Origin of the sequence: Nocardia sp. NPDC051463, assembly GCF_040681975.1 — a bacterium.
Classification (GTDB): Bacteria; Actinomycetota; Actinomycetes; order Mycobacteriales; family Mycobacteriaceae; genus Nocardia.
Genome location: NZ_JBFBAB010000004.1, coordinates 57,672 through 115,342, shown reverse-complemented (window position 1 = coordinate 115,342; position 57,671 = coordinate 57,672). Strand labels below are relative to the sequence as shown.

5 protein-coding genes (2 of these 5 cut by a window edge) are annotated in these 57,671 nt (G+C 67.7%); 4 read left to right on the top strand and 1 reads right to left on the bottom strand.

Annotated elements, in window-relative coordinates; genetic code table 11:
• Nucleotides 1-503, bottom strand: partial view of a hypothetical protein gene (locus AB0M74_RS09080; RefSeq protein WP_364903745.1) — the 5' portion only. The gene continues 997 nt to the left of window position 1, outside the view; only the first 503 of its 1,500 coding nucleotides appear in the window; it begins with the start codon at nucleotides 501-503; its stop codon lies beyond the left edge, outside the window.
• A gap of 505 nt (nucleotides 504-1,008) precedes the next feature.
• On the opposite strand from AB0M74_RS09080, the gene AB0M74_RS09075 reads away from it, so the two are divergent.
• The 4 genes in view from AB0M74_RS09075 to AB0M74_RS09060 are tightly spaced (at most 41 nt apart) and all read left to right on the top strand, a layout consistent with a single transcriptional unit that may run on beyond the window.
• Nucleotides 1,009-2,535, top strand: a complete 1,527-nt coding sequence (locus tag AB0M74_RS09075; protein WP_364903742.1) for a hypothetical protein — start codon at nucleotides 1,009-1,011, stop codon at nucleotides 2,533-2,535.
• A gap of 41 nt (nucleotides 2,536-2,576) precedes the next feature.
• Nucleotides 2,577-2,918 carry a hypothetical protein gene (locus AB0M74_RS09070; protein ID WP_364903739.1) on the top strand — a complete coding sequence of 114 codons (342 nt, stop codon included), beginning with the start codon at nucleotides 2,577-2,579 and terminating at the stop codon, nucleotides 2,916-2,918.
• Nucleotides 2,915-3,394 carry a YbaB/EbfC family nucleoid-associated protein gene (locus AB0M74_RS09065; protein WP_364903736.1) on the top strand — a complete coding sequence of 160 codons (480 nt, stop codon included), beginning with the start codon at nucleotides 2,915-2,917 and terminating at the stop codon, nucleotides 3,392-3,394. Before AB0M74_RS09070 ends, AB0M74_RS09065 begins: the two co-directional genes overlap by 4 nt.
• Before the next feature lie 9 nt (nucleotides 3,395-3,403).
• Nucleotides 3,404-57,671 carry the 5' portion of a sigma-70 family RNA polymerase sigma factor gene (locus AB0M74_RS09060; RefSeq protein ID WP_364903733.1) on the top strand. It continues 48,635 nt past the right edge of the window, so the window shows 54,268 of its 102,903 coding nt (coding positions 1-54,268); it begins with the start codon at nucleotides 3,404-3,406; the stop codon falls past the right edge of the window.

Sequence of the window (57,671 nt, the reverse complement as noted above, 5' to 3'; positions counted from 1 at the left end):
GATTGATCCGGATTCGCCGCGAACAGTCGGCTGCGGATCCGCACCGCATCCTCGGACGCGGCGACAGCGGTCTTCGGATCCAGCCTGCACAACCACACACCGCACTTCGACAGTGCGTCGGCGCACACGCCGGCTGCCTGCGGATGGGTGTGCGCCACTTGCCGATAGGCGCCACAGGCGCTGCGGATAGTGCTTGCCGCCAGTTCGCGGTGGCCGATGTGCCGGGCGGCCTGTTCGAACACGCGCAGCGCGTCCTGCACCTCGCCCGCGAACTGTGCGGACACCTGCCCGGCGGTCAGCCAGTGCAGCCGAATGGCGACTGCTTCTTGTGCGGGCGCCAAGGCTTCGGCAGTTCGGTCGCGGTCGGAGCCGTTCTTCGTGGCGACCAACTCCTTGGCCAATTCGACCAACGAGGTAGCCAATCGCAGCTGGGCTTCGATCGACCGGTCTCTCGCCGCCCCTCGATCCGCAGCCACTCGGCGCTCGATCGAGCTCAGATCCATCGCGATCCCAACTCCCGCATCAACTTTGCCGACGGTCGTCGATCGGCCGCAACGTGCCCGCCGAGTCTGCCACAAATGTATGCCTGACGTCGCGGCGCGGCGAAATGTTGGTTCCGGCCCTGAGGTAGTTGCCGCGACGGCGCGGTCGGATGGCCACGCGGACAGAATTTTCGAGTGGGCCGTGCGGGGGAGGCGAAGACCTTAAGGCCGCGGCGCAGCGCCGGATCAGGGGCATCGGGGGCGAGCGTCCGCGGTCCGCGGCACCTGAGCCACTGTCACTGTTTCGCCGACAGCAGGGCCTCGAAGTGGGTGATCCGGAGAGGTTGCTGCGCGCTGACCTGGTCGTCGATGGTGGCCGACGCCGTGGGAAACCCGCTGCACCCGTGCGCCCCTCATCCCCTGCTCCAGTTGTTTGCTGTCGGGCTTCCCGCCGTTGGGAGAGCGCGCGCGAGAATCTGTGCAACTATGTCTGAGAAAGCACCACGACGATCGGCGGAAGCGGACTGTGAGCGACCAGAACAACGGGAACCCGGGCGACGCCAACGAAGAGAACAAGGCGCCGGATGTCGGCTTCAGCCTGCCTTCGGATGGCCCGGACGGTACCGCCGACCCCGAAGGCGCTGCTGAGCCGGGCGAGGAGACCGACGCCGATGGTCGAGACCAGGTGCTGGCGCGGCAGATTGCCGACGCGCTGGGCGAAGTCGGTCCGTCCGGGTGGCAGCAGCTCGACGCGGTATTCGTGCTGACCACGACGACCGGGTTTGCCGAGGTCGTCTACACCGATGGCTCGCGTGCGATGCGGTCCGAGCCGTCGGCGCCGGTGCTGGAGCAGGCGCGCGAGCACCGGGCGCTGGTAGCTGAGCTGGACGGTGAGCCGTGGTGGCGGCTGCTGGTGCGGTTGAGTTCCGAGGGGGAGTTCGAGGTCGACTACGACTTCGGTGACGAGCCGTTCCCGGAGGGGCAGCTGTTCGACCCGGAGGCCTATCGCGCCGACTTGCAGGAGTATCCGCGCGAAACGCTGCCGGTGTGGCTGGCGGCGTACATCGGTCACGGCAACCGTCAGACGCGGACGCCGCAGGACGCCGCACTCGCCGCGCGGGCGGACAAAGCCGCCAAGGTGTGGCCGGTGTTGGCGGAGAACGAGTTCCCGGACTTCCCGGAGATGTGGGCGCGGTGGGCGTGTGTCGCCGCGGCATTCGTCGCCGCCGGATCCGATTGGGGTCCGCGGGTGTTGCCGTCGATGGGCTGGTTCGAGAGCTCGCGGCGCGGTGGTTCCACGCTGTACTCGTTGCCGAACGGCAAGGCGGTGCTGTCCGGTGGGGTGTGGGAGTCTCCGACTTTGGACGCCACCTACAACGATGGCGCCGCGATGCCGAAGTTCTTCGCGGGTGCGCCGGACTGGGTCGCCAACCCGGTGTTGAACCCGCGTGCGGCAACCGGATTGATGTCGTTCGTCTACTGGTGGGAGGGCGGCCGCTGGTACCGGGGTGAGTCACCGTCCGCGGAGGAGTGCGCCACCGCTGTGCCCGGAGTGTGGACCGCGAACACCGTGGTCGGCATTGTCGCGGGACTGGCCGCGCAGCCGCCGAGCGTCGAGCAGCGTTCCGCCGCAGCGGCCTTGGTGGCGGCTGCCGAGGTCGGTGTGGTCACCAGGGAGACGGTGGAGAACCTGTTCCTCGACGACCGGTTCGATATCGACGGTGCCATGTACCAGCTGACATTGGCCGGTGTGGTCGCGTCGTTGCCGCAGCAGATGCCCGAGGAAGAGGCCATCTTCCGAGTGCGTGCCTACGTTGAGGGGCGTGGTCTGGACACCTCCGGATACCCGTTGGACCAACTGGCCGCCGACCGTTTCAGCTGCGGCTGGATGGTGTACGTCCCCGTGCCGCGTGGCGAGATCGCGATCGGTCGCGCCATCTTCTACATCGCTGATGACGGCGTGCTGGAGCACTCGTCCTCGTCGGTCGCCCCGACCACGTTCGTGAAGGGTTTCGAGCAGCGCTTCCAGGAGCGTCAGGGAGCATCGGCCTGACGCAGGGGTTGGCTGACCGGGCTGAGTGAATAGAGGACGGCATGGATGAGGACAAGCTGAAGGTCGAATCCGCCAAGATGCGAGGACTATCGGGCGATTTGACGGATCTCGCGGACAAGATTCGCACGGTGATGGATAACCTGAAAGGGGAAACGGAGCCGCTCATGGCGCGGCCTGTCTGCGGGACCCATGAGCCGGGCGAGAATTTCCGCAAGGATTACGACTCGCAGTCCGAGTCCATTCACGGTGTCGGCGCCGCCTACGTGAAGATCTTGGAAGGCGATTTCGCCACCGCTTTCGACGAGAGTGCGGAACTGCTCGACAAGATGGAAGCAAAGAACAAAGAAGAGTTCAACAAAGTCATTAGGGGATATAAGGCGTGAGCACCGCTGATGAGGAACTATTGGCGGAAATGTTGAAGGCCGTTGAAGCGAATATGGTTTCGCTTCGGGACGCGTATCAACAGCGCGCCCAACTCACCGCGGTCGGAACGGCCGCGAACAAGCTGGTGACCATCGTCGTGAATGCGGACGGCGTCGTCATCGAGACGCGGATGGCCGATGACATCGCCGATGAACTGTCCCCGGCGGAGATCGCCAAGGCCGTGACCACGGCCGCACAGCAGGCATGCGCCGAGGTCAAACGCAAAGCTGACGAATTGGCCGCGCCGATGCGGGAACGCCACGCGGGAATGCCGAAACTCTCCGAGTTGCTGCCCGGTCTTCCGGACGAATTGAGTCTCCCCACCCTTACCGAGGCATCGACCGCTCCACCAGGTTCGGCCGAGCGAGAGGAGCCTGACGCCGAGCGCAACGGCACTCGCCGCGCCGGACCAGGAGTCACCGAACCTGGCTGGTAAGGGTCAGCTGTGATTCCGGATGGCCTCAGGCTATTCATAGATATTTTCGGCGGCGTCGCGCCGAGCAAGGATCCGTGGACATGGGATCTCGACGGTGTCTCCGAACTCGGCGACCGGTATGAGGATGCCGCTGCTGCCCTGACCGAACTTCTCCCTGAGTTCAATCGGGTTATCACGCAGACGGAGCTGTGGTATGAGGGGCACGGGGGCCAAAAAGCCGCCGACTCGCTGAAACAGCTGACGGACGGCAAGTTTTCGATCCACAATCTCATCACCGCGATGGAGGCGGTGCCCGAGTTCACCTCCAAAAGCAACGCGAGCATCGTCGGCGACCGCATTACCGAGAGCATCTTCGCCGCGTGGGGGGCGATGGAATTCGAGATGCTCGCGGTCGAACTGCTGGCTTCTGGCGGACTGGCGTCGGGTTTTGTGGCGGCGCAGGAGGCGTTGATCGTCGCGATCGGGCGGTACACCTTCGCGGTCGCCCGCAGAAACATGATGGAGCGGATCGGGGCAGCCGCTGCGCGGATGCTGGGCAAACAGTTGCTGCTGCGTGGGCTCAGCCGGATGGGTCTGCAGGGTCTCGAGAAAGTAGTGGACCTCGCGTTCACCGGGATCGGCTCCGGGGTGAAGCTGGCGGGCATCGGCGCAGGGGTCACCGCTGGGGTACAACTGGCCTCCGGCCAGGACCTCGACCTGGCCAAGGTCGGTGATGCGGCATTGGCCTGGGGTGTCGGTGGCGTGGCGGGGCACACGGCGGGCGGGGTCTTCGGGCCTGCGGCCACCCGACTCGGTCTGGGGCGCATGGCACCTATGGCGACCGGGTTCATGTCGGGCCTCACGACCGCGGTGGCCATCGGGGCCATCCACGGCCAGTGGGATATGGTTTCCCTCGGTTACATGGGCGCTTTGGGTGCGACCAGCGGTGCCCGCGGCGGTTTGGCCGCCAGTCGTCACGCCAGCGTCGGCGCGGTCCCGCTGGACATGGCAGGAAAAACAGAACTAGCCCAGCTCAGCAGACAGATCCGCGCCGACCTCGCCGTTTCCGATGGCTTGCCGACCCCCAAGTTCACCGAGAAGCTCGATGCCGCGATCGCGCGCAACGATCTGGCGACGATGAAAAGCCTGCAATACCAGGCATACACCCACTCGGTCGAGTCCCCCGGTAATGGTGCCGTCGGCGCGGAGTCCAGGGCCGCACCGGTATCGACAGGCGCAACTGCGGAGCCCCGTGGGGCTACCAACTTCCTCGGCACGACGATTCCGGCGACCGAACCCGCGACAGCGCCGTCGACTACGCACGCCACGGGCACCGGAGCCGAGGCGACACGCAGTGCGCCGGCCACCGATGCCTCGACGGCTGGGCGGCAGACCGCAAGGGCGGGCGCGGCGGCCGGTACGGACCAGGCCGCCGGCCGCAGTGCGGGGCCGGACCCGGCCACCGGTCGTGGCGCGGGCAGCGGTGCGGGCCCGGACCAGGCCACCGGTCGTGGCGCGAGCAACCGTGCGGGGCCGGACCCGGCCACCGGTCGCGGCGCGAGCAACGGTGCTGGTCCCGCCGAGCCGAGGGCGGGAGCCGCCGCGGAGCGAGGAACCGGCGGCTTGGATGCCGGGGCGAAGGCGGAAGCCGCGCCCAAGGTCGCGGAGCGGGGAACAGCTGCCGCGCCGGAGGCGGGTGTGAAGGCGGAAGCCGGTGCCCCGAAGACTGAGGCAGGGCGGGAGACTGCTGCGCCGGAGACGGGTGTGCAGGACGGAACTGCCGCCGCGCCGAGGGCGGGTGTGAAGGCGGAAGCCGATGCGCCGCAGTCACATTCGGAAGTCCGCCCGGGCGAGCACACGCCTTCGGGGGGACTGCGGCGCCGGCTGAACGCGCTCAAGCACTCCCTGATGGAGCGTATGCAGTCCGAGGCCGCCCTGCGTGCGCGGATGGACGTGCTGGCGCCCGAGCCGACGGGCGCGCCCGAGCGTCCGGTGGAGGAGCGGTTCCAGGAGTGGGTGGCGGCGGAACGCGCTCGGTTGGACCGTGTCGGGACCGAGGCGCAGGCGCAGCAAGCACGCAAGATGCTGGATGAGATGGTCGCCGAATTCGAGCGCCACCAGGCGGTGGTGGCCGAGTCGGATCACCGGCAAAATACGGCCGAGACACGGGCTATCGAGGAGGTGTCCGCCTCGTTCGGTGTCAAGCCGGACGTAGTGGACGCGCAGGGGCGCATCAAGGTCGGCACCGAGGACCTGATGGACCACTACGTCAAGGTCGATCTCGTCGTCACCGTCGACCCGCAGGGTGGAGTGCGGATCGGGGTCGAGGTCAACGACTTCCACGCGCTCAACGTCGAGGCGTATAACGCGGCCAGGCAGCCGCGCATCGAGATCGAGACCGAGTATCGGGACCAGTTGCATGCGCGGGTCGGTGAGCGGATCGCCGAGCTGCGCAGCACCTCAGAGCAGTGGCAGCAGCAGCGGCGGGACCAGACTCGGGACCTGATAGCGGAGGTCCGAGCCAAAGAGAGCGAACAGGTGCGTCGCCTCAATGACGCTGCGCGGCACGATATTGCGCAGGAACGCGCGAAGGCGACCGCCGCGGATAGGCGGCTCGAGGTAGCCGTGCAGCGGCTTCATGACGCGCATCGCGCGTCGGATCCGGTGGCCGTACACGAGGCCCGGGCGGCGGTTCGGGAAGCCACGGCGGAGGCCAGGGCGACTGCGCGGGAGACCGCGGCGAAGGTCGAGCAACTGCGTGCGGAGCTGCGATCGGAGGTCGCGGACCTGCGCGCGCGGGCGGAGGTCGCGATCACCACCGAACGCGACCGGCTGGCCGCGGACCTCGCGGCCAACCGCGCCGAGACGGCGAAGACGATCGCGGCCGAACGGATAGCCGCGATCGACGCGATCAAGCGCGAACGAGTGGCGGCGCTGGAGGCGCGGCGGCAGGCGGAGGGATTGTCGGCCGAGTCGCGGCAGCGAATGGAGGAGTTGCGGGCCGAATCGCGGCAGCGGGTCGCGCAGTTGCGGGCGGCGGCGCGGGATCGGTTGGTGCGGTTGTGGGAGCAGGCGCGGGGGGCAGATCTCGGGGTGACGCGGGAGCAGGCGCGGGAGGAGATCGCACAGGTTCAGGATGCGCTGGCGCGGGAGGTCGCGAACGAGCGCGCGGCATTGGTGCGGGAAATCGAGGCGGCTCGGCCGGAGTTCCTGCGGGCTGTCGCGCGGGAGCGCGTGATCGCATCGGAGCTCATCGCGGCCGAGTTGGTGAAGGAGGCGCGGGCGGCTTCGGGCGACCGCAAGGCCGCAGCCGAGGCCGCGGGCCACGGGCTGGTGAGGCACTTCGAAGCGCTGTTGAAGGAGCGCGCGCCGGACGTGTTCGGCATCAAGAATGCGTCCCTCGAGGTGTTGACCCACATGTTGCGGCATGGCACCGCGATCGAGTCGCGGGTGGCGGCGGCGGAGATTCTGCGCCGGAACACCGCATCGGCGAAGCTTCCGGGCGGGAAGCCGTTGCGCTGGACGCAGTTCGCGGCGGGGGAGGCGATGCCCCATGGCCCGGTCAACCAGGACGCGGGCGAGGGCAAGTCGATGATGTACCACGCTTTTGTGGCCAGGCTCGCCGCCGAGAAGGGCTCGGTGCAGTACCTCACCAGGGACAACCTCGTCGACCGCGAGTTCCAGGAGTTGGTGGAGACCTACGGCGCGCACGGGTACAAGGTAATTCGCATCAATCCGGACAAGGTGATGCCGGAGCCGGTCCCGGGCGAGCCGACCATCTACGTCGGCTCTGTCGGCGATGTCATCGTCAGCAGGCTGCGCGGCCATCCGGTGCCGGGCCGCCGCGCCGTGATCGACGAGATCGACGAGGCAGCCCACTATGCCGATACGAACTACATTATTTCCGAAGGCGTTCGTGAGCTGGCCCCGCCGCACATCCAAGCGGAGGTGAGGGCCGCAGAGGACTTCCTCAACAATGTTTTCGGTAGGAGGGAGCATCCCCTCAAGGGGCTGTTGACCCATGAGGACTTCGGCCGTACGCGTTTTCAGCGGAACGGTCCGGCGCGGTTGACCGAGGCGGGTCAGGCGAAGATCGAGGCGGCGCTCGAGCGGAGGATGACTCCCGAGGAGGTCCATCGGCTGAACAACGCCGCCGCCGCCCGCTGGGAGATGGTGCGGGGTAAGCACTACATTGTCGGCGCGGACCGGATCACGCTGGACGCGAACGGCAATCGGGTGACGCGTAAGGGCGACATCGTGATCCTCGATCAGGTCGCCCATCGGTTGATGATGGATAAGGGTGTCACGAACGAGAGCCGGTGGAACAACGGTCTCGCGCAGGCGGTGGAAGCGCGACACCGCATGGAGATCCGCAACGACTCGGACCATTCGATCAGCCTGAGCTTCGCGGAGACATTCACCCTGGAGAACTACGACCTGGTCACCGGCGCGTCCGGTACCGCCCACTTCGTCGCCGAGCCATTGCAAAAGCTCGGCATGGGCGAGACCACCATAATCGACCGCTTTGCCCCATCCAGGCTGGTCGTCAAGGACATCAACGGCCAGGCGCGTACGACGTTCTCGGACACCGAGCCGCAGCGACTGCGGGCGATCACCGCCGAAATCCACACCGTGAACAAGGGCGGCCAACCGATTGTCGTCCTGGCCCACGACAACAATCTCGTCAGAAGCATGTCGCGCATGCTCGGTCGTTCGCAGCTCGAGCATGTCCAGGTCAACGCGGAACAGATCTATGCCTGGGAGAAGCAGAATCCGGGATCCTCTGAGAGGGAGCTGGAGAGGATCTACGCCGAGGCGGGCGCAGAGGGCAAGATTCTCATCATCAACATGCAGGGCGCGCGTGGTGTCGACATCGCGCCCACCGCCGTCGCCCTCGTGCGTGGTGGCATGCACGTGATCGTCACCGAGCACTCGGAGATCGCCGCCATCGACATCCAGGCGATGTACCGCGCCGCCCGCAGCGGCCAACCCGGTAGCGTCAGCTTCCACTCGCTGCGTACCTCCGATCTCTTCAACAACCTTCCCGCCAACCACCCGATGTCCGTCGTCGTCGAGCGCTGGAGAACCACCGAAGACCCGCTGGAGAGGGCCGCTCTCGAACAGCAGGTCCAAACGAATATCCCGGAAATACAGCGCTTTGCCGAGGCTCGCAAACAGATGCTCGGCGCGGCCGCCGGGAACACAATCAATTCCGCCCCGGGCACCTCTGCCTTTGTTGGTGGGGCCGACGAATTTCTCGAGGGACTGCGCCAAGTGGGCGGCGCTGCGGCGCAGCCCGCCGATCAGCAGTCCGCTCCGGCACCGGCTCCCGTCCGGCCGGAGGCAGTCGGCCGCTCTGGAGCGCCGGAGAGTGGTTCCGCCACACAGCCTTCGGGCGAGGGCGGGAGTAAGGGGGTGTCGGGCGGACAGGCCGCGCCCAACGGGGCGCAGCCTCAGGCCAGGCCCGGAGCCACGTCCGTCACGCAGCCGTCTCCGGGCGGGTCTGTGGCCGACCCTGGTACATCGGCCGGTGCTGCTTCGATTGAGCCGGATGCTGCGTCGGTGGTCGAGCCGGGTGCCGCGCCGGTTGTGGCGGGTGCTGCGCCGGCTGTAGCGGGTGCCGAGTCGCCGGTTGTGGCGGGTGGCGCGCCGGTTGTGGCGGGTGCTGCGCCAGCTGTGGCGGGTGCTGCGTCGCCGATTGTGGCGGGTGCCGCGCCGGTGGTCGAGCCCGATTCCGATGGCAAGAACGCGGCCGACGGGAGTTCCGCCGGCCAGCCGGACGCCGGGGCACCGGCGACTTCCACGGCACAGCCCGAACCCTGGTTCGCCGACATGTCGGACGGCTGGACCGGGACGCAACAGCCCGCGACCGCACTCGATTCGCCGCGGATACAACGGCTGGTGCAGAAGGACGCGCAGCTGCTGCAGTCCGTGCTCCGGCGGCGCGAGCTCGAGCTGTGGGCCCTCCAGAACCGCGTCAGGCGGGCAGGTGTGGATCCGACCGGGATGGACGCGCAGCAGCTGGCGGCGGCCTACGAAGCCTGGTTGCGCCCCCAGATCGAGGGGTTCCTCGGCGAACTCCAGGGAGATTTGGCCGTCCCGAGCGCGCTCGGCGAGGGCCTCGCCGGTCTGCGGGCGGCGATCACCCAGGTCGTGCTCCGATGCGGGTTCTCCCGCGCGGAGGCGACCAACCAGGGACGAGTGGCCACCGGCGAGCTCTTGGCTGCGGAGCTCCGATCCGCCGAGTTCGCAGCGGATTTGACGGAGTTCAGCCGGGAGGTGGCGGGCGTCCCGGCGGCCGAGCGGCAGGCAGGGGAGCTGCTGCACCGGATGACGGAGGTTGTCTCGGCGGAATTGCTCGGCACGCTCACCGACGGGCCAGCGATGTCGCTCGGCGACGGCGTGCAGTTGCTGCTCGAAGACAAGGTGGTGCTACTGGCCGGCCAGCGTCCGGATCTGATGGTGCAACACCAGCTGCAGCCGTGGATGAAGGCCCGCTACCGGGTCGAAGCCAAGCAGGTCACAGTCGATCTCTACGGTCGGGCGTGGTACCGGGATGTCGCGCTGGAACCCGAGATCGACGCCGAGAACATCGACGACAACGCCGGACACACCGGAGTTGCCGAACATCAGCGGATTCTGGCCACGGCGTTGGCGCGCGAGGGGGTGCAGCTCGAGGAATTGATCGCGGACGCGCGCGCTGGGGGGCAGCGGCTCACCCAGCTGTTGCCGCGGTTGGAACCCGCCGCGCAGGCGGCATGTGTGGCGTTGATGCCGGCCGCTGTGCTGCTGGCGGCGGGGGTTGCCGACGATATTCGCGCGGATGCGTGTGCGGTGTGGTTGGAATGGGCGCGGGGTGAGCTGGCCGCGGAGCAGGATTCTCCGGAGAACCGGGCGGCGCATCCGGATGCCGACAGTGCGGGCCACGAGCGAATTGCGATGCTGCTGAGCCAGATCGAGATGGTGGAGAGCATGGCGGCGGAGTTCGCCGCTCGCGTCGCTCGCACCGTCGCCGCCGCTCGCGCCGCCGCCCGGGCCACGGAATCCGAAGCGGCCGTTGGCGATCGGTCGGTGCCGGGTACGAGCGGGAGCCATGGTCAGCTGCTTGCGGCGTTGCGGCTGCCGGAGCACCTCGACGCGGAGCAGCTGCGGGCCGGGCTGGACGACCTGGTCACCTATCACGCTGCGCGCCAGGCCATGACGGACGCGGCGGAGGCGTTGCGTGCGGCGCGTGAGCTGGACGAGGCCGACTTCGAGGCCGGGGTGGCGCAGCGCCCCGAAGACGACGGACCAGGCCCGCAGGAGCGGCAGGAGCAGGCGGCGACCCTGGCGGCGGTCAACCGCCTGCGGGAAGCGCAACGGCGGGTCGACGGATTCATCGATCTGCTGGGTGTGGAACTGCCGGACAGGTTTTCGGCGCGGCAGCAGCAGCGGTTGCTGGACTACGGTGCCGCGGTGGCGCAGTGGCAGGGTGTGGACGCCGCGCACCGGGCCGCGGGCCCGGACGCCGAGGTGGACGAGGCGACGACGCGGCGCTACGAGGAGGCCACCCAACAGGTGCGCACCGCCGCGCAGCGGCTGGCAGGCGATGCCGTCCTGCGCCCGGTCGCCGAGTGGGACGGCGGGTGGGGTCCGGTCGACTTGACCGACGGCACGGTCGCCGACGATGCAGACGCTCCGATCGTTCATTTCGACTTCGACCTGGATTCGGTCTTCGGGATCAGCGACCAAGGCGCGAACGCGGACAAGCCGCACAACCAGGACTGGGTGGAAGCCGAAGTGGTGCACACCGCTGACGGGCCGATCCGGATCTCGGTGGTGTGCGACGGGGTGGGATCGACCACCGATGCTCATCGTGCCGCTCGGGTCGCCGCGCGTGCCGCGCGTGCCGTCCTGGCCACTTTCGCGGCCCAGCAGCAGGGGATTTTCACCGCCGAGGAAGCGGACCGGGCGATGCGGCAGGCGATCGCCGCCGCGCAGGCAGCGGTGCTGAAGCTGACCGCCGACGAGTATGCCGACGACCCGCGCGCGCCGAAGACCACGATCGCGGCGGTGCTGGTCAAGCCGGGACGCGACGGACGGCCAGGGCAGTACGCGGCGGGCTGGGTCGGTGACACCCGGGTTCAGCTGCTGCGGGCCGACGGCGAGTCCGAGGTGGTGTCCAAGGCCCACACGATGTTGACGTATCTGCAAGCGTTCAATGCGGATCTGCCGCCGCAGGAGCGGCCGTCCCTGCGTGAGATGCTGCGCGATTCCGAGACCAGCAACATCCTGCACGCGCTCGGAAAGGACGGCGGTCCACCGGCACCGGATGATGCGCTGACCCCGCAGTACACCAGCACGGGTGAGTTGTCGGATACCGACTTGTTGTTGCTCTGCACCGACGGGCTGTGGGGCAGCAACCCGGATCCCGACGAGATGGACATCGTCCTGGACGAGGGCCGTAACACCGACCTGCGGGACATGGGCACCCGGTTGCTGGACCGGGCGTTGCTGGGCGGTGGGAACGACAACATCAGCTTGGCGCTGGTTTCGGGTGCCTCGGCCGAGTCGACGCCGCGGCTGCTGCCGCCGCCGCCCGCCGGGATTCCGGTCGGGTTCCGGCGGCACTACCGGGTCGTGGCCGACGAATACGCGCGGGCTCGCGCCGATTTCTGGCGACTGGCCGCGGAGGCGGGAGCGCGTCCCGAAGACCTGATGGATCCGGATCGGTTGGCCGCCGAGGCGATGCACCGGGTCGCGGCGGGTGTTCCCGAGGAAGCGGAACTCCGGTTGGAGATCACGGCGCGTCATTTCCACGCGCTCGATGCACAGCTGCGCGAGTTCCGGCGGCGGCTCGACGAGGTCGGCGACCGGCCGCTGTTGCTGTGGACCAGTGACGACGCGGATTACCTTACCGCGCTGTCGAATTGGTCGGTTTCGCTGCGAGAGTTGCGGGAGGCGGCGCTGTCCGGCGTCGCCGAGGCCTTGACCGAGCATCGCTACCCGCAGTTGCGGCCGCTGCTGGCGCTGCCTCGTCCGGTCCTCGACGGCGACCCGATCCTGAGCAACCCGCACGTGTCGCAGGAGGTGCGCCGCTACACCGAGGCGTGGAACGAAGTCGGCCGGACCGTGCGGCAACTCGACGACACCCGCTCGGGTGACGAGAGCTTGGAGATCCCGCCTGGGCTGCGGCGGGGATACCGGATGCTGGTCGCCGAGCGGGCGAACGCGCGAGATGCACTGCGCGGCTTGATCGGCTCGTTGCCGGTCACCGTCGAGGACTTGATGGGCGAGGATCACCGCAGCACGCTCGACGCGTTGCGTCAACTGGTGGCCGAGGCCTCGCGTGACCAGGACGTGCTGCGGCAGTTGATGACCGAGGTGTCCGACGACGAGGACGCGTTGCGACAGCTCGCGACCGAACTGTCCGAGAGTCAGGTGCTCGCGCGCAGGATCGACTGGTTGATCCACACCACGCAACGCTTCCACCGGGCAGACGGCCGGGTGCTGGCCCTGGAGCAGCGCATTCGAGCGCATGGCGACGGCGTGGACACCCTGGGCGCGCGGCCGCGACCGACGCTGATCCCGGATCTCGGGGTCACCGATGAGCAGCGCACGCGGGCGGTGCGACGGTTGCGGGTCATCCAGATGTTCGCGCAGTCGCCCGCTGATATCCGGGTCACGTGGGACATGACCGACTTCGACACGCGCCGGGCCATCATCCAGGCACAGCCCGAACTGATCGCTGGCATCCAGGGCATCCCGCATGAGGTCCGTGATCAGGCGATGCGGCTGGCGTTGCACCGTGACCGAGAAGGACTGCGGCAGCGCAGCGATGCCGACCCGAACCAGTTGGCGGTGGTGAACTTCCAGGTGGACCTGGTGGCCGCGGCCGAACGGTGGGCGGCACAGGTCCCGGGGCATCCTGCGGTGAACATGATCGGCCGGACCGGATCGATGATGGTGATCGGTGATCTGGACGCCGCGGAAGAAGTCCGTTACCACGCCGTGGACCGCAACAGCCACGATCCGGTATCGACCGTGATGCGGGCCACGGCGGCCGCGATCGACGGGGTCGCGGCGGCCGGGCGGCCGACCGCCGCGGTGGTATGGGTCGGGCCGAGCGACCGTGTCATGGCCGGCGACGGTCGCACCCTGGCCGACGATGTCGCCGGAATGTTGAAAGACCGTACCGATAACGGTCTTTCGGCCCCGGATGTGGTGTTGGTCGGGCACGACGACACCACTTCGGCGAATCGGCGTTTCGAGGGAATGCCGCAGGCCGATCCGGACCTGGTGTTGCACGCGTGGGACGACTCGGTGTTGGCGGCGCATCGCGACCGTGTCGAGGTCGATGCGCCGGACCCGGCTGTGGCGCGCTGGGAGCCGTCACATCGGCTGGAAGGTGGTGCCAACAACTGTTTCCCGGAAGCGGCCCGATCCGGGTTGGCGCGAGTGCTGGCCGCACTGGAGCGCAATCCGGACGCCGACCCCCAGGTGATCGCTGATCTGCGCAATCGCTTGGCGAGGGTGGAACTGTTCGGGGTGCCGGAGCACGGGTTGAGTGGCGCTTTCGGCGCGCAGCTGGTGGGTGCGGACTGGGATCCGAACGGGTTCGCGGACTTCGATGCGATGGCCGCCGCGGTGCCCGAAGACGGGGTGATGATCGGGGCGGTGGCGTTCGACGGCTTCCAACAACACGGGGTGGTCGGTGCGCACGCGGTCATGATCTACCGCGAGAACGATCAGGTCATGGTGCGCGAGGGGAATGGGCCCGCGGTCACCTTCGAATCGTGGCGTCAAGGGCTGTCCGGTGTGGTCGGGTGGCACGGCATCGTCATCAATGCCGACGGGTCACCGGCATTCGCGCTCGATGAAGACGGTCGGACCACGGGGATGGCGGGTATCGCGTTCCCGGTCGCGAATATCGGTGCGCGGCCGGAAGCTGCCGAATTCGGAGCGGCTGCCCGCCTTGGTGTTCCACGTGTCAACCCTCCGCCGACGCTGGAACATACGAAGACCCTGTTGAAGGCGGCGCTGGACGATTTGGAAGCGCGTCGGGAAAACGCGCGGTCTGAGTTGGAAACCGCGATGAACGCGCTGGACGCTGTGCGGGATAACCACAGCTCCCGTGCCAGGTTGTATTCGTCGGAGCAGTTCGCCACCGAACTGCTACGACTGGCCGAACCGTCGACCGGCCAGCCGGAAAGCTCCGTGGACGGTCTGTCGTCCAACCCGCAGCGTCCGCTGCCCGGATGGCGCGAGTTGGCCGCGCACACGAACCACTACCACGAGCTGGACGGCATGGCCGACCAGGTGAAAGGGCTCCTCGCCGAGGTGGGGGAGCGGGAACAGCACTCGACGGAGTGGCTCGCCGCAGCTGGACGCTTCGCCGCCGCGCTGCCGGAATGGCACACCGTGGTGCAGGACGTGCGCGACGCGGTGCTGAACCAGATCGACCCGGCCGAAGGACGCGCACTTATCCGCCGGGTGAGTGCGGCGATCGACCCGTTGCAGGCGACCTGGGCGCAACTTGCCCGGGAAACGATGGACCTGGGATCCGTTGTCGGAGTGAGTGATCGGGGGCCGGACAAGAACGGCAACCAGGACGCGATGGCTGCCGACGTGATCTTTGTGGGAGGCAGGCCGATCCGGTTCGCGATCGTCTCCGACGGAGTGTCGGTGTCGGTGGACGGCCACCGCGCCGCGTCCGTGGCGGTCAAGGCGGCCCGCGAGAGTCTGCGCGCGGCATTGGCAGCGCACCCCGGCGAGGTGATCACCGAGCAGCAGCGCCGGGACATGGTGGCCAAGTCGATCGATGCTGCGCAGGCCGCGGTTTTGAAGCTGACCAAGGACGAGTATCGCGAGGTCCTCGATGCGGCCATCGAGGTGATGAAGGAGGGCGGCACCCCGAAGAAGCGACCGCCGCAGGCCACGATCGCGGTGGTGTTGGTCGACCCGGGGCACGACGGGAAACCGGGGCGGGCCACCGCGGGTTGGGTCGGAGACAGTCGCGTCGACGTACTCGACCCCGCTGACCCGAGCAAGTCCCGAACGGCGACCTTCGACCATACGTTCGTCGGGATGGAGATGCTCTACGACGCGATGGACGCGGCGCGCGAGGCCGGTACCGACATCCCTCCCGCAGATCTGGCCGGTGTGGTCGCACCCATGGCCGGCGAGGCGAAGACGAGCAGCGGCAGTTTGAAGAACGTGCTCGGCTTCGGCATGCAGAACACCGATCCCGAGGGCGACGGCGGCGGTGGCCCACCGGTGAAAGACGGACAGCAGCGCCACTACCGATACCTCACCGACATCGATGTCGCCGAGAACGAGATCCTGTTTGTTCACTCCGACGGGATCGGCGGTGCGAACCGGCAGGCACCGGCGTTCGCTCGGGCCTTCGCCGCGCACAACGGAGACCTGACCGCCGCTCTGAACGAGCTGATCGACGTAGAGCTCGACAACGACGAAGACGACAACATCAGCGGCGTCGCGTTGCTGTGCACGCCGAACGAACCCGGAGATCCGCCGCCCGTCGGGCAACAGCAGTTGCAGCAGGGATTGCAGACCCTGCTCGACTACCAGCAGGCACGGCGCGACATGGCGGCGGCGGCCACGAATGTGCGGCGGGCGCGCAGGCTGGACGCAGAGAACGGACACCCTGCCGACAGCCCGGTCGCGGGCCCGGCGGAGGCGGCTGTCACATCGCCGTTGACAGCGGCCGTTCACCGCTTCAGGCAGCGGGAGCAGCATGTCGGTGCGTTTGCCGACCTGCTGAGTGCGCCACAGCGCAGGCCGCTTTCGCCGCAGCAGCGCCAAGTGCTGGTGCGGTATGCCGCCGCGGTGCAGGAGTGGAACGCCGCGTTCGGTGTGGTCCAGCAGATCGCGGAGGCCAGTGACGCACGGCAGGCCGAGCGGCCTGCCGAGCCGAACGCACCGTTCGTGGCGTTCAAGATGGATCCCGAATGGGAGCGCTTCATCAAGACCGGAAAGCAGGCGCGTGCGGCCATGCGGGCGCTGGCCGCCGATCCCGTACTGCGCCCGCTCGCGGCTATGGGCGGTCGGTGGGCGGACGGGTTCTCGCTGGATGATGTTCCTACGCAGCGTGGTTCAGTGGATTCCGGCACCGCGGCGGTCGATCATTTCGAGGTCGACCTGGGTTCGATCGTCGGGGTCAGCGACCTGGGTGCGCACGAGCGTAGGACTCGCAACGAGGACTGGATGGCCGCGGCGGTGGTCCATACCTCCGAGGGACCGATCCGGATTTCCGTGGTGACCGACGGTGATTCGGACAGCATCGACGGCCATCGCGCCGCCAAAGTGGCCGCGGAGAAGGCACTCGCGTACCTGACCGCTGTCGCCAGCGGGCTCCGCCCGGGGCAGCGGCTGTCCAAGGCAGCGGCTGAACAGGCGATGCATGAAGCGATCGTCGCGGCACAGGCGGAAGTAGAGGCGCTCACCGCCGCCGAGTACGCGAATGCCGACAAGCCGCCCAAGACCACGATCGCGGCGGTCATGGTGCAGCCCGGTCGCAATGGTCAGCCGGGGCAGTACGTGGCGGGCTGGGTCGGCAAAACCCGTGTGCAAGTGCTTCGGCGAGAGGGTGTTTCGCAGACGGTGACCACCGACCACTCGTTCCTCGCGGATCTCATGCGGGCCAGGAACATTTCCGAGCGAGCGGCGCTGCGCTCGCCAGTGGCACACGGACTGCGGCACCAACTCGGTCGTGGCGAGACCCTGCCGGTGGGCAACGTTGTCTCCGGCACCGTGTCGGCCACCGATCTCGTGCTCGTCGACACCGATGGGCTGTGGGCCACCCAACCCGACGTGGCGGAGTTGGCGAAGGTCCTGATCCACGAGTCGGGCGACTTGTCCGCGAAGAGCGCGTACCTGCTGGAACAGGCGCTGCGACAAGGCGGGCGAGGCAACATCACCCTGACCCTGGTGTCGTGCGCGCCGAGCGAGCCCGCGCCTCGGGCACTACCCACAGCCCCGGTGGGAATGCCCGCCGGGGCGCGGCGTGACTACGAGGCACTGGCGCGGGAGTACCAGCGGTCCTGGACCGAGCTGCGTGGCCTGGTCGAGCGGCTGCCGGGTGTGAGCTTGGCGAACCTGACCTCGCCGGACGGGCTCGAAGACGAGCTGCGGTCGATGGTTGGGCTGACCATGGTGTCCGACCCGCTACATGCGCAGACCCAGGTGGAGATTGCCGCGCGCCACTTCCGTGAGTTGGGGATGCGAGTCGCCCGATTCCGCACGTGGCTCGACGTGGCGGGCGCCCGGTCGGAGTGGAGCGATGCCGAACAGGGTTACGTCTCGGCGCTCGCGGACTGGGCGGTCACGCTGCGCGAACAGCGAGATGTGGTGTCGGCGCGGGCGAACGAGGCCGTATCGCTGATGCACAAGGGGGTCGTTTCCGCCACTGCGCAGATGCACAGCGAGTTCCACAGTTTGAGCACCATGCCGCACCCGATCGGTGTCGGCGATCCACTGCACACCGACCGGGACATCGCGCACGCGGTCCGTCGGCAGGAGGAAGCCGCGCAGCGTGTTCGGCTCGCGGAGCAGCGGATCCCGGCTGTGCCGCCGGAACATTCCGTAGACGGTCCCAGCCCGCTGCTCGTGCCTGCGCCGAACGCCGATTCCGACGGCCTGCCGATCCCACTCGGGCTGCGAGCCGGACACCAGGCGTTGGTCACCGAACACGCGAGCGCGTATCAGGCATTGCGGCAGGTGGTCGGGAGCCTGCCCGGCGGAGTCGTCGCGGAACTGTCGATCGACGTGATGGAGCTGACCGGTGACGGTCACGCGCAAGCTCGTGGCCGGGTGGCGCAATTCCTGGCCGACCAGGACGCCCTGGGACGGCAGGGGCAGGGTTTGTCCGTCACGGACCCCGAGCGATTCCGACAGCTGAATGATCTGCTCATCGTTACTCGGCGATATCACCTGGCCGCCAACCGGGTGCGCGCCTTGGAGCTGCGCATCGCGGCGCATGGCGGCGGAGTGGATTCCGAGCGTGCCCAGCCGCGCCAGGCGCTGCCCGCGGACCCCGGATTCAGCCAGCAGCAGCACAACCGAGCGGCAGATCGGTGGCGAAATATCCGGTCGTGGGCGCGATCGGCGGATGATCACGCGATCGCGTGGGACTGGACCGACCCGGGCACCCAGCGCGCGATGATCCAGGCGACACCCGAAACGGTCGCCACCGCCGAAGGTTTCCCACGGGCGGCGCGTGACGAGGCGATGCGGCTGATGGTGCGCCGCAGCCGGGAAGAGTTGTCGGCGGTGGACAGTCTCACCGCCGAGCAGCGCCAACGGTCGATGCTGGTGAATGCCAGGGCGGAGCTGCTTGCGGCCACCGAACGGTGGACCGCGCAGGTGCCGGGGCATCCGGCCGTGCAGATGATCGGCACCACCGGCACGGTGCTGGTGATCGGCGATCTGGATGCCGCACAGAGCATCAGTTTCCATGCGGTGGACCGGAATTCCCGCTCGCGCGACGATGTGTTGATGCGGGCCTCTGCGGCTGCGGTCGCTGATGTCGCCGCCTCCGAACGGCCGGCCGCCGCGGTGGTATGGATCGGGCCGGACGCCGAGACCGGTGCCGTCGTCGAGCCCGATGCGCAGGCTCGGCGCCGACAAGCTGCGGCTTTGGCGCAGACGGTGGCCGACATGCTGGCCGCCCGCCCCGAAGGACAGCGGGTGCCTGCGGTACGCCTGGTCGGCCACCACGACATAGCCACCGCCGCTTCGCCGCACGCGGCGGATGCGGGCCTGGTATTCAACGCCCGCGCCGACGAGGCGCTGGCCGGCCACCGTGACCAGGTCCACGTCGCGCTCCCGGGCGAGGCCATCCTGGCGTGGCAGCCCTCGCACCGCGTGGAAGGCGTTGCCAGCAACTGTTTCCCGGAGGCCGCACGCATCGCGCTCGACCGTGCCCTGCAGGCTCGGTTGCGGGATCCGCGAGTGGACCCCGAGGCCGACCCGATGGTTGCCGACCTGCGTCGTCGGATCAAGATGCTGGCGTCGATGTCCGCGTCGAACAACGGAGTATTCGGCGATTTCGGTGCGATGCTGGTGGGCGCGGACTGGGATCCGAACGGGTTCGCGGACTTCGACGCGATGGCCGCCGCGGTGCCCGAGGGCGGGGTGATGATCGGGTCGGTGGCGTTCGACGGCTTCCAACGCGAAGGCGTGGTCGGTGCGCACGCGGTGGCGATCTACCGGGAGAACGGTCGGGTCATGGTCCGCGACGGGAACCGGCCCGCGGTCACCTTCGACTCGTGGCGCAAGGGTTTGTCCGGTGTGGTCGGGTGGCACGGCATCGTCTTCAATGCCGGTGGGACCGCGGCGATTCCGCTTGCCCCCGGCCAGCGACCCGCGCCAGGGGCGGGTAAGGCGTTCGCGATCGCGAACATGGGTGCGCGGGTGGACCAGACCGATCCGGAGGGCGCCGCACCTGGCAGTGGGCTCAGGCAGCTGGGCGAGGCCGACCGTGTCCAGGCGGCGACGTTGTTCCAGGGGCTGGCCGCTTTGCTCTCGCGATTCGATGGCGGGGATGTGGATTCTGTTGAACAGCAGGATTCTTGGGCTCGGACCGTGGATAACGCGCAACAGCTGCTTCAGCAGGATTCGCCTGCTCGAGCCAGGTTCGTCGCCGATCTGGACACCGTCCGTGCTCAGCTGGCGCGGGAAGCTGGAATTCCGGCCGAGGTATTGGCCGATCCGGTGTTGGCCGAGCAGGAGCTGGCCGACCTGAAAGAACGGATCGACAGCCACGAGGTCTCGGCCGAAACCGCGCGAGAATTCCAGTCGCGGCACGCAGCCATGCGCCTGCTTCGGGAGCTGGACCGAATCGATCTTCGTGACCTGCTGATAAGGCAGTTGCCGGATGTGATCCGAGAATCCTTGGCTGACGCACCGTACGGCACGGATGCGTACAGCCGGATGGTCGGTGATCTGCGCGCGCTCGATGATCTCGCCCGTGAACTGGAGCAGCTGGGGCCGATGGCACCTCCAGAGCTTCCGCAGGCGCTCGGCGAAGACATCCTGGCCACGTATCAGCTGAACCCCGACGCAGCCCAGCAGAGCAGGGCTGCCCTCCGAAACCTGAACGAGGGATATCACCAGGCGCGGCTGCTGTTGAGCAGCTTCCTGGAGACCGACGCCGATCCGGCGGCGCTGTCCACGCAACAGCTCGACGCGGAGATCGCGCGCATCGAGGACAACCCTGTTATCGACCGAGAGGCCGTGCGGGCACTGGCCCGGGAGGTGCAGGAACGGCGCGCGCTGCTGGACTGGACTCGCGCCGTCGAGGCGCACGCTATGACGGAGCGGATGCTCAGCGACCTGTTGCACAGCAGGCTGGCCGATTTCGTCAGCGGCCCTGGGCGCCGTAGCCCAGCACGGCAGGGGGTGTTGAGCGCCGAACTGATCCGATCCCGCCACGATGCGATGGCGAAGTGGGCTTGGCAGGACGTGACCCACACGCCCATGACAGTGGACACGACCTCGCGGACACCGGACGAAGCGGTGACGGCGTGGCGAACCGAGCGTGAGCGGTTGGCCGCTGAGCTGAACGAGCGGCACGTCGGCCTTTCGTGGGCGCTGACGACCGAGCAGTTGCGTGACGAGGGTGGGCTCGTCACGGCGGAGGACGAGCTGGACTCACGCGGGGCGAGCGTGGCCGATGTTCGGCAGGTCCGCGAGCTGCGCACGCTCGACGACGCCATCGCGCAGATGAACGGCTACCGAGATCGGATCCGAGTGCTCGACATGCTGTCGAGCGCGCAGAATCGGGCGCACCGCGAAAAGTTCGCGGCGAGAATGCGGTTCGTCAACCTACGCCGCACCCTGACAATGCGCATGCCGGACATCGACGCCCAGTTGCTGAGCGCGAGCCAAGAGTCCGCGGGCGAGTCGTGGTTCACGCAGGTGCAAGAGCTCGAGCAGCGCAGTGAGCCGGAGCTGTCGGCCGCGCTCGGCGAGTTGATCGACGCGGCTCGGGCGCAACAGCATTGGGCGCGGGCGGCCGGTGAGATCGAAGGGCACGCGAAGCGACTCGAACGATCGGCCCGTGAGCTGCGTTCCACCCAGGAAATGCTGGCACTCTCGCGCGACCTGGTCGGACGGGTATTCGGCGAAGACGCTGTCATCTCGCGCGAATGGGGTCCGGTCGAGCGGTGGCCCGCCATGGCGGCTCAGAAAGCCGAGGAACAGGCAGCGAACCTGCTGACCGACCTCGGCTCGGAGAAGCGTGACGAGCTCGGGGTGCGTACGCCGAACCAGTTGACACGCGAGGTCCTGGAGCGAGTGCTGCAGGACTCCTCCTATTCGGCGTATCACCCGGCCGCAGAACGACTGCGGAACATGTCATTCGGGATCGCCCAGGCGAGAATGGCCGCCGAATCGGCAAGAGAGGCACCACAACTCGAGCGGTCCCTGAACAGTGACGTGGCCTGGGCGGAGAGCCATCTCACGCGGTTGCTCGACGATCCCGCGGGGCACGATCCGTCGGCGACCCGGCCGACCGGCATGGCGCCACGACTGCCGAGCGTCCCGCCGCCCGAATCGCTACCGCCCGGTGCCTCGGACGGTTCGACACCACCACAACGCCCGACCGAGCCGCGGGTGCTGCACCTGCTCGGCGACACTCCGAAGCTGTGCGCGGTGGACGCCCTGTGGTTCGCCGCGAAAATCCTCGGCCTGCCGGTGAATCCGCCGTCGCCGCACGACAGCGCGCTGCAGCTGGATGGCATGAGCCCCAAGGCCGTGGCCCTGGCCGCGGGGGCGAAGTGGCAGCCGGGCGGGTTCGGGTCGCTCGAGGAGATGTACCTGCTCGCCGAGCAGGGCGAGGTCGTGGTGGGTGCGGTCGACTTCGGCGATGTCGGTGCGCACATGTTCGTGGTGTACAAGGGCTCCGATGGCGTGGTGCGGGTGCACGAACGTGTCGGGGACCAGGTGCACGATGTGCGGTTCGACGAATGGGATAAACCCGAAGGTCCGCTGTACGGCATCGTTTTCGACCAATTCAAGAAACCGCGGTACAAGCTGAAGCCCGGCGAACAGCCGCCCGACAGCCCCGGCGCCGACCACCCGCGACTCAACCTGGGCGCGCGCTTCGACGGCGATCCGGACAAACCGGCGCAGCCGCCGGGCAAGCCCGCCGTGCCGGTTTCCACGCCGGAGCTCGGCGCGGACTTGACGATACTGCGGACCGCTGCCGGTGTTCGGCACCGGCAGCTGCGGCAGCAGCTTTCGTCGCTGTTCCCAGGTTCGGCGCAGGACCTGGCGGCAGTGCTGCGGCGGGAGCCCTCTCCCGAGCGGGATCGTTGGTTGGCCGCACGCGGCGAAGCGCGCCGGATGCTGAATTCGTTGCTTGACGTGGTGCCGCTGAGTGACGAACAGCGCGCGGATATTCAGCTGCCCGCGAACCTGGACGACGACCTGGCGGTGGCACGGGCACTGGCGAACTTGGCCGAGTGGGCCGAGAAGCCGCCCGAGGTGGCGCGTGCCGAAGAGAACTTCCGCTCCGTGCACGACGCGATGACTCGTGTCGAAGAGGCCCGCAGATTCATCGCCTGGGAGCGTCGGATCGAGGCCCTGGACAACGCATTACAGGCCGCCTTTGCCCGGCGCGGGCAGGTCGAGCTTTCCGAGCAGGAGTACACGGCGCTCGCCGCTGAGCTGGTGCACCTGGACGATCTGGCCGGGGCGCTGCTGGAGGCAGAACAGCCGGTGCGTCGGCCCACAGTTTTCGGGCAACCGATCAACCTGCAATTCCACGGTCTGTCCGCCCAGGACCTGCGGTCGGTTGTGGGTAAGCGCAAGCGCACCGAGCTGCAACAGCAGCGGATCCGGGCTGAGGAGCAGCTGCTGGGCCTGCTCCGGCTGCTCGGCCGGGATACGGTGCCGACCGACGCGGAGCTCGAGCAGATCAATCTTGACAGGGACCTGTCGGGCGGGGAGCGGGAAGCGGCGCTCGTGTGCGCCGAACTGCGGGCCCTGATCGGTGTTCTCGACGAGACCGAGCGCCGAATCCACCGGATTCAAGCGGCCAAAGAGACCTTCGATTTGGCCTCGACCGCAGCGCAGACTCCGACCACGGATCCTGGTGTCACACAGGGTAAGAACTTGGATCAGTTTGCCGGGTACATCGCGCTTCAACAACAGCGTGCCGCGGAGTCGGCCGCAGGCACGGCACATCAGCTCGGCGAGTTGTCGCCGATTCACGCATCGCTCAGCCTGGCAAGCGCGCCCGGGACTCTGTTGTCGGCATGGGCCACCGCGCGGCGAAGAATCGCCGACACGGAAAAGATCCCGTACGCCTCGGTGCCGGACCGGGTTCGGGCCATCAGCGAGCGGGCGTCGGGCCCCGCAGTGCTTGCGGCCCGGACTTACCTGCTGCTGGAACAGTTGATCGAGGACCAGAAGTGGGCGCATCGGCTCTCGACTTGGTCGACCGGACTGGATGCGCTGGCCACCGCTCGCCGACATGCGTACGCGCAACAGCAGGCCGCCGCTGACCGGTACACAGTGGCCCGCGGCAGCTACCGACGGCACTTCCCGGATGGTCCCGATACCGACCGGATCCGGATAGATCCCAACGACTACCGCGATCCCGAGCACGTGCAGGATCTGAAGCAGGACCTGTATGTTCGGCGCGCCCGACTGGACCAGGCAATGGGCCGGGACGGGAAGAACGACGCCGAATTGGCGCATCACCACCAGGTTCTCGACGCGTTGCGAACGGCCGCCGAAGATTACCGGCACTGGGCGCTCCTATTCGCGCGGCTGGATGCGCAGTCACGGCAGCTCGACGGTGCCGTCGATCGGTACACGGTCGCGAAGCCGAAGTACGACGACCTTGCCGCCCAGGTGGTCGCACAGGCTGCGGCACACGGCATGTCCGAGGCCCAGCTCGGTGCCAGGTCGCAGTGGTCGCACCAGGTGCGCCTGCTGCGTGACCGGGTCATCGCCGACACCGTGGACCAGTCGACGCAACAGAGTGCGCAGTCCGACCATGATTCGGCCCTCGACCGGGTGGGCCCCCTGCGGGAACTGGTGCCGCTCGCGGACGAGTTCGTCCGGCTCTACCAAGAAATCATCGACCTCGAAGGCCAGTTCGACGGGGCGCTGTCCCCGCAGACCCCCGACGAGGCGATGGCCAAGGTCGCCAGGGGTGCCCGGGGAGGGTTGGCGTCCTACGAGCACCCGGATACCGGTATGTCGGTCGCCCCGGTGGGTTCGTTGCTCGCGCACGAACTGGGCCAGTGCGCGCAGGTAATGCTCCGCGACATCGCCGACTACTACGGGCTTTCGGTCCAGGAACTGTTGTCGGCGCTGGACGAGGCAGACCTGGCCGGAACATTTGTCAGCCAAGTCGAAGGTGCTTTGCCGCAGTCGAAGCGGGCCAGGTGGACCAGGGCGTTGGGCGACTCACACCTTAGGGCGCAGGAGGTGGCCGACTTTGCTGATGTGGCAAAGATGCTGCGCGAGTGGGCCATCCAGCGCGAATCGCAGAAAAAGGGCAGCGGCGACAAAGTCGGCGTGGTGGTGTTCGTGCCGACCAAGGGCGGCCAGGATGGCGAGGGTGCCCTCGGCCACACCTTTTGGCTGAGGCGGTCGGTCGACGACGACGGCAACGAGCACATCGAGCGCCGCGACCTCGGAATGGGTATATACCAGCGGGATCTCGTCGTGTCCCCGGATGAAGCCGGCCAGCCGGTGTTCGCCCTGTTCCTGGACGACAAGGGGCGAACGTGCCGGGTGGTGGCCCCCCGCGACGGAACAGTGCGGGTGCGCGAGCACGACGAGGACTTCAAGGTCGGCACCACTGCGGACATGCCGCCGTCCACAGCGCCTCGGGATGTGCCGCCGACCTACGCTCATGACCGGGCGGCCGGATCACTGTCGTCGACGAGCGCCGATGCGGCAGCAGGACCGGCGGTGGAAGCGGGCGACAACGGTGCCGGGGCGGGCCGTGACCCGGGCTCGGCCATGCCCGGCGAGGCCGTCGATCGATCGAGCTCCGGCCGGTCCGCACGATCGGTTGCGGCCGGGGACCGACTCACTGTCGCGGATTTCATCCGAATTCTCGAGGCTGCGTCACCAGGGACGGCGTTGACGGCGCAGCGCACTCCCACGGCGTTCCAGGTCGTGCTTCGCCGGGCGATCATCTCGGGCCTGTTGCCGGAGTATTCGCGGTTGCCCGGGGCGACACCGACGGCCAAACGGTTGGGCATGGCCGTGGAAACCGTCGCCGCGGCATACAGCCGACTGCGGGTCGAAGGCTATCTGGCAACCGGCTCGGGACGTGCGGGCACGGCGGTCACCGATCGTAAGGAGTGGCCGCAGGGGATCGACGCTGACGCTGACCTGGCCTCGGTGCCGAGTGAGCAGTCGGCGACAGCTCAGCCAATCACGCCGCAGAAGTTGACGAAGCTGCTCGGGTACGGGTCATCGGCTCGGCCAGTGAGAGGGCGCGCGGTTCCGATTCACCGGCTGAACCTGACCGCCGACCTCCGCGAGGCAATTCGATCCGACCTGTTGGCAGTCGGGGAAACATTGCCCACACCACTGCATCTGGGTATGCATCCGCGGTTGTCCCAGGGGACTGTGGAATGGGCCTACGACACGCTGGCCGAGCAGGGGTATCTGGAGCGTCATCCAGGGGCTGGCACGCTGGTGGCGCGGTGGCGGAAGCCCGACGAGCAGACTCCGCGCACGACCGCGATTTTGGAGGGAATTGCCGCGGGTCTGTCGAACGACCAGATCGCCGAGCAGTTCGGGGTAGCATCCGTCGAAACGGTACGTCACCAGGTCAAACAGGTATTCCGGGAGCTGGGTGTCGAGGATCGGACCGCCGCCGTCATCGCGGCAGTGCGCCGGGGCGATCTCACCAGAGCCAGGCTCTCCGAATTGCATGACAGCGCACTCGACGGCCGGGTGCCCGAGCTGTCGGTTCGCGAGCGCGAGGTGCTCGGTTTGGCCGCGCTGGGTTGGTCGAACCGGCAGATCGGTGACGAACTCGGGCTGTCCTGGCAAACCGTCAGAAGGCATTTCAGCCGGATCAACATCAAATTCGGTGTGACCAATCGGACCAAGTGCGTGGTTCTGGCGGTGTGCTGGGGAGTTATTGCTCTCGACACCCGCCCCGCCGAATTCATGGTGTTGCTCCAGCGGGTGTCCGCCGAGCTGGACCAGCAGTCGGATCCGTCCCTCGCCTTGCTGCGCATGCTGCGGACGGCCATTCGAGCCGGCGAGCTGCCGGCGGGTTCGGAGCTGCCGTCGATCGAGGCTTTCGGCTCGTATCCGGGATTCACCCCTGACACCGTGCGGCAGGTCTATGCGGAGCTGGCCGCGGAGGGGTATCTGCTGCGGACGCCCGGCACCGACCACACAATGGTGGCGGGCTCGCATCGATGGCTGGAGGACCTGGACGCCGGCGTCTGCGAATTCGCGTGGCGCCTGCGATCAATATCGCCGGAGCTGGTTGTGCGGTCGGGCCAGTCCCTCGCTCCACTGCGGCACACTCTGCGTACGGCTATTCGGACCGGTCTACTGCGGGTAGGTTCGAAGCTCCCCACCGAACAGGCCCTCGGCCGGTATCCCGGATTCACACCGGGCACTGTGCGGCAGGTCTACAACCAGCTGCGCGACGAGGGTTATCTGCTCCGGGGACGCGGCGGTGCCGGGACAACGGTTGCCGACGCCGAACGCTGGCCGGCTGAAGACGAATCCTTCGTCGACGCGGGACTGGCGACAGCGGGGCGGATCACTCCGACGGATCTGCTCGAGATTCTCGGTGCCCGTCCGGAAGAATTCGAATCGGTAACGGGCGCAGCGACACTGGCTGCCGCACTGCGCAGCGCCATCCAGGCGCGAGACCTGCAGCCCGGCTTGGTGTTGCCCTCGTCGCCGGTATTCGCCGCCGGTCCGGGGCTGTCCGCCGATAGGGTGGTCCGGGCCTACGCGCAGCTGCGCGACGAAGGGTATCTGGTATTCGGCGACGGTATCGGGGCTCAGGTCGCGAACCAGAGCAGCTGGCAGACCGAGCGGGCCGACACCTCCAGGGTCTTCGCGGTGGATCGGCGGATTTCGCCCGAACTCCTGCTGGAAATACTCGGACTCGGCTCGTCGGCGACCCGAGCTGCTGACGCCCCGATCGGCTGGAAGCAACTGGCGGATGCGTTGCGCAAGGCGATCGAATCCGGTGACTTGATGCCGGACGCCGTCCTGCCCACGCTGCGGGAATTGGACGAACTTCCGGTCCTGTCACGGCAGATCGCCGATGATGCCTACGCGGAATTGCACGCTCAGGGATATCTGGTGCGGCGGCGGGGCATCGGTACCAAGGTGGCGGGCCGTGAGAGCTGGGTCGACCGGCGGACACAACCGGCGCCCGCGCCCACCGACGGAATTCGGACGGTGCCCGCCGTGCCGCCGCCGAAGGCCGATTCGTCGACGACATTCGACGGTGAGACGGCGTGGCTCGGGCAGTCCGACGAGTTGAGCGGAGCACAACAGGCGCACCTGTCCGGGTTCCCGAAAATCTGTGCCCTCGATGCGATGTGGTTCGTCGCGCAGGTCCTCGGCGTCGAAGTCGCGGACCTGCCGTCGAGGTTCGACAGCGCGATCTGGGCCGAGGGCATACTGCCCACCCGTATCGCGGAAATCCTGGGTGCACAGTGGGAATCCGGCGGTTTCGACGAGCTGGAGGACATGCGCGAGCGCGCCGCGAGCGGCGAGATCGTCATGGGCACAGTCACCCACGGTGCTGTCGGTGCACACATGTTCGTGTTGTATCGCGGTAAAGACGGCACGGTGTGGGTGCACGAACGCAAGGGCCACGAGGTCCTCGACCTGCCGTTCTCGAAGTGGAAGGACAGGCCCAGCGGACGGTTGCACGGCATCGTCTTCGGTACCGTTCCCGACGGTCCCCCACAGCCGCTGAATCCGCTGGGCGAGGGCGAGTCGCCCGGCGTGGTCGGGCGGGACATGCCCGGTGTGATGGACGCCGAGGGCCGACTCGTCGAGGCGGCGGTGGCCGGGGATCCGAACCGGGACGATGAGCGGTCGCGCATGCGGCGTGCGGCGATAGATGCTTCGGTCCGCGCCGCGCGCCTGGCGAGCGTGCAGGAGTTGCGGCCGGACCGCAATCGCGTCGATGTCGCTGCCACGCGGGCCAAGGCGTGGGGTGCGGTCGCTTTCTGGGATCGCGCGACCTCCGAGCACTTGGACATCGATGTTCGCGTGGCCTTCTCGGAGGAGTACGCGGACATCTTCGCCGCCGCCGAAGTCGCGCCGAGCCGGTGGCAGGACAGGAACAACCGGCTCGCGGCGGTTGGGGAACTCCTGCAGTTGGAGGCGCATGCGCGCGATCGTGTCCTCGATTCCGCCGGATTGGTTCGGCTCGAGGAGTTGCGCGACATCAAGAAGGCGGTGGAGATCGCCGACGCCCGCGGCAAGGCGATGGGCCTGCCGGTGCACCTGATGTCCTACGACAACGGGGTGCTGGTTCTCGAATTCGGTGACCGCAAAACCACTGCGCAGCACCAGGTCTGGTTCGCGGCGCCGAATGCTGCCGAACCGGGCGAGCTGACCGCGCGGGTGAACGAGGCCGCCGACATCGCACAGGTGGAGAACCAGCCGGATCGGCTGACGGCCACGGTCGCGGTGCTGCGCTACGGCGCCAAGGGGAGTGCGGCCGATACCGTCACCGCGGTCGGCGAGAACCTGGTGCATCGGATCGTTTCCACCCAGGCCATCCATGAAGTCCGGGTGCCCGGACAGCTGCCGCCGACGTTCGAAGTTGTCAGCCGGGGGGACGGCGTCCTGGTGTGGGACGCCATCAAGGGCCGTGTGCCGCAAGCCGGAACCGACCTGGACGACATCGTGGCCAGGGCCAGACAGTGGACGCAGGCGCTGCCCGGCGCCCCGGCATTCGACCTGCGCTGGACCGGGGTCTCCAACTTCGCCGCTGTCGGCGATCCGCGCACCGCCGACCAGGTGGTGGTGTTGGTCAACGGACAATCGGATGCGCTGTCGTTGTGTACCGGTCTGCGGGACGCGGTGGGCGTGTACGCCGAAGAACACCGCGCGCATCCCGGCCGCACCGTGGCGGTCGTGGTGTCGCAGGCCGCCGACCCGCGCAGGCTGGCCGCCGATCTCGCGAACTTCGCCGCCGAGCGGCACGCGGCGGGCACGATCCGGCTGCACGCCGACCGAGGGGACCGTGCTCTGCTGCGGGCCGCGCTGGCCGACGAACAGCTGGCTCAATACCGCACCACCTTCACCCGGCCGGTGCCGCTCGCCGCGCAGCGGCGCAACCGTCGGTTCAGCGATTCGGTGGCCGCCGCGAAGCGCAGGATTTTCGGCGATCGGACCACGCCGTCGGATACCGACGTGCTGCAGGTGGGCGTCTACCTGGACGATATGCGCCGCGCGGTACGGGACGCACTGCCCGCGCGGGCCGCGAAGATCGACCTGGTCGAATCCGCGATATTCCGCGCCGAGGCGCACCTCGACCTGAGACTCGTGACCACAGCTCAGTTCGGGCGGTTGGTGCACGAACTGTCGGAGTTGCATCAGCAGGCAGTGGCGATCGAGAACAGCCGCAGGAACATGCGGCGCAACGGTGACGATGAACTCGATACGCTGCGTCAGCTCACCATGGCGTTCGACACCAGGTTGGATCAACTGCCGCGCATGGCGCGCGAGTTCGGTGTGGTTCTCGACGCCGTCGCCGCGCCCGCCAGCGACAGCCCTGCGGTGCGTGCGTTGGCGCAGATGCTCGAGCAGCAGCGTACCGACCTGCGCGCCCAGCCGGGCAACGAGTTCGTCACCTTCGACAACGTCCACGCTCAAGCAGCGGAGCTGGAAGAACACCGCGAAAAGCGCCGCGAGAGTGCCGAGAAGCTGGCATGGGTGTCGGGTGTTCCGCAATCACAACTCACCCCGGCTCGGGTATCGCAGTTGGCCGCTCTGTTCGCTGACCAGCACGACGCGCCCGAACGCACGATGCCGGCGAATGCCTGTCGGAATGCCGATGTCGAGATCGCGAGGCGGGAACGGATTCTCGCGGTCGCCGAGCGCATGCGCCGCCTGCGCAATCTGCAGGCCGCGCAGGCGCAGGCGCAGGCGCGCGTCGAGGTGGCCGACGAGCACCTCGGCCGACTCCGGCAGGAGTACCGGCAGAGCTACACCGGCCACAGCTTCGAGGTTTCCTCGGGCAGGCTCGAGGTCGCCGACCTGATCGCGACGTACCAGGACGCCACGGCGTACCGGCCCCACGGCCATGAGGCGGCAACGGTCGCTCGGATCCGACATGAACTGCAGCAGATGGCCGGTCGCGCCGAACTGCGGGACGCCTCGGCCGCACAGCTGCGCCGGTTGCGCGAGCACACCGATCGGCTCGCGGTGCTCGCCGGGGAGCGGGTGCGGGTACAGGACCAGCTCTACCTGGCGAATGCCGCATTCCCCGCATCGCCCGCCGCCGCTGTCGCCAGCGAGCAACTGGCCAGGATCGACGCCGCGCTGGACGACGGGTTCGGCGCACAGCTGATCTCGCCGCGCATCGAAGACCGCCCCGGGGACTTCTCCGGCTACGAGCTTCCGGATACCGCCGTCCAGGCACATCTGCGCGGCGAGAATGCCACCGGCGACAAGCAGCACGGCACCTGCTTGCTCGATGCCACCGACGCCGCCTACCGGAAACTCGGCAAGCGGCCGCCGAAGCGTTTCCTCGACCCGACCGGGCTGCCGGGGACCGATGCCAGGCAGGCACCGGAGATCGTCGGATCCGACTGGAAAAGGGGCGGATTCGACTCGTTCCAGGCGCTGCACGACCGGGTGTATTTCACCGGGGACGTAGTGGTCGCGGTGCTCGGGTATCACGGTTTCGACAACCCGAACGAGATCGGTTCGCACGCGGTCACCGTGTACCGGGATGGCGACATCGTGATGGTGATCGATGGCGACACCGAGACCACGTTCCGGACATGGGCGTCCGGCCAGATCGGCGTGGCCAGCCTGGCAGGCATGGCGCTGAAAGCCGATGGCACCGCGGCCGACCCGCTCGGCCCGGACGGCACATCACGGGCGGTCGCGGGTCTGGATTTCAAGAACGTCCGTATCGGCGCACGAAGGGCCCGGATACCGGGATACGTTCCACCGCGTCCGGGATTGCCGACCCTCGATCGCCGTTCAGTCGACTTCGATCCGACCGCGGCGCGGGAGAAGTGGCATGGTCTGCTCCGGCGGGCCGACGGTACGGTTGCCGCTGTCGAGGCCGAGGGCGGATTCGACGAAGTCGCTCCCGACCAGCGGGTACATGCTCGCCGCAGATTGCGCTTGCGGCAGATCGACCTGCGCTGGGACTCGCTCGATTTCGGGACCCAGGACGAGATCCTGTACACCATCATCGATGAACTGGCCGGCGAGGATCTGCCGGATACGTTGCGCGACAGGGTGAATCGGCTGCGGCTGGTGCATGAGCGCCGCGAGTTGCGCACCGCCGATCCCACCGTGCGCAACGCGGCCCGGCTCGCGGAACTCGACGCATGGGCCGACCGGCTGACCGTCGCTGAACGCTGGGCCTCGCACCTGCCCGGCGAGCTGCCGGTGCGATTGCTGGCGTTCCCGAAGCCGGGTGAGTCGGGGAGCCCGCTGCTCACCGTCGGCGAGGTGCACCGGGCGCGGAACCTGTTCGTGCAGGTCGCCGACGGCTCGGTGTCACCGCAGCCGGTGGACGATGGCAACGGCCTCTCGATCACCGATCCGGATCTGGCTCGGATGATGAACGAGGTGACACCGGAGTTTCCCGGTGGGTCGTTTGCGGCGGTATTGAGTTACGCCGCGGATAGCGGCACCCTGTACCAGCAGCTCACCGAACTCATCGGGACCCGGGACGAATCCATCTCGCCGCCGGAAATAGTCACCCTGTCGGCTGTCGGCGAACATGCCAGGGCCGTCGCCGACGGCACCGTCACGTTGTCCGGTCCCGACCAGCGGGTGCTGTCGGCGCCGGTCGCGGTCAGCTATGCCGACCCTGTGGACGAGATCAAGGTGCCGCCGCCGTACCTGTACACCTCGCTGCGGGAGTTTGATGGTGCAGAGGTGCGCACAGACCACGAGGCAGTGGTCTTCACCGCGCTGGAATGGGCCGGGATACGCAGTATCGGAGATCTACTGGCGCCACCCGACGCCGACCTCGCCGCAGTGCGCCGCCTCGCCGCGGCCAATGATCGGATCTGGCACACCTGGCCGCCCTACGTGCACCGGGTTCTGCTGGAGCTGTATCCCGAGATCCTCGCCGATGCCCCCGGACTGCCCACCGCGGTGCGGGACGCTGCCGGGCAATCCGCGCTGTTCGACGCGACTACTTCCCCACGCACGGACGACGAAGGGCGGCCGATCGCCGCCGGTCATCAGGACATCCAACAGGCGCTGTGGGCCTTGGCGGCCGATGGAGTGCCGGTGCATCGGCTCTCGCACCGGGTCGACGGTGAAACCCGGGAACTGACCGTGGCGTTCGGAAACCCGGACACCGCGAAGCGGGTGCACTGGGCGGTATTCGACGTCGCCGAGCTGAGCACCGGCGTGCAATCCGCGGCCCAGCAGTTCGCGGGTCTGGCCGACGGTGACACCGCGCTCATCGCCATTGTCCGTGGCCGTGGGCACAATTCGGTCACCCCCGCCCAGGACCGGGCCACCACTGCCGTCGCACAGCTGGAACGCCTCCTCGCGGAGCGCAACGCCATGCGTCGCGCGCAGGATCCCTACGGCCGCCGACCGGAAAACCACCTGACCGACTCCGCCGATGTTGTCAACCAGGTGCGGATGGACGGCAGTGTGGCAGCCGAGATCGATTCGGCGCCGAACCGAGCCGAACGGGAGATCCGGGGCAGGCTCGCGCTGGCGCGCGAAGCCCGCGCCAGCGCGGCCGCACACCTGGCGGAGTCGGTGGGCCACCTGCGGATCGACGGCGAGCTGGTCGCCGTAGACCCTGCCGACCTCGAGCCCGGCAGGGTGCTCGAAACGGTTCGCCACCTGTCGACCATCGCAATCGACCTGGACCACGTGTTCGTCCTGAGCAATCTGTTCGACAATGCCGCGCTGCTGGTATCCACGGACGTTCAGGTGCGTCGATTCGAGCAATACCTGGATACCGTCGGCCCGCTGCCGGTGTCGGAGACCGAGGCGGCACGGGGACTGGTTGCCGCGCAGGTTCGACGTCTGGTGACGCATACGCGGCTGCTCGAGAGCTTCGAAGTCTTCGCCGACGAGGTTACCCAGCAGCGCGTGGGGGAACGCGACCGCGCGAAGTCGGTGGCCGTTGGACTGAGGCAGTCGGTGGATCAGCTGAGCGACGAGCTCACTCACCTGCTTGCGGGGGCGACGGACGAGCGGACCCGGATCACCGAATTCATCGAGGCGACCACGGAACTGGCCATCGCGGATGCCGAAATCACGCACCATCAATGGTGGACGCGCAGCGCAGGTGTCGCCGTCTTGGCCGACCAGGTACGCCGGGCGAACGACGAACGAGGCCGCGCGGGGCGGGATCTCGCCGAATACGGCGTGGACCCTGAAGCCTTGACTCCTGCCACGTTGCGGCTGGCGCGCGCGCGGCGGGCCGCGCTACTACGGGAGCTTGCCGACCGCCTCGGCAAGCCGGTGTCGGCCTTGCACGAGGGGTACCTGAATACTTCTCAGCGCAAGCGGGTGTCGATGACCCCGTCTCTGGCCGGCGCGGGAGAAGTGCTGCGCCAGTACGATGACCAGCGGGTCAAGACTGCGGCAATCGAGGAATACTTCCGGGCGGATCGTCGCTACAACCAGCTGCTGGAGCAGGCTGATCGGCTCGATACCTTGGCCCGCGAGCGTACTGAAGACGGCGACGACGAGATGCACGTCCTCGTATCCGAAATCGTCGGGCAGTCCGAGCCGATCGATCCGACCGCGGTCGTGCCGAATCTTCCGGTGCACGAGGGCAAACCGAACTGCGCTCCGCTCTCGGTGAAGCGATTCCTGGAGTTCCGGGTGCGCCGCGGTGGGATGGTCGAAATGCCCGAGACCGTTCTGTTCTCGGTACCGCTGAGAGGGGTACACCAGGAGGCGGTCGCGGACGCGGCCGACGCCGACTGGCAGCGCTTCCGTTCGCTCAATGATCTCGTCGCGCACGTGAGTAAACATCATGGTGCGATCGCGGGGGCCATCACCTACCGGCACGGTCGGCGGGTCGGTGGGCACATGTTCGAGGTGGAAGTCGACGACGACGAGCATCTGGTGGTGCACGAGTGGGTCGCGGGGAAGGAGGAGGTCTTCCGCGACGGCGAGGTGCGGGACTGGCTGCGCGAGCGCACCGAGCTGAATATCCTTGCGGTGCACGGCATCGTCGCTGATGCGGACGGCAATGCTGTGATCCCGTTCGTGGTACGCCAGCGGTTCGCGATAGAAGACGATGTGCCGGTCGCCGCACTCGCGGGTCTGCCGCGCGACGATCGTGCCCCGCCGGGCGATTCCGGCGCTCGGGACGCCAGGAACCGGGCGGACCTGGACGCGGAGTACGGCACAGCTGGCGATTCGCTGAGCAAGGCGCGCTTGGCGGAGCTCCAAGCGTTGGACGAGATCCTGCGGGACACCGATTCCGCAGCCATCGCGCGGAACATCGGACCTGTTCGGCTGCTGGACTACAACCGCGACGATCAGACCGGTAACCGGGGCCGGATCGTGCTCGAGTACGGCGACGCGGCCACCGCGGACATCGTGATCGGATACGTGGCCGAAACGGCGACCGACCTGTATCTGCTGTCGATAAAGGCCAAATCGCTCGCCGGGTACGTCGCCGAGCGGCAGTCGCGTGGCTCGGTGGCGGTCATCGCGGTGCTGCGCTACGACGACGACCTCGCTCCCGAGGGCCGGGCCGCGCACACGGTCGATCTCGTCGCCGCCGACGCGGAGGTGCTGACCCGGGAGCTGTCGCACGTGCGTGAGCTGCGTGCGTCGTCGAGTCGACCCGGGATAGAGATCGTCGGCAGCGGTGACGGTGTCGAGGTAGCGCGCACGGCGCACACCCGAATGGCCGACCTGGACGACGTGCGGGAACTGCCCTACGCGCAGTCGCTCGCCTTTGATCTGTCGGATTACCAGTCGCTTCCGGCGTCACAGCACCAGGGCGCCGATGCGCTGCCGAGTGATCTTCAGCAGGACATTCTCGCTGCCGAGATGACCGCCGAGCTGGCCGGCATCGAGGAACCCGGCCGCGTGGACGCCTGGATGCGTTGGCTCGCGGCGGCGGTGGACCAGCAGCAGGCCGTCGGAGCCACGGCGGACGTGGCGCGGCTGGAGGCACTGCTGGCATGCCTGAACAGAGCCGACCGGTTGGCGCGCGAACTGGAGCAGGACTGGGCTCCCGACTTCGAACTGAATGCTCGCCTGTTGGCGCTGCCGGTGCGAGAGGACGCGACCGCCAGGTCCTTCGTATCGATGGGAGTGGCTGCCCCCGAAGAGATCACAGTATTCGTCACCGCCACCCGGCCCACTCCGGAGGTCTTGCGCGCCGGGCTGCGCCGCGCCCATCGCGAACTCTTCGAGCAAGTGGGGCACGGGGACCTCGGGCCGCAGGCGGTGGCCCTCTGGCAGGGCACCGACCCGGAAAGGCTGGCCCAGGACCTGGCCAAGCTGGCCATGGCCCACTCCAGTGATGTGCGGATACGGCTCGTCACCGTCGCGGGTGACAGCGAGCTGGTACGCGCGGCGATGGCCGATGACCGGATGGCATCGCGCCGTGAGCAATTCGAGACCGAGGCGGTACCGCTGTCGGTCGACGACAATTTCCTCGACTTCGCGCTCGGTGATCGGGACCCCGGTGAGCTGGGGGAGTTGGCCGCCATCCGGGAGCAGGTGCTCGGTGCCGTTCCGGACTCCGGTGACGAACCGCCGCGACCGGCGTTGCCGCAGCTGCCGACAGATCCGAACGTGCGCGAGGATGCGGATGCGTTGTGGCATCAGCTGTTCGGCGTCGACACGGCGATCGCCGCCGACGCTTTCGAGACGAACTGGCGGACACTGAGCCAGGACCAGCGCTGGCTGCTGGTCGAGGGGGCACCCGCAAAGCTCGCCGAGCAGCCGGGGGCCCCGGCGCGCTGGCGCGACCGCGCCAACCGGATGCTGCTCGCGCAGCGACTCGAATTCCTGTGGAGTGCACAAGCGGCGGGCACAATCGCCGAGATTCCCGATGGATTAACGGAATTGGCACTGCTGGAGGATCGGTACCTGGCTGTGTCGTCCGCCGCCCTCCGCGCGACGACCTTGCCAGGCCATCCACCGGTGCACGTACTGTCGCTGGGCATAGCTATACCGGCGCTCGGCTTGGTGGGCGAGGGGCGTCCCCAGCGGATGATCGCCACGTTCAACGACGTGGACATCGCGAGCCGGATCAAGGTGACCGTGGCGGGTCGCCTCGGGGCGGTGCCGCTGGCGGACGGGATGGCGGCTGCGGCAGACGCGTTCGACCCGAGTGGGACACAGGCATCGGTCATGTATCTCGGTGCCCACGACCTGGCGTCGGCGGCGGGCATGGAGTTGGCTCGCGACCTGGCAAACATGATGGAGGTGCAACGCCACTACCGGCCTCCGGAACTCGGCATGGCCGTAATCGCGGTGGATGCGTTGCCCGCCGGTCAGGACATCGCCGACTCCGCGATGACCTTCGCGGCATTGTCGCTTGCCGATATCCGTATCGAGGCAGATCCTTCCGGCCTGGAAATCGGCGACGGTGCGGTCGAGTACGGGCTGCCGGACACCACCGACCTGACACAGGTGGACCAGCAGCTCGAGGGCGACACGGCAAACTGCACCACCTTCGTCTCCGCCTCCCAGCGCAGAACATGGCTGAACCTGCGCCTGCCCGTGGCACCGGACGCGGGCACCGACGGCCGGTCGGCCGACGAGCTCACCTACCTGCTGCAAGCCGGTTGGCACCCCGAGCCCTTTGGTAACGAGGTAGTCGGCGGGCTCACCGCGCACGACCGGATCGCCGCGATGCTGCTCGCTATGGGACCCGGAGCCACCGCCGTGGTGGTCGACGAAGACGCCCACTACGACCCGAATAGCCCCAACAAGGTCGGCTCGCACGCTTACGAGATGTACGTCGACGCCAACCGTGTTGTGCGAGTCCGGGATCGGCAGCAAGCCGCCCCGCAGGACCGCCACGTCATCCAGCGCCCCACCGCCACCCCGACCAACGACCCCTACGCTCCCTCCGAAGGCGTCCCCAAGGAAGGCGTCAAGGAAACCTTCGTCATCTTCCGTCACGCGGACGGCACCCCGACCGTCGCTTACGACCCGGACGCTGTGGGTGTCCCCAAGCCGAAAACCCGGATCGGGCTGGCCACAGATGCCGACGCTATCGAGGGCGACGGCACGCTGAACCCGGACCCTCGGGCGATTCCGTTGGTCGGCGACGGTGCGGCCGCAGCCCGATCGGCCACCACCCTGCCGTCCGGGGAACCGGACCCGTCGCGGAGGCCTGCCGGACCGCGCACCCATGTCGGGAACACCGACCGGATCGGCCGTCAGCAACTGGAGCGCGAGAACGAGGCCGCGCAACTGCTGGCGCAACTCGGCTATGACGTCGAGCAGAACCCGGATGTTCCCGGCCCCAAGAACCCGGACTACCGCATCGAGGGCCTGGTCTTCGATCATTACGCGCCGACGACGAGCAAGCTCGGCAACGTCATATACCGGGTGTGGGAGAAGGTGACCGAGGAGCAGGCCGACCGGATCATCGTCAACCTGTCCGACACGACGGTCACCGCGGATCAGATCCGCGACCGGTTGCGCCGCCGGCCGATCCGCGGCCTGCGTGAGCTGATCGTGATCGACCAGGAACACCATATTGTCCACATAGACCCGAAGTCGCCGCATGCAGGCTCCGACGGCGCACGTCCGGTAATGCCACCGCCGGCCGGGTGGGTGCCGCAGCAGTCGATCAGCACCACGGCCGCCGACGCCGCGATAGTCGCCAAGCCGCAACCCGATTCAGCCCAGGGGCACCTGGCAGGCGCCTGGCCGCTCAACTGCGGTCCGGTCGTGTTGCACTTCGGTCAGCAGCAGCTGGGTCATCGGGTGACCCCACCCGCTCTGGACGACCCACGAATCGCCGTCGCCGGTATGGGGTGGGGTGAATTCGCCGAAGCCGCGCACGCCGACTGGCGCGAAGGCGGATTCCGTTCGATCGATGAGATCGCCGAGCACGTGGAAGAACACGGCGGGTCGGTGTACGGCGCGGTGCAGTACGCCGGGCGAAAGCGGCGTGCCGTCGGCGGGCACGTTTTCCTGGTCTACAAGGCGGACGACGGCGAGGTGATGGTTTACGAGCAGGCCGACGGCCGGGTCGTCCACCGCGCCTTCAAGGATTGGGATCAGCCACAGCATGTGACGAGTGTCGACGGCGTCGTCAAGAACGCGGACGGCACGGCCGAAAACCCGCTGGCCGACGGCGGGAAGTCGGTCGTGGCCGCCAGCCCGGACTTCGGCAAGCGCGGGAACCTCGGCAACCGGTCACCCGCCGAGCTCGACGCGGCGAATCGGGAACGACTCGAGCGAGATCTGGCGCGGCTACAACTGGGCGGCCCACGATCGAGCCCCGAGGATGTCCAGCGCGAAGTCGAGCTGCGCGCGGCGCAAATCGCCCTCGACGCGCTGACGATTCATCTCGAAGACTTCGGTGTGACGACGCCGGTGTTCCTGCGGTCCTATAACGGGTCGACCGAGGACGGCGGCCGCGGGCGGATCGTGCTCCAGTTCGGTGATCCGGCCACCGCGGATACCGTGCTCGGCTACGTGGCCCACACCGCACACAACGATGCCGAGATCTTCGCGAGTGCTAGGTCGGTCGCCGATTTCCTTGCCGCCGAACAGCTGTGGCGCGGGCCGATGACGATGGTGGCGATCTTGCCCATCGACCACGACGATGCCGACCGCGGTCGGGCGCCACACGACGTCGACCTGGCCGGCCTCGACGGTGACGCGCTGGCCGCCCACCTGACCGCCGCGATCGGCGACGGGCAGCCGCAGATCGAGCTCGTCGGCCACGGCGACGGTGCCGGTGTGGTACGGGCGGCGCGGCCGCAGCTGGCCGGCGATGTCACCGTGGCAGACGCACCGCGCGGCGTGGACCAGGTGCCGCCCACGTTCGTGCTGTCGAGCTACGAATACGAGCTGGTCGAAACCGGTCCGACGGATTTGCTGCGGTTGGCGTTGGAGCGTCTCGGCGGTGCGCCGGATGCGGCCGCGACACTGTGGCAGGATCTGCAACCTCACGAACGTCAGGCGCTCGCGTACGAGGCCGCGGAGCTGGTCGCCGACACCGACGGCATCATGGACGCGGACCGCACCCATGCGGTGATGCGGGTCTTCGCCCGCGTGATGGGCGAGCGGCTCGACAGCCTCGACTGGGCGCAGGCGGCACGGCTGGGTGCTCTGCTTGCGGCGCTGAACCGGGCCGACCGGTTGACCGACCACTTCGACCCACCCCGGCCGATCCGGCCGCTCGCACTCCCGCTCGGCGAATCGGTCACGGAAGAACGATCTTTCGTGTCGATCGGCGATATGACCACTGCCGACGAGATCACCGTGTTCGTCACCGCGGGGGAGCCCACGGCGGACACACTGCGCACCGGCCTGCGCCATGCCAATCATCAGCTCGCTCTCCAGGAAGGATTTGGGCACAACAGCATCCTGCGCACCGCAGCGGTGTGGCAGGGAACCGATCCACAACGGTTGGCCCGCGACCTGGCCGCACTGATCGAGAACCTCAGGATGCGTGCGGGCCGGGGTGGCATCCCGGAGCCGCAGATCCGCATCGTCGGCGTGGACGACGCCGACAAAGCCCTGCTGCAAGCCGCGCTCGAGCACGACCGGTTCGCTGGATACCGTGGGGAATTCGATCAGGAGACCCACCGCGGGGTCGATGGATATGTGCGCCCGGAGACGCGACTACCCGCAGCTCCGCCTTCAGTTCCGGAACAATCACCCCGACACAGTGGCGGCCCGCAGGTTGGCGGCACGGCGAATGTGGTTGCGCGCCGACAGATTCTGCCGGACAGCTCGGTGGATCCCGCAGCGTTGCTGCGGTCCGACGCGGTCTGGGAACAGTATTTCGGCCCGATCGGCCGCCCCATCACGGCAAACAATGGGGCGACGGCGTGGCGAAAGGTGCCCTCGCACGACTGCTGGACCTTGATCGAAGGTCGGCCGGACCTGGTCGCCGATCAATCGGGTGTCCCGGCGCGGTGGCGTGACCGAGCCAACCGCAGGATGCTCGAGCGCGAACTGACCATGCTGGAGTCGATGACAGCGGTGAACGGCCGGCTCAACGTGTTCGACCGCGCCCGGTTGGTGTTGCTGCGGCAGCGGGTAGCGGAGTTGGTCGAAGCCGAGGAGCTGGCCGCCACTTTGCCGGGCCACCCACCGGTCCATGTGCTGACGCTCGGGCTGGCCGATACCGACCAGCGCCTGATGGTCGCGTTCGGCGACGTCGACACCGCCAGCCGCGTCACTGTGACGGTGGCAGGCCAGTACCTCAACGACTCGTTGACGGACGGTTTGCGTCACGCTGCGGGCAACTTCGACGAGAACGCCCGCGAGAGCGATTCTCAACACAAGCATGCGACGGTCGTGTACTTCGGCGTGGACGGCGCCGACACGGTGCCCGCGCAGACATTGCTCTACGACATCCAGGGCCTGTTGCAGACTCGTCAGTCGCTGACCATGTCCCTGCCGTGGGTCGAGGTCTTTACGCTGCCCGTGGCCGCCGACCTGGTCGATACCGCGAAGAGTCTCGCGCAGCGGCGGGTCCTGTTCACAGACGTCGACATCGACTGGGACGACTTCGAACCGGTGAACCGCGCCGACCTGGCCGCCTACCGAGTTCCGGACACCTCCTTCGAGGTACCGCTGATCGAAAACGCGCTGGAGGGCAATCCGGCGAACTGCACCACGAATGTGGCCTGGTCCCAACACAGTCGATGGCCGGACCGGGTTTCGGCACCGACGGATACCGCCGGTCTGCCCGGCCGCTCGGCCGACGAGTACCAGGACATCCTCCGCGCTGGCTGGCATCTAGGTGGTTTCCAGGCCGACCCGGATGGTGCTCGCACCGCACACGACAAGATCGCCGAGAAGCTGCTGGCCATGGGGCCGGGGGCGACCGCCGCGGTGACCGACGAGTACGCCGGATTCGATCCCGAGAACCCGAACAACGTGGGCTCGCACACCTACGAGATGTACGTCGACGACGACGGCATCACGGTGAAGGTCCGCGACTGGACCTGGGAAAACCCGGTGCAGCGCAACCCGATCCAGCGACCCGAACCCACCGGTATCACCTACGACCACGTCCGTGGTCAGCAGAAGGACGGTGTCGAGCGGACCTTTGCCATCCTCCGCTACGGTGACGGTCGTCCGGAGATCGAACACGTGGCAGGGGCCGGTGTCGTCGGGCGTGACAAGCCGGCTACTCGGATCGGCGCCCGACTCGACGACGATGTGGCCGCGTGGCTGGCCGTGGTGCGCGCGGGCGATGCTAGCGATCGGGCTCGTCGAGAACAGGCGCTGAGTGGTCTAGCGAGGACTTTCGGGCGGCAGATCTTCCCGCATGTGCTGGCCCGGCTCGGCGATACACAAGCCGCACCGTTGGCCCGCGCCGCCGTCGACGACGTGCTCGCCACTGCGGCACAGTACAACTGGAACCCGCCCGAAGGGCAGAACATCCACGACTGGCTGCTGGGTATTGCACCCACAGCGGTCGAGCGCAGGATCGCGGAACGAATTCGCGCGGCGGTCCTGGAGCGGGTGCGCGCCGACGAGCACGGCGATGATTCCGAGGCGGCCGACGCGGCACGGGTACGGGCCCATGCGGTGGCATCGGCGCGTCCCGTGGTGATCGCACGGACGCTGGACAACAATCTCAGCCCAAGGCATCGGGAGTGGCTGCGGCGGATGGTCGGGCTGGCCTTGCCACAGGAGGCAGCGGGACCGCTGGCCGCCAGGCTCGGGGCGGGCACCGCGCTGGAGGGTCTGAACCAGGCCGCGATGCATGCGTTGGCGGATGCCGTGATAGTGGCGACCCCGATCGCGCTGCATGATGTGCCGTCACCCGAAACTTCGGAATACGAGTTGCTGAACCTGTTGGTGGCCGAGCGTTTTCCTGCCGAGGTGGTGGAAGCCGTCGGCGGCGACCTCACTCGGCTGCGAGTTGCGGTCGCCGAGCTCGCCGGCCGCAATGCGGAATATTGCAATCTCCGATTCTTGCGCGGACTTTCCCCTGCGGCGGTCATGGACATGATGGGCCTCGCGGAATCAAACGAGTCCCAGGTATATGCACGTGTCACGGACTACCTGATGATTTCGCTGCTCGATGTGCCCGAGCCGCCGGTAGTCGACATCGAAGGCTGGCTGAGTCGGCTCCCAGAATCCGGGCCCGACTATGACCAGCGGGTGGCGGAAGTGATGGCGCGGCTCTCACCACAGCTCGAGCAGATCATTGCGGGCGACCTGACGGGACTGGCGCGAGCGATCGCACTTCTCCCACTGCGGCAGCAGACGATCTGCTATTCGATGATCCTGAACGGTGAGTCGTTGCTCGACGCGAGCCGGGCAATGATGCTGTCGCGCGACTCCGCCGATGCGGCGCGGCGTAATGCGATGGCGGCGCTGGTCGAGCTGCTCACCGAAGTTACATCTGATACAGCAGCGCCCGAGTCGGATGTGGACGAGGGTTCGACGGCAGACCGTTCGCAGGAGCCCGAGGCTCAGGGCAGCGAAATCGAGCAGGCCGCAAACGATTTCACGCTGGATTCACCGCCTACCGCCACAGATCTGGCGCGTATTTCTGGTATCCCGCTGAGCACGGTCATTCTCGTGCTGAACAAGAAGGCCGTCAGTCCATCGATCCACGGGCAAGTAGTCGCAACGGCGCAGCGGATCGGATTCGAGCTTTCCGAGGACGTCGCGCGTCCGCAGCAGCTGCCGCAGCCGGTTTCGGCGTACACGGTGGGGCGCCGCGCTCGAGTGTCATTTCGCGTCGTATTGCGGATGGCCAGTGGAGGATCGGTTCCCGACGCGGTTCGCGAGCGTGTGTCGGCCGCGATGCGGGAACTCGAATTCGAGTTCCGCAACGGTCAGCTGGTCTCGATTCATGAATTCGCGCCCACGTTCGAATGGATGACTCTGGCCGGGGTAGCCGGGGTGGCCAGGTCGACGCTGCGCACGATGCTCAACGGTGGCCGGACATCGGCGGAGACTCGGGAGAGGATCGTCGCTGCAGCGGTCACGCTCGGATTCGAGCTTCCGGCGGAGCTGCTGGTGGCACCGCCGCCGCCGCCACCATCGCCGCCCTCGCGGGCGCGGTTGGCTCGCGAGGCGGGTGTGACAACCATCGAGGTTGACCGTGTACTCAACAGCGATCGCGTCAAATACACCACGTGGCGCCGGGTCCTCGAGACGGCTGTACAGATAGGTTTCGAGCTTCCGAAAGCGGCACTGACGCCACCGATTTGGTGGAATACCGGCGAAATCGCGCGCACGGCTGAGGTATCCAAGCACAATGTTCGCCGCGTGCGCGATGGCCGGTGGGTGAGTCCGGAAACGCGCGTTCGGGTGATCGCGGCCATGCGCGTACTCGTCCCCGAACTCGTGGATCAGATTCCGGCTGCGCCACCGCAACCGCCGAAGCGGCGCAACAACAAAGCCGGTGTCGCGCGGGAGGCCGGAGTGTCCTACTCGACGGTCAATCGCGTGTTCGCGAACAAGGATGTGGACGGGCAGCTGTGGCACCGCGTATTGGCGACGGCAGACCGACTCGGTGTCCCGGTTCCCGCGGAGGTCCGGAACCGGTCTGTGCCGTTGCGCACCGTCACGCTCTCCCAGGTTGCGCGGGAAGCGCGGGTGGGCGTCAGCGTCGCGCATCGGGCGTTCAACGGTGGGCGGGTGCTGCCCGAGACGATGAGGTCGGTCCTAATGGCGGCTACCGTGCTCGGGTACCCGTTGACACCAGAAGCGCTGGTCAAAATTTCACTGCCACAACCGTTCGTGGCGGATCTGGCCCAAGCGGCAGGGGTACCGCAGGAGGCGGTGCGTCGGGTGTTCGCTGGCGGGGACGTGGATCTGACGAGCTGGAAGCGAGTACGTGATGTAACCACGCGGCTCGGGTTGCTGCCAAGGCCGTCGTCGTTTGTCGATGTCGCCCGGCTGGCCGGGGTGGAAACGAAGACGGTTCGCCATGCCTTCGCGGGCAAACCGGTGTTTCCGGTCAGAATGCGGCTGGTGGTTGCTGCCGCCTTCCGGGCCGGATTGCCGATGACCGCGAGCGTCTTGTCACAGCTTCGCTTGCCTGATCTCTTTGTGGCGGACCTGGCGGTGGAGGTCGGGGTATCCGACGACATCGTGCGCCGGGTGTTCGCGGGTCAAGAGGTGAACGAGTCCCTGCGGCATTGGGTGTTGGGAGCCGCGCGGATGGCCGATCGTCCGAATATTTCGGAATCCGTTATCCGACAAGAACTTTCCAACCGTCTGCGGTACTCGTCGGTGACCCGGGCAGCGGGGCTGACGGGTGAAGCGGCGCGCAATGTGTTCCAAGGCGTCCCAGCGACCGCGGATCGGACGCGAGTCGTACTTTCCGCCGCGATCGGGCTGGGCTTCCCGCTGTCTCCGGAGGTGCTGTCCCGGATATATCTGAGCGACGATTTCGTCGTGGTGCTGGCCGAAGCGGCGGACATGTCCGGCGCGATGGTGCGCGAGACGTTCGCCGCTCGGGAGGTGGATGTTAATTACGTGCGGTTGCGGCAACGGTTGTTGACTGCGGTGACCGAACTGCCGGTGATTCCGGATCGGCCTTCTTACGCGCGGATCGCCGACCTGGCCGGAGTGGGCATGACGACGGTGATCAATGTCTTCAACGGTCATCGTGTGGGTCCAGATCGGTTGCGGAAGGTGCTGGCCGCCGCGATCGGGCTCGAATTCGCGCTGCCTCCGGAAATGCTGTCTCGGATATATCTGAGCGACGAGTTCGTTGCGGTGCTGGCCGAAGCGGCAGGCGTGGACGGTGCGGTGGTACGTGAGGTGTTTGCGGGTCGGGACGAAGATGTTCGATACGTGCGGTTGCGGCAGCGGTTGTTGACCGCGGTAGCCGAGCTCCCGGTGATTCCCGATCGGCCTGCCGCCGCGCAGATGGCGGATGCCGCAGCCGGGGCGAGTATATCGACGGCTCCCGAACGGCCTTCCTACGCACGGATCGCTGATCTGGCCGACGTGAATGCGGCGATAGTCGCCAATGTCTTCAACGGTCGTCAGGTGAGTGCGGATCGGTTGCGGGCAGTGCTGGCCGCCGCGATCGGGCTCGAGTTCCCGCTGGCTCCTGAGGTGTTGGCTCGGATATATCTGAGCGACGAGTTCGTTGCGGTGCTGGCCGAAGCGGCGGGTGTGTCCGGTGCGGTGGTGCGCGCGGTGTTTGCAGCCCAGGATGCGGATGTGCCGTTGCGGCAGCGGTTGTTGACTGCGGTCGCCGATCTGCCGGCGATTACGGATAGGCCTTCCTTTACACGGATCGCCGACCTGGCCGGGGTGAGCGTGTCGACGGTAGCCAATGTATTCAAGGGGCGCGAGGTAGGTGCGGATCGGTTGCGGGCGGTGCTGGCAGCCGCGATCAGCCTTGATTTCCCGATCTCTCGGGATGTCCTGTCCAGTATTCGCTTGCCGGAGCAGTTTGTCGCCGACCTCGCGATGGAGCTGGAATGGACCCAGAATGCGGTCCGCGCCGTGTTCTCGGGTGACCGGGCCGACGAGCAATCGCAGCAACAGGTGCTCGACGCTGTCGCTCGTCTCACGGAGGCCGCCGAAGCCGATTCGGCTCCGGTCTACCGTGACTTGGACCTTCCGCCGGCACAGCCGGTCGATGTCGAGCAGGTGTGGGCGTTGCGTGCGGAACTCGCCGCTTTGCTGGAGATGGATCCGGCGGACGTGACCCGCCGCTGGGTATGGCAGCGGCTGAATACCCCGAACACCGACGAACAGGGTTTGCCGAGTTTGTCGGAGGCCGGGAACCTGGTCGAGGTTGCGCGGTGCTTCCTCGCCGTCACGAACGAGCAGGTAAACAGGAAGCCGACCCAACTCGATATCGCACACCTGTCCGGCGTGGACAAGGCGACCGTGTCCAGGGTGCTGCGCCGTCGCAGTCCGGTCTACACCGAAACGGAACAACGGGTGCTGGCCACGGCTGCGCGGGTCGGCGTCCGCATTCCTGATGGTCTACAGCCCGCCGTCGACCCGGAGTTCTGGAGCACCAGGTTCATAGCGCCCAGGTTTGTCGATGGAGAGTTCGTCCCTGGACGATTCCGCGAGCAGCCCACCCAAGATGATGTGGCCGACGCCGCGAATTTGGCGGGCGGCAAGCGGGTAGTCAGCGAGGTGCTGAGAGGGGCGGCTTCACCCGATGCCGATACCGCGCGCCGGGTCTACGCCGCCGCTGATCGGATCGGCTACTGGTACTCGCCGTATCGCGGGAATGTCGACGTCGAGTCGCGAGCGACGTCGTTGGGTGAACGGCCTGCCGTGATGCGGCGTCGCTCCGAGGAATCAGCGGCCGATGCGGCCGTCGATGGTGTGGTCGTGTACGAGTCGCCAGACTTCGCCCGCGCAGCGACTGCCGCGGAGTTGGTCGAGGCATCGACAGGGAATGCGGACTCGACCAACGGGCGCGGTGTCCAGGGAATCATTCCCGCAGTGCCGCCGTCGCACTTGCCCGCTGAGGTCGGTGTCGCCGCCATGGGCGGGCGGCCCGCGGTGGGGACTACTTCCGATGCCGACGCCGCCACGGCCGACTACGACTACTTCGACAACCACCCGGTGGAGAACAACTGTGCCGCAAAGGTGCAGGGCGTGGTGGAGATCTGGGCCGATCCGGAGCATGCCGCCCTGATGGCACCGGCGTCGCCGAACAATCCGGAAATCGTGGACAACGGGATGTCGGGTACCCGGTTCCTACAAGGGTTGGCCGCGGACTGGCTGCCGGAGTCGCTGCTGTCGGGGCGGGTGGGTCTGACCGACATGATCGCTCGGGTCCGTGCTCGCGATGGTGACGTGGGTGCGTTGGCGTTGGCGATGGAAAGCAGCCACGACCTGGGGCATGCGGTCCTGGTGGTCGAGGTGAACGACGCGCTGGTCGCCAGGTATTCGCAGCTCCAGGCCTACCTCGGCCAGGTGGTGGTGTTCGACAACGCCTACCCCGGTGCGGACGAACACGGCTGGGTCGTCGGGCAAGAGGCGGTGGACCAGTGGGCCCACGACGTCGGCGCCGGCGTGGAACACCTGTATGCGGCCGCGTTCGGTAAGAACGGCACGGCGCTACAGCAGCTGGCGAAGGGCCAGGTTCCCCAGCAGCGTGGTCCGGTCAAGGACCTGGGAGCACTGCCCAGGCGGATGCGTCTGTGGCTCGACCGCAACAAGTATGAAAGGCCGCTGGCGGCACCCTATATCCACGGCTTGTTCAGGGAGGGTGGCCGGCAGAAGATCGTGCGCACCACACTGGCCTCCCTGCGAAGGATGTCGAATCTGCTACAGGGAGCGGATCATTGGCGGTTCGAGGCGGCACAGAAGTACCAGGATGCCGTGGCGAAGCTGGGTCTGGACGCGACTCGTCCGGTTGCCGACCATGTCGTCGCGGTAGGTGATCCGGACGCGGCCCGCGGTAAACGGCGGCGCGCGCACATCGAAGCGGTACATCGCTATCACTACCTGCAGCAGGCCCACACCTGGCTGGATGCGGTCAGTGCCGAGCTGCACGAGGCGCTGCTGGCGCGGACGCACTGGGCGAGCAAACTGGACAAGGGAATCCAGGCGCTGGGCATCCACACCACCGGCGATGACACGTTGGCGCATCAGCTCACGGACGGAATTCAGAACTGGGATTCCACGCAACGGCAGGACAAATCCGCCGAGCTGGCGGAACTGGATCGGTTCGCCGAAAACCTACGGCTCGCCGACGACAACGTGTATCGGCTCGGTTCGGCACTGGAAGAGAGCCTGGTCGAACTCGGCGAGCCGACATTGTACGAGTGGGAAGCGGCCGAAGAGCCGAACATTGCCGCGGTGGTGCGCGTGGTCAAGAGTTTGTATGGACCCGCCGGAGTGGAATCGGCCGAGCAGAGGCTGCCACGCAGTGATGAGGATTCCCTTCTGCAGGCCCGGTTGCGTGGTCGCTTGATGCTGCTGCCGGGCAGCGACGAGATGATTGCGCTGCTGAAGGCGCTACCCTCGGGTGCTTCGATGGCCGTGGTGGAGAAGGGCTACTTCGTCAATCGTCGATACACGCTCGTCAACTATTCGGGCACCATCGTCAAAATCGCGCTCGCCGATGAGATCGTCGAAGAATTCGTCCCGGATCCCAAGGGCGCGCCCTATTACGGCATCGTCGTGCGCGACGACGGCACCGCGATGCGCCCGGTGAGTCCGGATGAGCACATGCCACCCGCGTGGGAACCCACCGGATCTGCCGAACGCGCCTCTCAGGTGCTCCGACTGCACGCCGCGCATGTCGAACGCGGTCACGAATGGCGGCGGGCCCGGCAATTGGCAACCACGCTGGGGGTGCCGCACGCGCAGTTGCTCCCGGAGCATCGCGATGAGGTCCTTGCCCGGCTGGCGGTACTGGCCGACGAGCCGGAACCGAATGGACGGTGGGCGCGGGAACTCGGCGAGGTGCTGCGCAGACACGAGCAGATCTCGGGGGATCTGGCCGAGCTGCACCAGTTGGACCGGGCCTGGTGGCAGGCGATGTTGGTGCACTCCATCGTGCAGGCGCGGGTGGAGGCGGCAACCTCGGCGCTGGATTCCTTGGGCCATACGACCAACGGCGAGCTGTGGGGAGCGCTCGAGGAGGCGAGCGCGGATCTAGCACGTGCCGAGCACGCGCTGGAAGCGGGGTTGTCGGCTCGCCGACCGGCCCTCGATCAGGGCGATCTGGCGGAATCGGTCCAGACCGCCGGTCGGCTCTTGACGATCATGGCGTTGTCGGCACTGACCGGTAACCCGGACATCGAACCGATAGAACGCGACACCGCGCTGCTCGGTACGTCCAACGTCGAGATGATGGCGGCATCGGGGGCACGGCCCGAGGTGTTCACCGATTTCCAGGCGTTGGAGCAGGCGATTCCCGATGGTGGTATCGCCGAGGTGACGGAGGTCTACGCTCCCGACGGGAGTGCCCATGGTTACCTGGTGATCTCCGTGGCCGGCAGGCAGCTCGTGATCAACTCTGCGGGCATACAGGTGGACGACTTCCCGCCGACACCGCACCGCCCGGTGGGTTCGGTCTACGGCAGCATCCACACTGCGCAGGGTGTACCGCGGCTACCACTGTCCGAGCGAGGTCGTGCTCGACTGCGTGAACTGTCCCGGCAGCTGAGCGAATTGGTAACAGCTGCCCCGATCGGGGCAGCGCGCGAAGCGTTCATGAGTGCGGTCGAAAAGGGCGAACGGTGGCAGCGCATTTCCGATGAATTCTCGAAAGTGCTTTCAGCGGAATCTGATTCGGGAACCATTGCTGCCCAGCGACAGTCGGATGCCGCAGATCCGTTGATTCCGAAGGTGCTGGAACGGGTGCGCCAGTTGCTGGCCGACCTGCCCGCAGCGCTGCCGACAGCTGAGTCCGCCACTGCCTCCACTCCTGGCGCCGAGGCGCTGACCCGGATCGGGCGCCGAAACGGGCCGGACATGCCACAGCGAAAGATCGCGGCCCGAGCCGCGGCGGCTCAGTCCACTCTTGTCCGCGTTATCAGCGGTGAACTGTCGGCCGGCACCGATGCCGGCCGTAGGGTGCTGGCTGCGCTGGCGGAGCTCGGTGCGCGCTCCCGGCAGCCCGAGACCCGGCTTACCACCGCACAGGCGCGGGAATTGGTAGACCAGGCGCCGCGAAAGCTGCTGGCGGAGCTTGCCGAAGGCCTGGATACGCCGGCCGAGAAGGAATTCGGCGCGCTGTACTTCGGTGATGAGCAGATCGTCGACCGCCAGGAACTCGCGCGGCGGATGGGTAAGTCTCCGAAGTCCATCAGCGGTCTGCGGGAGCGTGTGATTGCCAAGCTGGGCAAGATGCTTGCCGAGCGAGCGCAGCAGCACACCGACGGGACGGTTCCGGATGTGCCGCTGGTCGCGCACGCGGTATCGCATCGGGTGGAAGGCAGCGCGAACAACTGCTTCTCGGACGCGGGAGACGTTGCGCTGGTCGAGGTGGGTCGCCTGCGGCGGGCCGCAGGCGACCAATCCCCGGTGCCCGGCGATCCGCATCTGACCCGCGATGTCGGCGTGCAAGGTGTGTGGGGTGCGGACGGGGCAACGAACCTGCGCGCCGACTGGCATGAGGGAGGGTTCCCGGACACCGAAGCGATCCGGGATCATCTGCTGGCCAACGGTGGCGTGGTGATCGGGGTGCTGGCCTTCGATGGTGTCCAGCGTCGCGGCGTGGTCGGCGCGCACGCGGTGACCTTCACAGTGGTCGGCGGCGTGGTCATGGTGCACGAGGCCGGTGAGGTGACGGCGTACGACACATGGCGGCGGACGCAGCCGCAGGACGTGGTCGGCGTGTACGGGATCGTCTACGACCGCAACGGTATTGCCGAACACGAACTCGCCGAGGGCGAGCCGTCGCGGCGCGTCGCGGGCCAGGACTTCCCGATCGCCGACATCGGCGCCCGGACGGACGGCGCCCGTTCGCCGCCACCGCGGCCCGTCCTGCCACCCGACCCGGGTGTCACCGAGCGGGAGCGGGACACAGCGGAGAAAGCCCTGGCCGAGATCACGGCCGCGGCAGATGCGGCGGTCGCACGGGCATTGGCGGGCGAACTCGCCGGGAGGGAGTACGTCGATGCGCTGAACGTCGCGGAGCGGATACGGCAGGACTTTGTCGATGCCGCCTGGCGTGCGCTGCAACAAGAGAAGCCGGAAACGCTGCTGGCGATCGTGCACGCGAGACCGGATGTGCTGGCGCACAACAAGGCCATCGCGCCCGAGCTGCGGGATTCGGCCAACCGGTTGCTGCTCGGCCGGGAACGCGCGCGGATGCTGGCTGCCGAGCGCACTTCGGAAAACGAAAGCTGGCTGCGGACACTCGACGCGTGGGTGGACCGGTTGACCGTTGCGCAGCGGTGGGCCACGCATCTGCCCGGGCACCCGGAGGTGCACCTGCTGTCGCTCGGTCGGGATGGTTACCCGATGCTCGCCGTCGGCCGGGTCGATACCGCGGCCGAGCTGAGGATTCACGTACTGGACCGGAGTGAGGACCCTGACATCGGTCCGGATTCGGGCTTGTCGGTGTTGATGAGCGACCTGCTGTCGGCGCCGGTCGACCGGTCGACGGCGGCGGTATTCCGATTCGGGTCGGATACTCCTGCGTTGGCGCGGGATGTCGCCGACCTGATCAGCATTCGGCCGGAACCGGGGGCTACCGCCGATGGTCTGGAGCCCGACATCGTGCTGGTCTCCCATATCGGTTCCGATCCGGTCGGCGTGCTGGCCGACGACCAGCTGCACGACATGGTGCGCCGGATTGCGATCCGGCAACACGACGACACCGATCCGGTTGTGCCGGAGCGGGCCGATCCCGAGGAACTCCTGCGGGACGCGCTGCGCTGGGCCGAGATGACCCGGGTGACCGATATGCTGCCGGGTGATTGGGCCCCGGGCACCGAGGTCGCAAAGGCCCGGTGGCTGGGCGAGCGGAATGCCACGGCGTGGGCCCAGTGGCCGCCTTACATACGCGATCTGCTGATGCAGCGTCACCCGGCGGTGTTGGGTCGGGCCCTCGGGCTGCCGCCATCGGTTCGCGATCAGGCGAATCGAAACGTACTGGAGCAGTCGGGTGTTGAGCACGACACGGCCCAGATGCTGGTGGCATACGCCGATCTGAAGGCGCAGGAGTTCGGTTACTCGGCGGCGACGCTGCTGTTGTTCGAGGAGGTGCGCGACGCCGCAGGCGGCAGGCTGCGGATGGAGTTCCTGCTCGGCCGAATGGACGCGCAGAACATCCTCTGGTGCGAAACCGATATGGCGACAGAGCTATTCGAGCACTATTCGTCGCTGGACGGAGCCATCGAGCTGCTCCAGGACGAGCATCAGGAGCGGGGCGGCACGGCGCTCGTCGCAGCGGTCACCGTGGGGGAGCAGGACGAGACCCTTGCCTTCGATCGGGCCGAGGCGGACGCAACGATGCTGGCTCAGGGGGTCGCAGCGTCGAACGCGGCCATTCAGTCGCGTAAGCCGTATGGTTGGCGACCCGCCAACCACCTGATCGGGCTCGGAACCGGCGCGGAGGCCGTGCGGCATGCGGTCGCCGACAACCGATTGGCGAACGACATCGAGTCGGCCGATCCTGCCGATAACGATGCCGAGGAAGCGCTCGGGGGCATGATCGACGAGATCGGCCTTGGTATCGATCTCCACGACGGCCTGGCCGAATACTTGCAGCAGCCGCCGCAGGACGAGAACGCGCCCGCGAATCTCGAATTGGGTGCCGCGCTGGCCGCGCTCCGGGATGAAGCCCGAGCGCTGCGCGTGGACGACCACAACAAACTGATACAGCGGGGCTTGCCGTTCCGCGTCGATGCGACGATGTCGGCGCTGCCCGACGAGCTGGTGCGCTTGCTGGGCATCCGCGAACAGCTGGCGGCAGACAATGCCGAGTCGCTGGGGGCCGACCTCGCGGCGTTGACCCCGCAACGGGTTGTGGAGCTGGTCGGGGAACTGTTCATGCCGTTGCAGGCCGACGGGTACGACGGCTACCAGCTGAACGAACTGGCGGAACAGAAACTGCGGCAAGGGGATACCGATGCGCTCGGGGTGAGTCTGCGGCTGCGTAGGCTCGACGAGCTGATCGCCGCCGCGACCGAGTTGCTGGAGGCCGACACTCAGGTGCGCGAGCTCGACGCACTGGACGCAGCACTGCGCGAGGCATATTCGCGACGCGAGGCGGCGTATGCGGCGATAGGCGCGGGAGAGCAGCACGCCGTCGTGGCGCATCGGCAGCGGGCCGCGGAGTTCCTGCGGTTGCGGGCCTGGGCCGACCGCCTCGACGACCTGGCCTCGAGCAGAAGCGGCATCGACAATCAGATCGGGGAGCGCCACCAGCGGATCCGTGCGCTGACCCAGGAGAGCGGTCTGCTCACCGAGGCGGACGCGTTGCGGCTGGGTCCGGAAGCGTTGCGTGACATCCGGGACCGGATACAAGATCCCGAACAGTTCTGGCGGCTGGACGCTGTGGTCGACGACGTCGTCGAGCTGAACGAGCTGTACTCGTCGGCCGCCCGTCTCGAGGGCGCGCTGCGCGTCGGCCTTCAGACCGCGACCGCACCGGGTAACTGTGCGCCGGCGATGGTTCGGTTCATCCAGGAATTCATCGAAGGCGCTCTCGGGCATGCGGTGGATCTGCCCAGGCTCGACGACAGTGTTGCCATCGACCTGCAGGGCGTGCGTGAGGACGCGATCGCTCGTGCGGTGGGCGGGGATTGGCGGCAGTTCGGTTCGCTGCGTGAGGTGATCGAGCATGTCCGGCAGCACGGCGGGGCCGTTGCTGGGGCAATGGGTTTCGGGCGGATGGGTGCGCACGCCTTCGGAGTGAAGCGGATCGAGTCGGGCCCCGATGCGGGCAAGGTGTTGGTGTTCGAAAAGGTAGACGGCGTCGAACGCGCGATCCCGGAAGCCGATCTGGAGAAGTGGCGGCAGGCTCGGGAACTGTTGGTATCGGACGTATTCGGCATCGTGATCGGCATAGGCGGGCGCCCGGAGATTCCGTTTGTCGAGGGCCGAAGCCGGGCGGATCTCATCGCCCGCGGCGAGGCGCCGGCCGGTTTCATCCGTGGAATTCCCGCGGCGCAGCTGCCACTGTGGCGTGCGGTGGCGGTGGACGCCGGAGTGTCTGTCCGGACGGTGCTGTGTGTGGTCAAGGGCATTGCGGTGCCCGGCGAGATCGCCGACCGGGTTCGCGAAGCGGCAGTCCGGCACGGGTTGGAGTTGCCGGTGACGGTGGCGGTGGATCCGGCGGCGCAGACCGCGCCGAATCCGCGGGCGTCGACGTCGGAAGTGGCGTCCGCGGCCGGGGTTTCGATCGAGACGGTGCGAGAGGTGGTGTCCTGGCGTGGGCCGGTGCACGACCCGTCGCACCGTCGCGCGCTGGCCGCGGCGCTGCAGCTGAACTACCGCGACCTGTCCGCAGGGGTGCGCGCGGTGTCGGGGCGGGTTGCCGCTATTGCGGTGGCGGCCGGTGTGGATGAGGCGGTCGTCGTCCTGGTGCTCGACGGACGGATGTCGGTCGAAACCGGTGACGGGGCACGGGTTTTCGATGCCATCCAGGATCTGGTCGACTGGAATGCGGACGCGACCAACGGGCGCGGTGTCCGGGGAATCATTCCCGCCGTGCCGGCGTCACACTTGCCCGCACCGGTGGACCGGCGTTCGGCCGGACAACCACCCGCAGGTGTCGGCGACGGCGATACCCCCGCTCCCACAGGTGAACTCGACAATGCCGCAGCAGCACGGACGGCATTGCGGGAATTGCCCGAGGAAAGCCGGGTGCGGCAGGTGGCCGACGCGGCCGAGGTGGATGTCGTGGCGGTTGTCGACCTACTCGCTGGTCGGGAGGTGGACGAGCTCGTCGCGCAGCGGATCCGGGATGCTGCCGCGGAACTCGGCGCTCGGCTGCCCGGTGCACAGACCCAGGACGCGGTCGCCTGGATGGCAGGCACGTCGGCAGCCTCGGTCAGGAAGGTGCGCAACGGTCAGCGGTTGAGCAGCGAGGACGTCGAACGCCGGGTCCGCGCTGTGGCCGGGCTCATCGGCTACTCGCTGCCGGAATCGCCGCAGTCGGTTCCGTCGCAGTCGGTTCCGTCGCAGCGGCAGCACAAGCCGCGCCGTCGGCCGCCCGGCATCAACGGGTTGATGGCAGCCTTGCTGCCGCCGGCGACGATGGCGCAGGTCTACGGCGACGGGAACCTCGGCCCGATCCCGAACGGAGTCGGTGACGGCGCCGCCGCGCCCGTAACCCCGGACAACGGTGACCCGCGTGCCGCGCTACTGCGCGCGGCCCAGGCCGGGGACCGGAATGCGATGCGCGAGTTCCGCATCCGGCAGGACACGGCGGTGCTGGAGTGGCTGAAAACGGAGGTGGACGACCCGGACGTGGCGGGTCGGCTGCGGGAGCGGGTGTTCGACCTCGTGTTTGCCGGGACCCTCCCGCAGGGACGGCGAGTCAACTCCTGGTTGGGCAGCCAGATCGGCCTGGTCGTGGCCGAAGAAGCACAGCGGCACGCGTTCACCGAGCGGGTGTGGGCGTCATTCCTGCGCACTGCCGGGTCCATCGAGAGCCAGATCGTGAGCGGGTCGAACCAACCGACTTCGCCGCGCAGATCGGCCGGTCCGCTGACCGGGGTCGCACCAGAGGTGCTGCAGACCGCGCTGGCCCAGCTGCCCGCCGCCGAGCGGTGGGTGATCTGGCAGCGCTTCCTCTACCAGCGAGACCTCGGTCTGGTGGCCGCGGCCGTGCGATGGCCTGCGCGACAGGTGGCGATCCTGGAACACCGGGCCGTCCAAGCCTTTGTCACCGAGGTTCGGATGCTGTCGGACCGGTACGCGCTGAGGTGGGATGTCGGTCGGGTCGAAGGCGAACGCACCGACATCGAACAGCCCGCGGGTGACCCCGCTGTTCGCCTTGCCACGCAGTTCGACCAGCTGTGCCGCGGGGTCGCCGCCCAACTGCACGAGAACTTCCGGGAGTCGTTCCACGTATCCGACGACGAATACACCCCGCAGTGGCGGATGCCGGACGGCACGAAGATCCCGGCAGGCACACCGAAGAGCGAGCAGGTCGACATCGCGAAGCGGTCGTTCGCGGACCTGCCGGAACATTTTCAGCTGGACTACATGGGCCAGGCCAGGACCGCCTTGCGGGCCGCGCTGGCGGCGCGGGATGCGGGCGTGGACCTGTCCACGCCGTTGGCCATCGAGTTCGTGGCCGAGCAGATTCACGAATCCTTCGTTCACGGACAGGTTTTCGACCGGCGTGAGGCCGGCATCACGCTCGATTCCGAGGAGATGCGCCCGTCGGTGGGGCTGACTGTCGACGAGGATCTGCCCGCATCCGTGCGGGCGAAGAGCTTCAAGGCCGCCGCGCTCGCGATCGAAGCGGTGACGCCGCGTGCACTGGACCACGCGGGTTGGCAACAGCGGCGCAAACAGGCCCTCGACGAGTGCGCCGACTTGATGTACTGGCACGGCTGGGCCGACCGCGAGGACACACAGGCCGCGGAGACATCGTCGGTACTGGCGGAGGAGGAGGCGCCCCCGAAGTCATCTGCCGCGGACACGTCGTCGGTACCGGAAGACAGGCCCGCGAAGTCCACCCGGAAGCCACCTGCCGCAGTGACGCTGTTGGCGACCGTCGTGGACGCGGTGTTCGCCGACACCCCGCAGGCGCAGGTGACGGTTCGGCCGCAGGTGCATGGCACCGCAGGTGGTCGGGAAGTGCGGTTCGACGTCGTCGTCACCGGCGCTGCCTTGTCCGATGCGTCGGTGATAGCGGCGGCCGGCGCCTTGAACGAGACTGCGGACCGTTGGCAGCTCGAATCCACCGCCGACGGTGACACATTCCGCATCGAGTTCTTCGAGCGTCCTGCCGTCGGTCTGGATCCGCTTCGTCGCAAGCACGCTCAACTACTCGTCGGAGTGGGTCCCGGCGTCCGAGAGGCCGAACTCTCGAAGCTTCGCGCGTGGCTGGTCGCGCTAGTGAAGCACAAGTTGCCGCAGGACAAGGTCGACGACGCCGTACTAGCTTTGTCCGAGTGGGGCGGAAACGCGTTGAACCACACCGAAGGCCCGGTGCTGATCCGCGCGACCGTGATCGATACTCCGGGGAACACCAGGTCCTCTGGACGAGTGCTGGTGGAAGTCCTCGATGCCAGCACCCACTTCCCGCCGCCGATTCCTGCCGATGCGAAACCGGGGCAGAGCCAACACGACGCGATGGACGACAACGTCAGCACCGACGAGTTCATCGATGCGCTCCTGGCCAGCCTGGGTGAGTCGATCGACGGCGACGAGACGCTGCCAGGCCTCGATCTCTCGCTGGCAGACGGCCTCATGTCGCGGGAAAGCGACCCGCACGCTCAGGACGACGCGAAACCCGAAGCGTCGGTGGAGAACCGGAAACTGGAGCGGAACCGGGGTCGGCTCGTCGTCCGCGAGACTGTGGATCGTCTCGGCGGATATC

What these genes read in the sequence shown, in the direction of transcription:
- AB0M74_RS09070 (WP_364903739.1), top strand. Translation starts at nt 2,577, where the DNA reads ATGGATGAGGACAAGCTGAAGGTCGAATCCGCCAAGATGCGAGGACTA.